This window comes from Burkholderia sp. Bp9142 (assembly GCF_003853415.1).
GTDB lineage: Bacteria > Pseudomonadota > Gammaproteobacteria > Burkholderiales > Burkholderiaceae > Burkholderia.
Genome location: NZ_QTPP01000041.1, coordinates 1 through 55,379, shown reverse-complemented (window position 1 = coordinate 55,379; position 55,379 = coordinate 1). Strand labels below are relative to the sequence as shown.

Annotated in this window: 56 protein-coding genes and 1 riboswitch (1 of these 57 running past the window's edge); of the genes, 5 read left to right on the top strand and 51 right to left on the bottom strand. The window is 67.2% G+C overall.

Going from position 1 to position 55,379, the window contains the following annotated elements:
* On the bottom strand, positions 1–621 hold the 5' portion of the coding sequence (locus tag DIE22_RS31495) for a Nif3-like dinuclear metal center hexameric protein (RefSeq protein WP_124501188.1). It extends 126 nt beyond the left edge of the window; 621 of the gene's 747 nt are visible here — the first part of the coding sequence; its start codon is at positions 619–621; its stop codon lies off the left edge, out of view.
* A 21-nt stretch (positions 622–642) separates the two neighbouring features.
* Between DIE22_RS31495 and DIE22_RS31490 the strand changes: the two genes are divergently transcribed.
* Positions 643–1,848, top strand: a complete 1,206-nt coding sequence (locus DIE22_RS31490) for a Do family serine endopeptidase (RefSeq protein ID WP_124501187.1) — start codon at positions 643–645, stop codon at positions 1,846–1,848.
* 220 nt (positions 1,849–2,068) lie between these two features.
* Here the strand turns inward: DIE22_RS31490 and tatC are convergent, their stop codons facing one another.
* The 29 genes from tatC to DIE22_RS31345 all read right to left on the bottom strand — a co-directional run bounded on the left by tatC (position 2,069) and on the right by DIE22_RS31345 (position 23,599).
* On the bottom strand, positions 2,069–2,851 hold the full coding sequence (gene tatC, locus DIE22_RS31485) for a twin-arginine translocase subunit TatC (protein WP_124501186.1): 783 nt from the start codon (positions 2,849–2,851) through the stop codon (positions 2,069–2,071).
* 41 nt (positions 2,852–2,892) lie between these two features.
* Positions 2,893–3,423: a Sec-independent protein translocase protein TatB gene (gene tatB / locus DIE22_RS31480; RefSeq protein WP_124501185.1), complete on the bottom strand. Its 531-nt coding sequence runs from the start codon at positions 3,421–3,423 to the stop codon at positions 2,893–2,895.
* Positions 3,424–3,449: 26 nt separating this feature from the next.
* The gene (tatA, locus tag DIE22_RS31475; RefSeq protein ID WP_034183658.1) at positions 3,450–3,680 is read right to left on the bottom strand and encodes a Sec-independent protein translocase subunit TatA; all 231 of its coding nucleotides are present in this window, start codon (positions 3,678–3,680) and stop codon (positions 3,450–3,452) included.
* Positions 3,681–3,773: 93 nt separating this feature from the next.
* Positions 3,774–4,139 carry a histidine triad nucleotide-binding protein gene (locus tag DIE22_RS31470; RefSeq protein WP_124606878.1) on the bottom strand — a complete coding sequence of 122 codons (366 nt, stop codon included), beginning with the start codon at positions 4,137–4,139 and terminating at the stop codon, positions 3,774–3,776.
* 29 nt (positions 4,140–4,168) lie between these two features.
* A complete protein-coding gene (locus DIE22_RS31465) occupies positions 4,169–4,561 on the bottom strand; it encodes a hypothetical protein (RefSeq protein WP_124501183.1) in 393 nt (130 codons plus the stop codon).
* Positions 4,562–4,632: 71 nt separating this feature from the next.
* Positions 4,633–4,998 (bottom strand): phosphoribosyl-ATP diphosphatase, encoded by a 366-nt coding sequence (locus DIE22_RS31460; RefSeq protein ID WP_044845953.1) that lies wholly within the window; start codon positions 4,996–4,998, stop codon positions 4,633–4,635.
* Positions 4,995–5,411 carry a phosphoribosyl-AMP cyclohydrolase gene (gene hisI, locus DIE22_RS31455; protein ID WP_124606877.1) on the bottom strand — a complete coding sequence of 139 codons (417 nt, stop codon included), beginning with the start codon at positions 5,409–5,411 and terminating at the stop codon, positions 4,995–4,997. The genes DIE22_RS31460 and hisI overlap by 4 nt, the downstream gene beginning before the upstream one ends.
* Entirely contained in the window at positions 5,411–6,184 is a 774-nt protein-coding gene (hisF, locus tag DIE22_RS31450) for an imidazole glycerol phosphate synthase subunit HisF (RefSeq protein ID WP_011350732.1), read from the bottom strand. The genes hisI and hisF overlap by 1 nt, the downstream gene beginning before the upstream one ends.
* A gap of 106 nt (positions 6,185–6,290) precedes the next feature.
* Positions 6,291–7,046, bottom strand: a complete 756-nt coding sequence (hisA, locus tag DIE22_RS31445; RefSeq protein WP_124501181.1) for a 1-(5-phosphoribosyl)-5-[(5-phosphoribosylamino)methylideneamino]imidazole-4-carboxamide isomerase — start codon at positions 7,044–7,046, stop codon at positions 6,291–6,293.
* 163 nt (positions 7,047–7,209) lie between these two features.
* Entirely contained in the window at positions 7,210–7,851 is a 642-nt protein-coding gene (gene hisH / locus DIE22_RS31440; RefSeq protein WP_057924765.1) for an imidazole glycerol phosphate synthase subunit HisH, read from the bottom strand.
* On the bottom strand, positions 7,848–8,468 hold the full coding sequence (locus tag DIE22_RS31435) for a MarC family protein (RefSeq protein WP_124501180.1): 621 nt from the start codon (positions 8,466–8,468) through the stop codon (positions 7,848–7,850). The genes hisH and DIE22_RS31435 overlap by 4 nt, the downstream gene beginning before the upstream one ends.
* A 62-nt stretch (positions 8,469–8,530) precedes the next feature.
* The gene (gene hisB, locus DIE22_RS31430) at positions 8,531–9,118 is read right to left on the bottom strand and encodes an imidazoleglycerol-phosphate dehydratase HisB (RefSeq protein ID WP_011546606.1); all 588 of its coding nucleotides are present in this window, start codon (positions 9,116–9,118) and stop codon (positions 8,531–8,533) included.
* Between the two features lie 65 nt (positions 9,119–9,183).
* The gene (gene hisC / locus DIE22_RS31425) at positions 9,184–10,257 is read right to left on the bottom strand and encodes a histidinol-phosphate transaminase (protein WP_124501179.1); all 1,074 of its coding nucleotides are present in this window, start codon (positions 10,255–10,257) and stop codon (positions 9,184–9,186) included.
* 121 nt (positions 10,258–10,378) lie between these two features.
* On the bottom strand, positions 10,379–11,695 hold the full coding sequence (hisD, locus tag DIE22_RS31420; protein WP_124606876.1) for a histidinol dehydrogenase: 1,317 nt from the start codon (positions 11,693–11,695) through the stop codon (positions 10,379–10,381).
* A 24-nt stretch (positions 11,696–11,719) separates the two neighbouring features.
* On the bottom strand, positions 11,720–12,373 hold the full coding sequence (gene hisG, locus DIE22_RS31415) for an ATP phosphoribosyltransferase (protein ID WP_006751807.1): 654 nt from the start codon (positions 12,371–12,373) through the stop codon (positions 11,720–11,722).
* Positions 12,370–13,719 carry a UDP-N-acetylglucosamine 1-carboxyvinyltransferase gene (gene murA, locus DIE22_RS31410; RefSeq protein ID WP_124501177.1) on the bottom strand — a complete coding sequence of 450 codons (1,350 nt, stop codon included), beginning with the start codon at positions 13,717–13,719 and terminating at the stop codon, positions 12,370–12,372. Before murA ends, hisG begins: the two co-directional genes overlap by 4 nt.
* 13 nt (positions 13,720–13,732) lie before the next feature.
* Positions 13,733–13,972 (bottom strand): BolA family protein, encoded by a 240-nt coding sequence (locus DIE22_RS31405; RefSeq protein ID WP_006477131.1) that lies wholly within the window; start codon positions 13,970–13,972, stop codon positions 13,733–13,735.
* Positions 13,973–14,022: 50 nt separating this feature from the next.
* Positions 14,023–14,877 carry an ABC transporter permease gene (locus DIE22_RS31400; protein WP_260426806.1) on the bottom strand — a complete coding sequence of 285 codons (855 nt, stop codon included), beginning with the start codon at positions 14,875–14,877 and terminating at the stop codon, positions 14,023–14,025.
* Entirely contained in the window at positions 14,874–15,800 is a 927-nt protein-coding gene (locus DIE22_RS31395) for an ABC transporter ATP-binding protein (protein WP_124501175.1), read from the bottom strand. Before DIE22_RS31395 ends, DIE22_RS31400 begins: the two co-directional genes overlap by 4 nt.
* A 192-nt stretch (positions 15,801–15,992) precedes the next feature.
* The gene (locus DIE22_RS31390) at positions 15,993–16,268 is read right to left on the bottom strand and encodes a lipid asymmetry maintenance protein MlaB (protein WP_124501174.1); all 276 of its coding nucleotides are present in this window, start codon (positions 16,266–16,268) and stop codon (positions 15,993–15,995) included.
* Positions 16,265–16,894: a phospholipid-binding protein MlaC gene (locus DIE22_RS31385; protein WP_124501198.1), complete on the bottom strand. Its 630-nt coding sequence runs from the start codon at positions 16,892–16,894 to the stop codon at positions 16,265–16,267. The genes DIE22_RS31390 and DIE22_RS31385 overlap by 4 nt, the downstream gene beginning before the upstream one ends.
* A 110-nt stretch (positions 16,895–17,004) precedes the next feature.
* A complete protein-coding gene (locus tag DIE22_RS31380) occupies positions 17,005–17,970 on the bottom strand; it encodes a VacJ family lipoprotein (RefSeq protein ID WP_124501197.1) in 966 nt (321 codons plus the stop codon).
* 32 nt (positions 17,971–18,002) lie between these two features.
* Positions 18,003–18,563: an outer membrane lipid asymmetry maintenance protein MlaD gene (mlaD, locus tag DIE22_RS31375; RefSeq protein WP_124606874.1), complete on the bottom strand. Its 561-nt coding sequence runs from the start codon at positions 18,561–18,563 to the stop codon at positions 18,003–18,005.
* Positions 18,564–18,587: 24 nt separating this feature from the next.
* Positions 18,588–19,355 (bottom strand): lipid asymmetry maintenance ABC transporter permease subunit MlaE, encoded by a 768-nt coding sequence (mlaE, locus tag DIE22_RS31370; protein ID WP_124501172.1) that lies wholly within the window; start codon positions 19,353–19,355, stop codon positions 18,588–18,590.
* Positions 19,352–20,173 carry an ABC transporter ATP-binding protein gene (locus DIE22_RS31365; RefSeq protein WP_124501171.1) on the bottom strand — a complete coding sequence of 274 codons (822 nt, stop codon included), beginning with the start codon at positions 20,171–20,173 and terminating at the stop codon, positions 19,352–19,354. Before DIE22_RS31365 ends, mlaE begins: the two co-directional genes overlap by 4 nt.
* 84 nt (positions 20,174–20,257) lie before the next feature.
* Entirely contained in the window at positions 20,258–21,382 is a 1,125-nt protein-coding gene (gene thiE / locus DIE22_RS31360; protein ID WP_124606873.1) for a thiamine phosphate synthase, read from the bottom strand.
* Entirely contained in the window at positions 21,379–22,194 is an 816-nt protein-coding gene (locus tag DIE22_RS31355) for a thiazole synthase (RefSeq protein WP_124501169.1), read from the bottom strand. The genes thiE and DIE22_RS31355 overlap by 4 nt, the downstream gene beginning before the upstream one ends.
* Positions 22,195–22,232: 38 nt before the next feature.
* On the bottom strand, positions 22,233–22,430 hold the full coding sequence (thiS, locus tag DIE22_RS31350) for a sulfur carrier protein ThiS (RefSeq protein ID WP_124501168.1): 198 nt from the start codon (positions 22,428–22,430) through the stop codon (positions 22,233–22,235).
* 32 nt (positions 22,431–22,462) lie between these two features.
* Positions 22,463–23,599: an FAD-dependent oxidoreductase gene (locus DIE22_RS31345; protein ID WP_124501167.1), complete on the bottom strand. Its 1,137-nt coding sequence runs from the start codon at positions 23,597–23,599 to the stop codon at positions 22,463–22,465.
* A gap of 234 nt (positions 23,600–23,833) precedes the next feature.
* A riboswitch (TPP riboswitch) is annotated at positions 23,834–23,957 on the bottom strand.
* A gap of 269 nt (positions 23,958–24,226) precedes the next feature.
* Here DIE22_RS31345 and DIE22_RS31340 point away from each other — a divergent pair.
* Positions 24,227–25,996: an ABC transporter ATP-binding protein/permease gene (locus tag DIE22_RS31340; protein ID WP_124501166.1), complete on the top strand. Its 1,770-nt coding sequence runs from the start codon at positions 24,227–24,229 to the stop codon at positions 25,994–25,996.
* 65 nt (positions 25,997–26,061) lie between these two features.
* Here DIE22_RS31340 and thpR read toward each other — a convergent pair whose 3' ends face one another.
* From thpR to DIE22_RS31305, 6 genes are all read right to left on the bottom strand, one after another.
* A complete protein-coding gene (thpR, locus tag DIE22_RS31335; protein ID WP_124501165.1) occupies positions 26,062–26,610 on the bottom strand; it encodes an RNA 2',3'-cyclic phosphodiesterase in 549 nt (182 codons plus the stop codon).
* Complete coding sequence (locus DIE22_RS31330; RefSeq protein ID WP_124606872.1) at positions 26,607–28,097, bottom strand: sodium:alanine symporter family protein; 1,491 nt, start codon at positions 28,095–28,097, stop codon at positions 26,607–26,609. Before DIE22_RS31330 ends, thpR begins: the two co-directional genes overlap by 4 nt.
* Positions 28,098–28,698: 601 nt before the next feature.
* Entirely contained in the window at positions 28,699–29,193 is a 495-nt protein-coding gene (locus tag DIE22_RS31325; RefSeq protein ID WP_124501163.1) for an RICIN domain-containing protein, read from the bottom strand.
* A gap of 284 nt (positions 29,194–29,477) precedes the next feature.
* The gene (locus DIE22_RS31320; RefSeq protein WP_124501162.1) at positions 29,478–30,944 is read right to left on the bottom strand and encodes a glutamate synthase subunit beta; all 1,467 of its coding nucleotides are present in this window, start codon (positions 30,942–30,944) and stop codon (positions 29,478–29,480) included.
* An 85-nt stretch (positions 30,945–31,029) separates the two neighbouring features.
* Positions 31,030–35,733, bottom strand: a complete 4,704-nt coding sequence (locus DIE22_RS31315; protein ID WP_124501161.1) for a glutamate synthase-related protein — start codon at positions 35,731–35,733, stop codon at positions 31,030–31,032.
* Positions 35,734–36,022: 289 nt separating this feature from the next.
* Entirely contained in the window at positions 36,023–36,736 is a 714-nt protein-coding gene (locus DIE22_RS31305) for a transposase (RefSeq protein WP_040143092.1), read from the bottom strand.
* A 193-nt stretch (positions 36,737–36,929) separates the two neighbouring features.
* Here DIE22_RS31305 and DIE22_RS31300 point away from each other — a divergent pair, with 193 nt between their 5' ends.
* A complete protein-coding gene (locus tag DIE22_RS31300; protein ID WP_124501159.1) occupies positions 36,930–37,661 on the top strand; it encodes an OmpW family protein in 732 nt (243 codons plus the stop codon).
* Positions 37,662–37,828: 167 nt separating this feature from the next.
* On the opposite strand, the gene ugpQ is transcribed toward DIE22_RS31300, so the two are convergent.
* From ugpQ to DIE22_RS31240, 12 genes are all read right to left on the bottom strand, one after another.
* Positions 37,829–38,593, bottom strand: coding sequence for a glycerophosphodiester phosphodiesterase (gene ugpQ, locus DIE22_RS31295; RefSeq protein ID WP_124606870.1), 765 nt, complete (start codon positions 38,591–38,593; stop codon positions 37,829–37,831).
* A gap of 28 nt (positions 38,594–38,621) precedes the next feature.
* Positions 38,622–39,707 (bottom strand): sn-glycerol-3-phosphate import ATP-binding protein UgpC, encoded by a 1,086-nt coding sequence (locus tag DIE22_RS31290; RefSeq protein WP_124606869.1) that lies wholly within the window; start codon positions 39,705–39,707, stop codon positions 38,622–38,624.
* A gap of 32 nt (positions 39,708–39,739) precedes the next feature.
* Positions 39,740–40,585: a sn-glycerol-3-phosphate ABC transporter permease UgpE gene (gene ugpE, locus DIE22_RS31285; RefSeq protein WP_124501156.1), complete on the bottom strand. Its 846-nt coding sequence runs from the start codon at positions 40,583–40,585 to the stop codon at positions 39,740–39,742.
* Positions 40,582–41,466, bottom strand: a complete 885-nt coding sequence (ugpA, locus tag DIE22_RS31280) for a sn-glycerol-3-phosphate ABC transporter permease UgpA (RefSeq protein ID WP_124501155.1) — start codon at positions 41,464–41,466, stop codon at positions 40,582–40,584. The genes ugpE and ugpA overlap by 4 nt, the downstream gene beginning before the upstream one ends.
* Positions 41,467–41,566: 100 nt before the next feature.
* Positions 41,567–42,901, bottom strand: a complete 1,335-nt coding sequence (gene ugpB / locus DIE22_RS31275) for a sn-glycerol-3-phosphate ABC transporter substrate-binding protein UgpB (RefSeq protein ID WP_124501154.1) — start codon at positions 42,899–42,901, stop codon at positions 41,567–41,569.
* Between the two features lie 90 nt (positions 42,902–42,991).
* Entirely contained in the window at positions 42,992–44,200 is a 1,209-nt protein-coding gene (locus tag DIE22_RS31270) for a deoxyguanosinetriphosphate triphosphohydrolase (protein ID WP_124606868.1), read from the bottom strand.
* A gap of 41 nt (positions 44,201–44,241) precedes the next feature.
* The gene (gene aroB / locus DIE22_RS31265) at positions 44,242–45,321 is read right to left on the bottom strand and encodes a 3-dehydroquinate synthase (RefSeq protein ID WP_124606867.1); all 1,080 of its coding nucleotides are present in this window, start codon (positions 45,319–45,321) and stop codon (positions 44,242–44,244) included.
* Positions 45,318–45,872, bottom strand: a complete 555-nt coding sequence (locus DIE22_RS31260; RefSeq protein WP_124501196.1) for a shikimate kinase — start codon at positions 45,870–45,872, stop codon at positions 45,318–45,320. The genes aroB and DIE22_RS31260 overlap by 4 nt, the downstream gene beginning before the upstream one ends.
* A gap of 40 nt (positions 45,873–45,912) precedes the next feature.
* Positions 45,913–47,565, bottom strand: coding sequence for a type IV pilus secretin PilQ (locus tag DIE22_RS31255; RefSeq protein WP_124606866.1), 1,653 nt, complete (start codon positions 47,563–47,565; stop codon positions 45,913–45,915).
* Positions 47,562–48,434 carry a pilus assembly protein gene (locus tag DIE22_RS31250; RefSeq protein ID WP_124606865.1) on the bottom strand — a complete coding sequence of 291 codons (873 nt, stop codon included), beginning with the start codon at positions 48,432–48,434 and terminating at the stop codon, positions 47,562–47,564. The genes DIE22_RS31255 and DIE22_RS31250 overlap by 4 nt, the downstream gene beginning before the upstream one ends.
* The gene (locus DIE22_RS31245) at positions 48,431–49,066 is read right to left on the bottom strand and encodes a fimbrial protein (RefSeq protein ID WP_124501149.1); all 636 of its coding nucleotides are present in this window, start codon (positions 49,064–49,066) and stop codon (positions 48,431–48,433) included. The genes DIE22_RS31250 and DIE22_RS31245 overlap by 4 nt, the downstream gene beginning before the upstream one ends.
* Positions 49,063–49,986 carry a competence protein ComA gene (locus tag DIE22_RS31240; RefSeq protein ID WP_124606864.1) on the bottom strand — a complete coding sequence of 308 codons (924 nt, stop codon included), beginning with the start codon at positions 49,984–49,986 and terminating at the stop codon, positions 49,063–49,065. Before DIE22_RS31240 ends, DIE22_RS31245 begins: the two co-directional genes overlap by 4 nt.
* A 226-nt stretch (positions 49,987–50,212) precedes the next feature.
* Between DIE22_RS31240 and DIE22_RS31235 the strand changes: the two genes are divergently transcribed.
* Positions 50,213–52,600 (top strand): penicillin-binding protein 1A, encoded by a 2,388-nt coding sequence (locus DIE22_RS31235; protein ID WP_124606863.1) that lies wholly within the window; start codon positions 50,213–50,215, stop codon positions 52,598–52,600.
* A 95-nt stretch (positions 52,601–52,695) separates the two neighbouring features.
* Here DIE22_RS31235 and cyaY read toward each other — a convergent pair whose 3' ends face one another.
* Positions 52,696–53,022, bottom strand: a complete 327-nt coding sequence (cyaY, locus tag DIE22_RS31230; RefSeq protein WP_124501146.1) for an iron donor protein CyaY — start codon at positions 53,020–53,022, stop codon at positions 52,696–52,698.
* A 36-nt stretch (positions 53,023–53,058) separates the two neighbouring features.
* On the opposite strand from cyaY, the gene lptM reads away from it, so the two are divergent.
* Entirely contained in the window at positions 53,059–53,340 is a 282-nt protein-coding gene (lptM, locus tag DIE22_RS31225; RefSeq protein WP_124501145.1) for an LPS translocon maturation chaperone LptM, read from the top strand.
* 85 nt (positions 53,341–53,425) lie between these two features.
* Here lptM and msrQ read toward each other — a convergent pair whose 3' ends face one another.
* Positions 53,426–54,118 carry a protein-methionine-sulfoxide reductase heme-binding subunit MsrQ gene (gene msrQ / locus DIE22_RS31220; protein WP_124501144.1) on the bottom strand — a complete coding sequence of 231 codons (693 nt, stop codon included), beginning with the start codon at positions 54,116–54,118 and terminating at the stop codon, positions 53,426–53,428.
* Positions 54,119–54,138: 20 nt separating this feature from the next.
* Positions 54,139–55,134, bottom strand: coding sequence for a protein-methionine-sulfoxide reductase catalytic subunit MsrP (gene msrP / locus DIE22_RS31215; protein WP_124606862.1), 996 nt, complete (start codon positions 55,132–55,134; stop codon positions 54,139–54,141).
* Positions 55,135–55,379: the final 245 nt, after the last annotated feature.

The following is a 55,379-nucleotide window of genomic DNA, read 5'->3' as shown; positions in this document are numbered from 1 at the left end:
GCTCTCGGCCGACGCGTGCGTGACCGGTTCCGACACCTCGCCGGTCAGGAACACGTCGGCGCCGGCCTCGATCGCCGCATCGAAATAGCTTTGCGCGGCGCCCGTGCACCACGCGATGCGGCGCAGCTGCATCTCCGGATCGCCGAGCACGAGCGGCGTGCGGCCAAGGGTGTTCTCCACCTTCGCGACGAAGTGCTCGAGCGTGACGGGCATCGGCAGCGTGGCCATCCAGCCGAGGTCGCCGTCGCCGAAACGCTGTTCGCCGATCAGTCCGAGCTTCTCGCCGAGCTGCGCGTTGTTGCCGAACTCGGGATGCGCGTCGAGCGGCAGGTGGAACGCGAACAGGTTCAGGTCGTTCGCGAGCAGCAGCTTCAGGCGCCGGTACTTGCGGCCCGTGATCTGCGGCGCCTCGTTGCGCCAGAAATAGCCGTGGTGGACGAGTACCGCATCCGCCCCCCATTCGAGCGCGGCTTCGAGGAAGGCCACCGACGCCGTCACGCCGGTGGCGATCTTCTCGATCTTGCGGCGCCCCTCGACCTGCAGGCCGTTCGGGCAATAGTCCTTGAAGCGCGCGATTTCAAGGGTATTGTTCAAGTACAATTCGAGTTCGATCCGATCCATATAAACCTCTAATCCATTCAGATGCTTAGACGCTTCTGGCTGTTCTTCGCGCAGGCGGTGACCGTACTGCTCGCGCTGATGTTCATCGTCGTGACGCTCAAGCCGCAATGGCTGCAACGGCAAGGACAGCTCGGCAAGCAGCTCGCCACGCCGATCGTCGCGCTGCGGGAAGTCGCGCCGGGCATCGGCGGTGCCCCGGCGACCACCTCGTATGCCGAGGCCGCGCAAAAGGCGATGCCCGCCGTCGTCAACGTCTTCTCCAGCAAGGACGGCTCGCTGCCGCCCGATCCGCGCGCGAAGGATCCGCTGTTCCGCTACTTCTTCGGCGACCGCAACGCCCGCAAGCAGCAGGACGAACCCGCCGCCAACCTCGGCTCCGGCGTTATCGTGAGCCCGGAAGGTTACATTCTAACGAACCAGCACGTCGTGGACGGCGCCGATCAGATCGAGGTTGCGCTTGCCGACGGCCGCACGGCCACCGCGAAGGTGATCGGTATCGACCCCGAAACCGACCTCGCCGTGCTGAAGATCAACATGACGAACCTGCCGACGATCACGCTCGGCCGCTCGGACCAGTCGCGGGTCGGCGACGTCGTGCTCGCGATCGGCAACCCGTTCGGCGTCGGCCAGACGGTCACGATGGGGATCATCAGCGCGCTCGGCCGCAATCACCTCGGCATCAACACGTTCGAGAACTTCATCCAGACCGACGCGCCGATCAACCCCGGCAACTCGGGCGGCGCGCTGGTCGACGTGAACGGCAACCTGCTCGGCATCAACACGGCGATCTACTCGCGCTCGGGCGGCTCGCTCGGCATCGGCTTCGCGATCCCCGTGTCGACCGCGCGCACCGTGCTCGAAAGCATCATCACGACGGGCTCGGTCACGCGCGGCTGGATCGGCGTCGAGCCGCAGGACGTCACGCCGGAGATCGCCGAGTCGTTCGGGCTCCAGCAGAAGTCGGGCGCGATCGTCGCGGGCGTGCTGCAGGGCGGCCCGGCCGACAAGGCCGGCATCAAGCCGGGCGACATCCTCGTGAGCGTGAACGGCGACGAAATCACCGATACGACGAAGCTGCTGAACACCGTCGCGCAGATCAAGCCGGGCACAGCGACCAAGGTGCACGTCGTGCGCAAGGGCAAGGAGTTCGACGTGAACGTCGTGATCGGCAAGCGCCCGCCGCCGCCGAAGCAGACGCTCGACGAACAGGACAGCGACAGCGAGTGACGTCCGGCAGGCGGTGCCTATGCACCGCTTGCAGGCAGACGGAAATGAAAAGGGCAGCCCGTTTTGAGCTGCCCTTTTGCTTTGCATCGAAGCGCTTTCACCGCGGTGACGCCACGTTCGCCCTCACCGGCTGCTCGTTCCCGTCACCTGTCGTGCTTCAACGATGCGGAGGGGGCATCGACGGTGGCCATCCTGCCGGCCAACGCGCGCCGCGCCTTCGTCAACTCGCGGCGCCGTTCTCCGCCTCGGGTTCTGCCGCCGGCTTCGGCACGAAGAACCGCGCGGCCAGCAGCCCGATCTCGAACAGCACGATGAGCGGCAGCGCGAGCATCAGCTGCGAGAAGACGTCCGGCGGCGTGACGACCGCCGCGATGACGAACGCGCCGACGATCACGTACGGCCGCATCTCCTTCAGCTTCTTCAGCGTCAGCACGCCCATCCGGACGAGCAGCACGACGACGATCGGCACCTCGAACGTCACCCCGAATGCGATGAACATCCCGAGTACGAAGCTCAGGTAGTTGTCGATGTCGGTCGACATCTCCGCGCCGAGCGGCGCGTTATAGTGCGCCATCACGCGGAAGATCGTCGGGAACACGAGGAAGTACGCGAATGCCATCCCGCCCAGGAACAGGACGTAGCTGCTGCCGACGAGCGGCACGACGAGCTTCTTCTCGTGCTGGTACAGGCCCGGTGCGACGAACGCCCAGATCTGGTACAGCACGACCGGCAACGCGATCACGAGCGCGACGAGCATCGTGACCTTCATCGGCACGAAGAACGAACCGGTGACGTCGGTCACGATCATCCTGCCGCCCTTCGGCAGGTTTTCCATCAGCGGCCGCGCGAGCAGCCGGAAGATGTCGGGCGCCCAGTACACGAGCCCGAGGAACACGACGATCACGGCCAGCCCCGCGCGAATGATGCGATCGCGAAGCTCGACGAGATGGGAAATGAAGGTTTCTTCCGGGGCGTCGCCCGGATTCTGCTGGGGGTCGCTCACACCGGCCCTCGGTAGGATTGACGAGCGAGCATGCGCTCGGCTCAGAAGAAGCGCGTCGGCCGGCGCAGGCTGGCCGGCTGATGGCGCGCGACACGTGCGGCGCCCGACTGCACGTGTGTGCGGCGGGTGGTCGCGCGCTTGTACCAGACAGGCGTCGCCGCCTGCTTCACACGCCAGTTGCGACGCTTCGACGCGAGCGCGGCCGTGCTGCCGCGCCACGACGGCGCCGCCGGCGTGTCGGAGCCGTACGTGCCGGCATCGACCGAGCCTTCGTTAAGGCCGCCGACCGCGGAATTCCACGTGTCGTTCAGTTCCTTCTCATGCTCGCGCAGGTTGTCGTGAATCGTCGTCTCGACATTGCGCGCGGCCGACTCGAAATCGGTCTTCATCGTCCGCAACGCGTCGAGTTCGATTTCGCGCGAGACCTCGGCCTTCACGTCGTTGATGTACCGCTGCGCGCGGCCGAACAATGCGCCCGCCGTGCGCGCGACGCGCGGCAGGCGCTCGGGGCCGAGCACCACGAGCGCGACGACGCCGATCAGCGCCATCTTCGAAAGACCAAGATCCAGCATCGCGAATGCCTGTCAGCGTGCCGGCGTTACGCCTTGTTCGAGTCGGAACGCGTCGTTTCCTTCGCGTTGACGTCGACCGAGCCCGAGCGCGGCAGTTGCTGCGCGTCCGCCGGCGTCTCGCCTTCCTTCATGCCGTCCTTGAAACCCTTCACGGCGCTGCCGAGGTCGTTGCCGATGTTGCGCAGCTTCTTCGTACCGAAAACCAGCGCGACGATCAGCAGCACGATCAGCCAGTGCCAAATGCTCAATCCACCCATGATGAAACCTCTCCTCAACCACGCCGCGTCGCGGCGCAAATCGCCGGCGGCACGCCGGCTTCGACTATCGATGCGGGGAAACGCCCCGCCGCGTCAACCCATCCGCAGCCACGGGCGCGGGCCGGCCAGGATATGCGCGTGCAGGTGGTAGACCTCCTGCCCGCCGCCGGGGCCTGTGTTGATCACCGTGCGAAAACCGGTTTCGCCGCCCGTGTAGGCGACGCCGAGCTGGTCGGCCAGACGCGCGACGAGCAGCATCAGTCGGCCGAGCATCGGCACATCGTCCTCGCTCGCCGCCGACAGCGTCGGCAGGTGCCGGCGCGGAATCACGAGCACGTGCGTCTCGGCCGCCGGGCGGATGTCGCGGAACGCGACGAATTCGTCGTCCTCGTGCACCTTCGTGCTCGGGATCTCGCCCGCCGCGATCTTGCAGAACAGGCAATTCGGATCGTGACTCATGTTGCTCCTGCGAAACGCCCGCGCGCCGGTCAGAACCAGGCCTGCGGATCGAGCGTCTTGTTGTCGTTCAGGTACAGCCAACCCTTGATGATACGGTACAGCGTCCAGATCCATGTGACAAACATGATGACGAATCCCACCACCACGAACATCAGCGCGAAGCCGATCACATACGCAATCAGCGCGCGCCAGAACGTGCGAATCTGCCACTCGAAATGATCGGCATACGGCGTGCCGGCCACATCGCCGCGCTTCACGTAGTTGATGATGATCGCGATGATGCCGGTGACGCCGCCCGTCAGCCAATGAATCGCGTAGAGGCCGTACAGCACGTGCGTCAGCGTGCGCAAACCGTTCAGCCGCTCGGCGTCCGCTGCGTCCGGCACCGACGGCGTCGGAAACTGGCTCGGCGTATCGGTCATGATGCTACCCCCGTTAGATGACAATTCTTACAGCTTACCGCACTGTTGCCGGCGCGGCAGGCCGTCTGCCGTCACCCGCCGTTTTCCTCGCGCTCGCGGCGCTTGCGCAGCGCCTTTTCCTCGATGCCCGACAGCCCTTCGCGGCGCTCGAGTTCGGCGATCACGTCGGCCGGGCTCAGGTCGAAATGCGACAGCATCACCAGGCAGTGGAACCACAGATCGGCCACCTCGCCGACCAGCGCCGTCGGCGCGCCGCCCTGGCGCACGTCCTTCGCGGCCAGCACGACTTCGGTCGCCTCTTCGCCGATCTTCTTCAGCACCGCGTCGTCGCCCTTGTGGAACAGACGCGACACGTACGATTGTTCAGGGTCGCCGCCCTTGCGGCTATCGATCACGGCCGCGAGGCGCAGCAGCGTGTCTTCGGTCGATTGCGTCATTTGTAGATGTGTTCGGGATCTTTCAGCACCGGCTCGACCGCGACCCAGTCGCCGGTGTCCACGGTGCCTTCGAATTTCTGGAAGAAGCACGAATGCCGGCCGGTGTGGCACGCGATGCCCGACACCTGCTCGACCTTCAGCAGCACCACGTCCTCGTCGCAGTCGAGCCGCACCTCGTGCACGTGCTGCACGTGGCCCGACTCTTCGCCCTTGAACCACAGGCGCTTGCGCGAACGTGAATAGTAGACCGCGCGCCGCGTCTCGATCGTCTTCGCCAGTGCCTCGCGGTTCATCCACGCGAACATCAGCACGTCGTTCGTCGACGCTTCCTGCGCGATCACCGGCACGAGGCCGTTGTCGTCCCAGCGGACCTTGTCGAGCCACGCGGGCAGGGATTTCGTTTCGGTATTCATCACAGCCTCACCGGGATGCCCTGGTCGGCCATGAAGCGCTTCGCCTCGCCGACCGTGTGCTCGCCGTAGTGGAAGATGCTCGCGGCCAGCACCGCATCGGCGCGGCCGTCCTTGATGCCGTCCGCGAGGTGCTGCAGCGAACCGACGCCGCCCGACGCGATCACCGGCACCGGCACCGCGTCCGACACGCCGCGCGTGAGCGCGAGGTCGAAGCCCGACTTCGTGCCGTCGCGGTCCATGCTCGTGAGCAGGATCTCGCCCGCGCCGAGCTCGGCCATCTTGCGCGCCCATTCGATCGCGTCGAGGCCCGTGTTCTTGCGGCCGCCGTGCGTGAAGACTTCCCAGCGCGGCGTCTCGCCGTCGGCCGACACGCGCTTCGCGTCGATCGCGACGACGATGCACTGCGAGCCGTACTTGTCGGCCGCGTCACGCACGAGCTGCGGGTTGGCGACCGCCGACGAATTCATGCTGACCTTGTCCGCGCCGGCATTCAACAGGCGCCGCACGTCCTCGACGGCGCGCACGCCGCCGCCGACGGTCAGCGGAATGAAGACCTGCGACGCGACGGCTTCGATGATCGGCAGGATCAGGTCGCGCTGGTCGGAGGTCGCGGTGATGTCGAGGAACGTCAGTTCGTCGGCGCCCTGGTCGTCGTAGCGGCGGGCGATTTCGACGGGGTCGCCGGCATCGCGCAGTTCGACGAAGTTGACGCCCTTGACGACACGCCCGGCAGTCACGTCCAGGCAGGGGATGATGCGTTTAGCTAGAGCCATGATGTTGCGCCAAATGCCGCGATGGGACGGCCGGTTACGGAAGCCTCGCGCGAGGCTTCCGGTCGGGGCCGCCTGCTGGCAGCCCCGGCGAACGGAACGACCGCGCTTACGCGTTGTCGAGTTCGCCGTTCAGTTCGTCCGCGCGCTTTTGCGCGGCCGCGAAATCGAGATCGCCGGAGTAGATCGCACGGCCGCAGATCACGCCTTCGACGCCATGTTCCTCCACTTCGCAGAGGTTCTCGATGTCGGTGAGGTTCGACAGCCCGCCGCTGGCAATCACCGGAATGCCGACCGCCTGCGCGAGCTTCACGGTCGCCTCGATGTTGATGCCCTGCAGCATCCCGTCGCGGCCGATGTCCGTATAGACGATCGATTCGACGCCGTAGTCCTCGAACTTCCGCGCGAGATCGATCACCTCGTGGCCCGTCAGCTTGCTCCAGCCGTCGGTCGCAACCTTGCCGTCCTTCGCATCGAGGCCGACGATGATGTTGCCCGCGAACGCGGTGCACGCGTCCTGCAGGAAGCCCGGATCCTTCACGGCCGCCGTGCCGATGATCACGTAGGAAAGGCCGGCGTCGAGATACTTCTCGATCGTCTCGAGGCTGCGGATGCCGCCGCCGAGCTGCACGGGGATTTCGTCGCCGACTTCGTCGAGGATCGCTTCGATCGCCTCGAGATTCTTCGGCTTGCCGGCGAACGCGCCGTTCAGGTCGACCAGATGCAGTCGCCGGGCGCCGAGATCGACCCACTTGCGGGCCATCGCCGCCGGGTCCTCGGAGAAAATCGTGGCCTGGTCCATATCGCCTTGTTTGAGGCGCACACACTGACCGTCTTTGAGATCGATGGCCGGAATCAGCAACATAGCAATCGGGTGTCGTCGTGGAAAAAGAAAAGAATCCGGCGCGTACCGGCCAAACCGGTGTCGCGCCGTCTCGCTAGTTTAGTACAACTCTTTCGGCGCATAAGCGCGCGAGCCCTGCAACGCGGGCCTCTCCGGCCCGCCCACTGTGGCACGCACGCGACGTTTACGGCTTCCAGTGTACGAAGTTGCGATACAGACGCAACCCGACCTCCGCGCTTTTCTCGGGGTGGAATTGGGTCGCGAAGAGATTGTCCCGCGCGACCGCGGACGTAAACGGCGCGCCGTATGCCGTTTCGCCGACCGTGTGCGCCGGGTTGTCCGGCTTCACGTAATAGCTGTGTACGAAGTAGAAATACGCGTCGTCGGGCACGCCGTCCCACAGCGGGTGCGGCTGCGACTGGCGCACGCGGTTCCAGCCCATCTGCGGGACCTTGAAGCGCGAGCCGTCGTCCTGCAGCTGGCCGTCGAGCTCGAAGCGCACGACCTTGCCGGGCAACAGGCCCAGGCCCTTCGTGTCGCCTTCCGCGCTCCAGTCGAACAGCATCTGCTCGCCGACGCACACGCCGAGCAGCGGCTTCGTGCGCGACGCCTCGATCACCGCTTCCTGCAGCCCCGATTCGCCGAGGCAGCGCATGCAGTCCGGCATCGCGCCCTGGCCGGGCAGCACGACGCGGTCGGCCGCGCGAATCGCGGCCGGCGTGTCGACGATCGCCACGTCGGCGGCCGGTTCGGCCTTCTTGAGCGCCTGCGCGACCGAGCGCAGGTTGCCCATCCCATAATCCACAATCGCAATCGAAGTTTTCATCTCAGTGCAGGCAGTAGCGCCCTCAGTCCATTGACGATGAATTCCACCGCCAGCGCCGACAGCATCAGACCCATCAGCCGCGTGGCGATGTTGATGCCCGTGCGGCCGATCCAGTTCGCGATCGGCTCGGCGAGCCGCATCGCGAAGAAACACAGCACAGCCAGGACCCCGCCGATCGCGACCAGCCCGGCCCGCTCATACCAGTGATGCGAGTTCGCCGCATAGATGATCACCGTGCTGATCGAGCCGGGGCCCGTGAGCAGCGGAATCGCCAGCGGCACGACCGCGATGTTGTCCTTCAGCTCGGCCTCGTGGCGCTCCTCCGGCGTCGATCGCGTGTTGCCGATCTGCGCGTTCAGCATGTTGATCGCCATCAGCAACATGATGATCCCGCCGCCCACTTCAAGGGAGCCGACCGAAATGCCGAAGAAGTTGATGATCTGCTGCCCGAGCAGCGTCGTCACCGTCATCACGCAGAACACCGACACCGACGCGATCCGGATCGTGCGGCGCCGCTCGTCGTCCGTCTGCTGCGCCGTCAGGCTCAGGAAGAACGGCACCGCGCCGACCGGGTTGATCAGCGCCAGCAGCGAAATGAACGATTTGAGCAGATCCATCGCAAGCCGGCGCGCCGCGCCGAAGCCGTGAGGTTGTCCTTGACGTCCTGTCCGTTCGAAAGTTAGAGACTGCCCTTGGTCGACGGAATCTGCCCCGCCGCGCGCTCGTCGAGCTCCACCGCCGCGCGCAGTGCGCGGCCGAAAGCCTTGAACACCGTTTCGAGCTGATGGTGCGCGTTGATCCCGCGCAGGTTATCGATGTGCAGCGTGACGCCCGCGTGGTTCACGAACCCGCGGAAGAATTCGATCGACAGGTCGACGTCGAACGTGCCGATCCGCGCGCGCGTGAACGGCACGTGGAATTCGAGACCCGGCCGACCCGAGAAGTCGATCACGACGCGCGACAGCGCCTCGTCGAGCGGCACGTACGAATGGCCGTAGCGGCGGATGCCCTTCCTGTCGCCGATCGCCTTCGCGACGGCCTGACCGAGCGTGATGCCGACGTCCTCGACCGTATGGTGGTCGTCGATATGCGTGTCGCCATGCGCCTCGACCTCGAGATCGACCAGACCATGTCGCGCGATCTGGTCGAGCATATGGTCGAGAAACGGCACGCCGGTGGCCAGCTTCTGCCGGCCCGTACCGTCGAGATCGAGCTTCACACGGATCTGCGTTTCGCTGGTATTGCGAACGACTTCCGCCACACGCATGGCAATTCCTTGAATGAGTCTGATGTAAATGGGGATTGATCGTCGCGCGCCGCCGCGCCCTGGGCTCAACCGGGCAGCGCGAGTTTCAAGGCAGCCAGCAGGCGTGCGTTTTCGTCGGGAGAACCGACGGTCAGCCGCACGCATTCGGCCAGCAATGGATGCATTTTACTCACGTTTTTGACCAGCACCCGCTCGGTGAGCAGCGCATCGAACACGGCCGCCGCGTCCGGCACGCGCACCAGCAGGAAATTGCCGGCGCTCGGGAACACCGTCGCGCCCGGCAGCGCGGCCACGGCCTGCGCGAGGCGCGTGCGTTCCGCACGCAACTCGGCCGCCTGCGCATCGAGCACGTCGAGGTGGTCGAGCAGGAAATCGGCGGTTGCCTGGGTCAGCACGTTGATGTTGTACGGCGGGCGCACCTTGTCGAACTCGGTCAGCCACGCGGGCAGCCCGGCAAGATAGCCGAGGCGGATCCCCGCGAGGCCGAGCTTCGACACCGTGCGCATCACGACGACGTTGTCGAACTCGGCGGCGCGCGGCAGCCACGAGCGCTCCGCGAACGGCTGGTACGCCTCGTCGATCACGATCAGGCTGTGTCGCGCGGCCGCGATGATCCGCTCGACGTCGGCTTCGTCGTACAGCGTGCCGGTCGGGTTGTTCGGGTACGCGAGGTAGACGATCGCGGGCCGGTGCTCGGCGATCGCCGCGATCATCGCGTCGGCGTCGAGCGTCAGGTCGGCCTTGAGCGGCACGCCGACGAATTCGAGCTGCGCGAACTTCGCGGACAGTTCGTACATCACGAAGCCCGGCACCGGCGCGAGCACCTTCGCGCCCGGCTTTGCGCACGCCACCGACATCATGCTGATGATTTCGTCCGAGCCGTTGCCGAGCAGCACGTCGCACGCGGCCGGCACGCCCATCGCGCGGCGCAGCTTGTCGAGCAGCGCGCCCGGGCGCGGCGCCGGATAGCGGTTCAGCGCGACCTGCGCGAGGCGCTCGCCGAGCGCCGCCGCGAGCGGCGCGGGCAGCGAATACGGGTTCTCCATCGCGTCGAGCTTCACGAACCCGCTCGCGTCGGGCACCGGGTAGCTCGTCATCGCGAGCACGTCGCGGCGGATGATGTCTTGTGGCGTCGTCATGGTCTCAAGCCGGCGTGCTTCGCGCCGGCGTCAAATGGTCTCGGCAAGGCGGCGGCTGCCGCCCCGCGCGGGGTCTCCTCGTCGACGGGGACCGATGCGTCGGCATCGGCTCCGGCGCGTGTCACCCCTTCATCCGGAGTTCGGCGCTGCGCGCGTGCGCCTGCAGCCCTTCGCCGTACGCGAGCTCGGAGGCGATCTCGCCGAGCGTCTGCGCACCTTCGGCGCTGACCTCGATCAGGCTCGAGCGCTTGATGAAGTCGTACACGCCGAGCGGCGACGAGAAGCGCGCGGTGCGCGACGTCGGCAGCACGTGGTTCGGGCCCGCGCAGTAGTCGCCGAGGCTTTCGCTCGTGTAGCGGCCGAGGAAGATCGCGCCGGCATGACGGATCTGCTGGCCCCATTGCTGCGGCTCCAGCGCGGAAATCTCGAGGTGCTCGGGCGCGATGTCGTTCGCGATCCGGCACGCTTCGGCCATGTCGCGCACCTTGATCAACGCGCCGCGGCCTTCGAGCGACGCGCGGATCACGTCCTGGCGCGGCATCGTCGGCAGCAGTTCGTCGATCGCCTTCTCGACGCGCGCGAGGAACGCGGCATCCGGGCACAGCAGGATCGATTGCGCGAGCTCGTCGTGTTCGGCCTGCGAGAACAGGTCCATCGCCACCCAGCTCGGATCGGTCGTGCCGTCGCACAGCACGAGGATTTCCGACGGGCCGGCGATCATGTCGATGCCGACCGTGCCGAACACGCGGCGCTTCGCCGATGCGACGTACGCATTGCCGGGCCCGCAGATCTTGTCGACGGCCGGCACGGTTTCGGTGCCGTACGCGAGCGCACCGACTGCCTGCGCGCCGCCGATCGTGAACACGCGATCGACGCCGCCGAGCAGCGCCGCGGCGAGCACGAGGTCGTTCCTCACGCCGTCCGGGGTCGGGACCACCATCACGATTTCGCCGACGCCCGCCACACGCGCGGGAATCGCGTTCATCAGCACGGACGACGGATAGGCGGCCTTGCCGCCCGGCACGTAAAGGCCGACGCGGTCGAGCGGCGTGACCTTCTGGCCGAGCACCGTGCCGTCGCTTTCCGTGTACTGCCAGCTATGGGTGCCGCACTCGATCTTCTGCTTCTCGTGGTACGCACGCACGCGTGCGGCGGCGGCTTCCAGCGCCGCGCGCGCCTTCGGCGCGAGGCCGTCGAGCGCCGTCTGCAGCGCGTCCTGCGGGAGTTCGAGCGCCGCGATGCTGCTCGCGTCCAGCCGGTCGAAGCGGTTCGTGTACTCGAGCACCGCGGCGTCGCCGCGCGACTTCACGTCGGCGAGAATCTTCGCGACCGATTGCTCGATCGCGTCGTCCTCGCTCGCCTCGAACGCGAGCACCGCACGCAGCGCGGCGTCGAAGCCGTCGCTCGTCGAATCGAGTTTGCGGATGGTGATGGCCATGGGAGTTCCGTTACGGTGATGCGCTCAGTTGCCATTCTGCGACGCGCGTTCGAACGCGTCGAGAATCGGCTTGAGCGCCGCGCGCTTCAACTTCAGCGCAGCCTGGTTCACGACGAGGCGCGACGAGATCGCCATGATCTCCTCGACCTCGACCAGATTGTTCGCCTTCAGCGTGCCGCCCGAGCTGACGAGGTCGACGATCGCGTCGGCCAGCCCGACCAGCGGCGCCAGCTCCATCGAGCCGTACAGCTTGATCAGGTCGACGTGCACGCCCTTCGCGGCGAAGTGTTCGCGTGCCGTTTCGACGTACTTGGTCGCGACCCGCAGGCGCGCGCCCTGGCGCACCGCGTTCGCGTAGTCGAAGCCGGCCGGCACGGCCACCGACATCCGGCAGCGCGCAATGTTCAGATCGATCGGCTGGTACAGGCCCGAGCCGCCGTGCTCGACCAGCACGTCCTTGCCGGCCACGCCGAAATCGGCCGCGCCGTATTCGACATAGGTCGGCACGTCGCTCGCGCGCACGATGATCACGCGCAGGTTCGGATCGGTCGTCGGCAGGATCAGCTTGCGCGACGTTTCCGGATCCTCGGCCACCTGCACGCCGGCGGCCGCCAGCAGCGGCAGGGTTTCCTCGAAAATCCGGCCCTTCGACAGGGCGAGGGTCAGCGGCGCGGTCATGCTTGGCTCCCGGAGAGGCGGCGCACGTTCGCGCCGACGGCGGTCAGTTTGGTTTCCATGCGGTCGTAGCCGCGGTCCAGGTGATAGATGCGGTCGACGAGCGTTTCGCCTTCGGCGCGCAGCCCGGCGATCACGAGGCTCGCCGACGCACGCAGGTCGGTCGCCATCACGGTCGCGCCGGACAGCTTGTCGACGCCGGTCACGCGCGCCGTGTTGCCGTCGATCGTGATGTTCGCGCCGAGCCGGTTCAGTTCCTGCACGTGCATGAAGCGGTTCTCGAAGATCGTCTCGACGACCTGCGCGGTGCCCGTCGCGACCGAATTGAGGGCCATGAACTGCGCCTGCATGTCGGTCGGGAACGCCGGGTATTCCGACGTGCGGATCGTCACCGCCGACGGCCGGCGGTCCATCTTCACGCGCAGCCAGCTGTCGCCTTCCTCGATCGACACGCCGGCCTCGCGCAGCTTGTCGATCACCGCGTCGAGGATGTGCGGACGCACGCCCGTCAGCATCACGTCGCCGCCCGCCGCCGCGACCGCGCACAGGAACGTGCCGGCCTCGATGCGGTCCGGAATCACCGAATGGCGTGCGCCGTGCAGCCGCTCGACGCCCTGGATCACGAGGCGGTCGGTGCCGATCCCGTCGATTTTCGCGCCCATCGCGACCAGCAAGTGTGCGAGATCGCTCACTTCCGGCTCGCGCGCCGCGTTCTCGATCACCGTCTCGCCGTCGGCCAGCGTCGCGGCCATCAGCAGGTTTTCCGTCCCCGTCACCGTGATCATGTCGGTCACGATGCGCGCGCCCTTCAGGCGCTTCGCGCGGGCCTCGATGAAGCCGTGCTCGATGCTGATCTCGGCGCCCATCGCCTGCAGGCCCTTGATGTGCTGGTCGACCGGACGCGCGCCGATCGCGCAGCCGCCCGGCAGCGACACCTTCGCCTCGCCGAAGCGCGCGAGCAGCGGCCCGAGCACGAGGATCGACGCGCGCATCGTCTTGACGAGCTCGTACGGCGCGACGAGGTTGTCGACGCGCGACGCGTCGAGCTGCACGCGGCAGCCGTCCGTTTCGCTCTTCACGCCCATCTGGTTCAGTACCTTCAGCGTGGTGCGCACGTCCTTCAGGTTCGGCACGTTGTCGAGCTCGACCGGCTCGGCGCTGAGCAGCCCCGCGCACAGGATCGGCAGCGCGGCGTTCTTCGCGCCCGACACGACGATCTCGCCCGACAGCCGGCGACCGCCTTCGATCACCAGCTTGTCCATCCCATGTCCTTGCGATTCCCCGTTGACGGCCGGGTGTGCCGTGGCGACGCTCTGGACGGCATCGCGCTCGTTGACGGTGACTTGCACTCAGTGGTTCCGGTTATGCGTTCTGCCATTCGGCGGGCGTCAGCGTCTTCATGCTGAGCGCGTGGATTTCCTGCTTCATGCGATCGCCGAGCGCCGCATAGACGAGCTGGTGCCGCTGGATCGGCCGCTTGCCTTCGAAGGCCGCCGACACGATCGTCGCGAAGAAATGCTGGCCGTCGCCTTCGACTTCCAGATGAGTGCAGGCGAGACCGCCGGCGATGTATTGCTTGACCTGTTCGGGAGTCGGCAACATGAGGGGCTCCTGTCGGCGCGCGCCGCCCGTGGCGGCCGCCGCCGTCGATATCAATGACGCAGTTTGTAGCCGGTCGCGAGCAGCCGCATCGCGAACACCGCGAGCAGCACGAAGAAACCGGTGACGATCGCGAGGCTCGCGAGCGGGTTGATGTCGGACGCGCCGAAGAACCCGTAACGGAAGCCGTCGATCATGTAGAAAAACGGGTTGAGACGCGAGATCTCGCGCCACATGGGCGGCAGCGAGTGCGTCGAATAGAACACGCCGGACAGGAACGTCAGCGGCATGATCAGGAAGTTCTGGAACGCGGCGAGCTGGTCGAACTTCTCGGCCCAGATCCCGGCGATCAGCCCGAGCGTGCCGAGGATCGCCGAGCCGAGCAGCGCGAACGCGATGATGAACAACGGCGCCGCGAAATGCATCGGGATAAACCAGATCGTCACGACGAACACGCCCGTGCCGACCGCGAGCCCGCGCACGACCGATGCGAGCATGTACGCGCCGAAGATGTCGCGGTACGACAGCGGCGGCAGCAGCATGAACACGAGGTTGCCGGTGATCTTCGACTGGATCAGCGACGACGAGCTGTTCGCGAACGCATTCTGCAGCACGCTCATCATCACGAGGCCGGGCACGAGAAAGCTCACGTACTCGACGCCCGGATACACCTCGACGCGGCCCGACAGCGCGTGGCCGAAGATCGTCAGATACAGCAGCGCCGTCACGATCGGCGCGCATACCGTCTGGAACGACACCTTCCAGAAGCGCAGGAGTTCCTTGTAGAACAGCGTTTGAAAACCGCTTCCCGTCACTCGCCCGACAGCGCCGGGTTCAGGAGTTTGGCGGGAACGGGGGGGCTGCGCCCCCCCGAGCGAACGCAGTTCGCGTGGGGGTTGTTTATTCATGCCAGCCCCTCGACGACTTCTGCCCCGTTCATCACCTGGACGAACACATCTTCGAGGTCGGCCTTGCGGACCTCGATCTCGTCGAACGTGCAACCCGCCGCGCGGCACTGCGCGAGGATACGCTCGACATCGTCGTAGTTCGACAGGCGCAGCAGGTGCTCGCCCGGCGCGCGCGCGGCCGGATCGGTCTCCAGCCCGCGCAGCTCGGCGGGCAGCGCGCCCGTTGCGAGCCGCAGGTACAGCTGCAGCCCCGCGAAACGGCGCAGCAGCGCGTCGGTGCGATCGAGCGCGACGACTTCACCGCGACGCAGCATCGCGATGCGGTCGCACAGCGACTCGGCTTCCTCGAGGTAATGGGTGGTCAGGACGATCGTGTGGCCCTCGCGGTTCAGCCGCGAGATGAATTTCCACAGCGTCTGGCGCAGTTCGACGTCGACGCCGGCGGTCGGCTCGTCGAGCACGATCACGGGCGGCCGGTGCACGAGCGCCTGCGCGACCAGCACGCGGCGCTTCATCCCGCCCGACAGCGCACGCATGTTCGCGTCGGCCTTCTCGGTGAGGTCGAGATTGGCCATCACTTCGTCGATCCAGTCGTCGTTACGACGCAGCCCGAAGTAGCCGGACTGGATCCGCAGCGTCTCGCGAACGGTGAAGAACGGGTCGAACACGAGTTCCTGGGGCACGACGCCGAGCGCGCGGCGCGCACCCCGGAAGTCCTTGACGACGTCGTGGCCGAGCACCGAGATGCTGCCTTCATCGGCCCGGGCGAGCCCGGCGAGAATACTGATGAGCGTGGTCTTGCCTGCGCCGTTCGGGCCGAGCAGACCGAAAAACTCGCCTTCCTCGACCGACAGGCTGACGCCCTTGAGCGCCTGAAGCGATTTGTAGCGCTTCCTGACGTGACGGATTTCTATGGCTGACATGACTGTGCGCGGCGCAAGGGCCGCGACGCCTATTCTGTGCTTGCTGCGAATGAAAATGGGGGCCGGACGCCGATTGGCTGCCCCGCAAAACGCTTGATTATAGGGCAAACCGGCTGGTGGGGCCGGCGCCGGAGGCGCGCGGCCTGAAGCGTGCGCGCGCCGGCTGGCGCGGCGGGCTTCGGTCGGACAGGGTCAATGTCGCCCGGTGCCTTCGATGAGCGCGTCGACGCCGTAGGCGCTCGCGAGGCTGGCGAGCTTCGGGGGAAGATTGAGGATGTCGAGCGCCGCACCGCGCGCTTTCGCGGCACGTTGCCATGCGAGCAGCACGGCGAGCGCGGACGAATCGAACTGCGTCAGCGCCGCGCAATCGACGGCGGTGGCACCCGCGTCGATGCGCGTGAGACCGTCCGCAAGCGCGGACTTCGCGCTCGCGACGGTCAGCGAGGAGCTGGCTGCGAAGCCGCTCACGACGCCTGCTTGCCGGCGGCAAGTTCCTGGTTGCGTTGCGTCAGGAACTTGATCAGGCCGTCCACGCCGCTTTGCTGGATCTTCTCGTTGAACTGCTGCTGGTACGTCTGGATCAGCCACGCGCCGAGCACGTTCAGGTCATACACCTTCCAGCCGTTGGCCGTCTTGTACAGGCGGTAGTCGATCTGGACCGGCTGGCCGTTGTTCATCGCGACCGTCTTCACGACGACGTCGGTGTCGGCCGGATCGGCGCGGAACGGCGGGTACTGGATCTGCTGGTCCGGCTTCAGCTGCGCGAGCGCGCCCGAATACGTGCGGATCAGCAGCAGCTTGAACTGCTCCTGAACCTGCTGCTGCTGCTCGGCCGACGCCGCGCGCCAGTTGCGGCCCATCGCGAGCTGCGTCGTGCGGCGGAAATCGGTGTACGGCAGGATGTCCTTGTTGACGATCGTGATGATGCGGTTGGTGTCGCCCTGCTTGATCGTCTGCTGCTTGACCTCGTCGAGCACCTGCTGCGTCGCCGTCTTGATCAGCACCTGCGGGTTCGACTGGTCGACTTGCGCGTGAGCTGCGCTGCCGAACGAGAACAGCGCCGCGAAAACAGGGATCAGGAACAGTTTTTTCATCATGGAGACCTGCATGAAGAGTCGATGCGAAGGTTGGAGCCGGTAGCTTACGCGCAAGTTCGCGCGCGCTACCGACTGAATCGTTTCCGGCTGTAACGAATGTAAGCGGGTCAGTGCAGCTTGATGCTCGGGAAGCGGAACCCGCCCGGTGCGGGCGGCGTCATCTGCATGGCCGGCACGTTCGTTGCACTCGCCGGGTTCGGCGATTCGGCACTGCCCGACGCCGGTACGGCAACGGCCGCGCCCGATGCGCCGGCCGGCGCCGTCGCCCCGCCGACTGCCGCCGCGCCCGCCGTACCGGCCGCGCCGGCTGCCGCCGGTGCCGCGCCGTCGTCCGGCAGGTCGTACTTCGGCAGCGCGTCGTTGCTCGACGTCGTCGAGGCCTCGCCGCGCGCGTTGTCGATCAGCATCTGGCGGCGCTGCAGGTACGCGTTGCGCACGAACGAATACTTGTCGAGCGCCGCGGCATCCAGCACGTCACCCGCGCCGAGCAGGTTCGCGCGCGTGTTGACGAGGTTCACGCCGAACAGGCCCCAGCTCAGGCCGTCCGGCTTCACGTAGGTGAGCGGGTTGCCGACGTAGTCGACGCCGAGGCCTGCCGTGTCGCGCAGCGTGCTCGGGCCGAGCAGCGGCAGCACGAGGTATGGGCCCGACGGCATGCCGTAGCGGCCCATCGTGATCCCGAAGTCGGCGGTATGCTTCGGCAGTTTCGCGATCGTCGCGACGTCGAACAGGCCGCCGACACCGAACACCGTGTTGATCACGACGCGCATGATGTCGCCGACGCCGTCCGCGATCCGCAGCTGCACGATGTTGTTCGCCGCGATGTAAACGTCGCCGATGTTCGAGAAGAAGTTCGTCACGCTGTCGCGCACCGGCTGCGGCACCACGTACTGGTAGCCCTTCGCAACCGGCTTCAGCGCATACGTGTCGACCGTGTCGTTGAACTTGTACATCGACCGGTTGAAGCCTTCGAGCGGATCGCCCTTGGTCGGCGTCTGCACGGTCGCGCAACCGCTCAACGCGGCGACTGCTGCCACGGCGAGCGCGGCGTGCCTGATGCGGATCGTCTGCATGGTCATTACCCTCTTGTCTTGCTCTCGTGTGGTTATTGGGCGGGCGACGCGGACACCGCGGACGCCGGCACCGCGACCGGTGCGGGCGCGGCCGGCGCGGCCGATGCGCCGGCTGCCGGCTTCGCGCCGCCCGCGTCGGCCGCCTTGCTGTACAGGAACTGGCCGATCAGGTTCTCGAGCACGATTGCCGACTGCGTCATCGTGATCGTGTCGCCCGCCTTCAGCATTTCGGTGTCGCCGCCCGGATCGAGGCCGATGTACTGCTCGCCGAGCAGGCCGGACGTCAGGATCTTCGCCGAAGAATCCTTCGGGAACGGGTATTGGCCGTCGACGTCGATCGTCACGAGCGCCTGATACGTATTGGTATCGAAGCCGATCGTCTTCACGCGGCCAACCACGACGCCCGCGCTCTTCACGGCCGCGCGCGGCTTCAGCCCGCCGATGTTGTCGAATTTCATCCTCACCGAGTAGGTCGGCTGAAACGACAGCGAGCTCATGTTGCCGACCTTGAGCGCCAGGAACAGCACCGCAAGGAAGCCCACCACCACGAACAGGCCGACCCAGAAGTCGAGAGCAGTCTTTTTCATCGTCATCCCAAAATTTGGCTTGGCTGAGGCTTAGCTGAACATCAGCGCGGTCAGCAGGAAATCGAGGCCGAGTACGGCGAGCGACGCGAATACGACCGTCTTGGTCGTCGCGCGCGACACGCCCTCGGGCGTGGGCTTCGCTTCATACCCTTGAAACAGCGCAATGAAGGTCACGGCGAACCCGAACACGATGCTCTTGATCACGCCGTTGCCGACGTCGGCCCACACCTGGACCCCGCCCTGCATCTGCGACCAGAACGCGCCCGGATCGACGCCGATCAGCACGACCCCGACGAAATAACCACCGAGCACGCCGACCGCGTTGAAGATCGCGGCGAGCAGCGGCATCGCGATGATGCCGGCCCACAGGCGCGGCGCGATCACCGTCTTGATCGGGTCGACGGCCATCATCTCGAGCGCGGTGAGCTGCTCGCCGGCCTTCATCAGGCCGATCTCGGCCGTGAGCGACGTGCCCGCGCGGCCCGCGAACAGCAGCGCGGTCACGACCGGGCCGAGCTCGCGCACGAGCGACAGCGCGACCAGCAGGCCGAGCGCCTGCTCGGACCCATAGCGGTTCAGCGTGTAGTAGCCCTGCAGGCCGAGCACGAAGCCGACGAACAGGCCCGACACGGCGATGATCACGAACGAATAGTTGCCGAGGAAGTGGATCTGCTTCGTGACCAGCCGCGGCCGGCGCAGCAGCGGGAAGAATTCCAGCACGAGGCGCACGAACAGCCGCGTGCCGTAGCCCGCGCGCACGAGGCCGCCCATGACGTAACGTCCGATCGCGCTGATCATGCGCGTCCTCCGCCGAGCCCGAAATCCGCTGCCAGCGGCGGGCTCGTGTAATGAAATTTGAACGGGCCGTCCGGCGCGCCGTCGATGAACTGCCGCACGCTCGGATCGGTCGACGCGCGCAGCTCGTCAGGCGTACCCTGCGCGAGCACGCCGCCGTTGGCCAGAAAATACACGTAGTCGGCGATCGCGAACGATTCCGGCACGTCGTGCGTGACGAGGATCGACGTGGCGCCGAGCGCCTGGTTCAGCGTGCGGATCAGGTTCGCGGTGATGCCGAGCGAGATCGGATCGAGGCCCGCGAACGGCTCGTCGTACATGATGAGTTGCGGATCGAGCGCGATCGCGCGCGCGAGCGCGATACGGCGCGCCATCCCGCCCGACACCTCGGACGGCATCAGGTCGCGCGCGCCGCGCAGCCCGACCGCGTTGAGCTTCATCAGCACGAGGTCGCGGATCAGCTCTTCGGGCAGGTCGGTGTGTTCGCGCAGCGCGAACGCGACGTTCTCGAACACCGACATGTCGGTGAACAGCGCGCCGAACTGGAACAGCATGCCCATCTTGCGGCGCAGCGCGTACAGGCCGTCGCGCGTCTGCGCGCCGACGTCGGCGCCGTCGAACAGCACCTGGCCGCGGCGTGCGCGCACGAGGCCGCCGATCAGGCGCAGCACGGTCGTCTTGCCGCAACCCGACCCGCCCATGACAGCGACGACCTGGCCGCGCCCGAAACGCAGGTTCAGGTTCGACAGGACGAGGCGGTCGCCGTAGCCAAAGTCGACGTCGCGAAGTTGCAGCAGTGTCTCGGTAGGAGTGGGGCTCACGGAGCTGACAGTCCTTTTACGCAGAACGCCGAATTATAGGGCCTGCATTGGAATGATGTCGTGACGCCGTTCCGGGCCCTGCGGTCAATGATTGTCAAATTGTCGGGCAAAACATTGCTGCAATGCAACAATTGCCGCCCGATAATCGCTGGCGCCCGTGACCGCACTGACGACCGCGACGCTGCCGACGCCCGTCGCCAGCACGTCCGGCAATGCGTCGAGCCCCACGCCGCCGATCGCGACGAGCGGCGCCCGCGCCCCGGCGAAGCGTGCATAGCGGGCGATCCGCGCGAGGCCCTGCGGCGGCGCCGCGACCGCCTTGGTCGCGGTCGCATACACGGGACCGAGCGCCAGGTAGCTCGGGCGCTCGTGCAAGGCGCGCAACATTTCGTAATAGCCGTGGCTCGACAGCCCGAGCCGCAGGCCGGCGCGCGCGATCGCGGCCAGATCGGCCGTCTCGAGGTCTTCCTGCCCCAGATGGACGCCGTACGCACCCTCTTCTACCGCGATCTGCCAGTGATCGTTGATGAACACACGCGCATCGGGATAGCGGCGCCCGGCCGCGACCGCACGCGCGACTTCGCGGCGCAACGCGTCGGGGTTCGTGCCTTTCACGCGCAGCTGCACGGTCCGCGCGCCGCAATCAAGCACCCGCTCGACCCATTCGGCATCCGGGACGACCGGATAGAGGCCGAGTTGCGCGGGGCACGGCGGAAATGCGGGCTCGGGCGCGGCGGCCAGATCGGCGACGCGCGGGAACCGCGCGGCGTCGACCGGCCACGCATCCGCGCCGCGCGTTTCGTCGCCGTCACGCCACGCCAGCGCGAGCACCAGCGCGTCGATCGGCGCGAAACCGCAATCGAGGAACGCGGCGAGCGCCGCGATCCAGTCGTCGGCGAGCGGATGCGCGGCTTCCAGCGCGTAGCGCACGCCCGCGGCATGCAGCGCCGCGCCGTGCTCGTCGAACTCGATCGCGACCGCGTCCGGCGACGCGGGGCGCGATGCGGCCGACGCGCGCGCCTGCGCGGCACGGTCGCCGGCCGACACGATCAGCACGTCGCCGCCGGCCGGCACGTCGGGCGCCGCGACGCACAGTCGCCACGGCGTCGTGCCGCTCGGCCAGTCGCCGAGGCGGGCACGAATCCGCTCGGCCGCTTCGGCCAGCTCGTCGGCCGGCGGCCAGAAGGCATCGGCGAAGCGCGCGCTCATGCACCGCCCCCGTCCTGGTGCCAGAACGGCATCCCGACCACCGGCGTGCTCGCGTGCGCGGTATCGCGCGCATCCATCGGCCCGGCGAGATAGGCCGCACGGCCGGCCTCGACGCCCTGCGCGAACGCGCGCGCCATGATCTCCGGGTGCGTGGCCTGCGACACGGCCGTGTTCAGCAGCACGCCGTCGAAGCCCCATTCCATGACCTGGCACGCATGCGACGGCACGCCGAGCCCGGCGTCGACGATCAGCGGCACGTCCGGCAGCCGCTCGCGCAGCACGCGCAGCCCGTACGGGTTCACGACGCCCTTGCCGGTGCCGATCGGCGCGCCCCACGGCATCAGCGCCTCGCAGCCGGCGTCGAGCAGGCGCCGGCCGATCACGAGATCCTCGGTGCAGTACGGCAGCACCTTGAAGCCGTCCTTGACCAGTTGCGCGGCCGCCTCGATCAGCCCGACCGGGTCGGGCTGCAGCGTGTAGTCGTCGCCGATCAGCTCGAGCTTGATCCAGTCGGTGTCGAAAACCTCGCGCGCCATGTGCGCGGTCGTCACCGCCTCGGCGACGGTCTGGCAGCCGGCCGTGTTCGGCAGCAGCGGCACCGCGTGGTGCTTGAGCAGGTCGAAGAAGCCGGCCTCGGCGGTGCCGCCGGTCATCTGGCGGCGCAGCGCGACCGTCACCATCCCGGGTCGCGACGCGGCGATCGAATCGGACAGCGACTGCAGCGACGGATAGCGCGACGTGCCGAGCAGCACGCGGCTTGCGAAGGTTTCGCCGTACAGCGTCAGCGCGTCGGCGGAAGTGAGGGACGTCATGTCGTTTTCCTGGAAGAGCGGGGGCGAACCGGCGGCGCTCAGCCGCCCGCGACGGGGTGCACCACGTCGAGCTTGTCGCCCGTCGCAAGCGCGCGCGCCGCATGCTGCGTGCGCGCGACGAAATTGCCGTTCAGCGCGACCGCGTATGGCGGACGCGCGCCGTATGCGGCCAGCGCGTCGGCCACCGTCGCGCCGTCGGGCAGCGTCAGGGTCAGTTGGTTGATCTGGATATCCATGAGGCTTGATCGAATTCGGTCGGCGGCGCGCGTCAGGCCGGCTGGCGCGCGTCGTCGCGGTGATGGAGGAGCGCCGGCCAGCGCGCGGCATCGCGCCACGCGGCGAATGCGTCGGCGTCACCGAACGCGCCGCCGAGCGCGGCTTCGGCAAACGCGACCGCCGCGTGCGCGACTTCCGGCGCGATCATGAAGCCGTGCCGGTACAGGCCGTTGACGGCGAGCGTCGTCGCACCGTCCCAGATCACTGCCGGGCGGTGGTCGGGCAGCGTCGGGCGGCACTGCGCATTGAGTTCGAGGATGCGTGCCTCGCCGAACGCCGGATGCACGGAGAACGCCGCGCTCAGCAGTTCGAGCGCGGAACGCACGCTGACGGGCGACATGTCCTCGCCCTCCACCTCGGTCGCGCCGATTACGTACAGGTCGTCCTGTTTCGGCGCGATGTACAGCGGATAGCGCGGATGCAGCAGCCGCACGGGCCGCGTGAGCCCGATGCCGGGCGCGCGCACGCGTGCGACTTCACCGCGGATCCCGCGCAGCGCGGGCAGCGCGGGTTTCGCGCCGAGCCCGCGGCAATCGATCGTGAAATGCGCGTCGGGCCGGTTCGCGTCGTCGATCGTCGCGTGCCAGTGCAATTCGACGCCGCGCTGCGCGAGGCCCGCCGCGAGCGCGCGCAGCGCCTGACGGTTGTCGAGCTGCCCTTCGCGCGGCAGCATCAGGCCGCGCGCGAAGCGCCCCGCGAGCGCGGGCTCGGCCGCGTCGACCTGCGCGCCGGCCAGCGCGACGAAGCCGCCGTCGAACAGCTCGGCCGGCGCGTTCGCGCGCACGCGCCGCTCGAACAGCGGCGCCTCCGCGCGATCCGCGTGATGCCAGACGACGAGCGTGCCGTGATGCTGGAAAAACACCGGTTCGGGCAGTTCCGCGAGCCATTGCGGCCAGCGCGCGAGCGATGCGACGCCGAGCTCGGTGATCAGCAACTCGGCGCTCGCCGCCTCGGCGAGCGGCGCGAGCATCGCCGCAGCGATCCACGCGGCCGACTGCTCGCCGTCGGGGCCGCCGCGCTCGTACAGCGCGACGCGATGCCCGTCGCCCGCGAGCCGCCACGCGATCAGGCGGCCGACGAGGCCGCCGCCGAGTACCGCGAAATCCGGCCGGGAAACGTGGACGTTCATCGCGTGCCCTCCCCGCGAACCGCGCGGGCCCGTGCGACAGACATCGACGCGCACGCGCCGTCCCGTGCCAACGCACGCGACAGCGGTTCGGGAACAGCGCAAAAGACTGAAGATTGAGCGGTCATCATTCCTTCCGTAACGCGCAATGCGCGTACCCAAAAGGACGAAACCGGCAGCAAAGGCCGGCCGGGCGGGACTCGGGCGCTGACCATGTGGGATGGCAGCCAGCGCGGCCCGGCGGGATCAGAAACTTCCCTCGCCGGTATTACCCGGATCGGGTGCGAAGGGTCTTTCTCAGCCTCGCCGCGTCGCCCGGAATGACCCGTCGGCCGCGCTCGAAGCACCCCTGTTTCGTCGTCGGCCATTAGACCATAAAAGCGGAAAGCGCCGCAAACTGTCCCCCATGCGGCAAATTCGCCGTCGCGTCGCGCCGCTCTGGCACAATGCCCGCAGGCCGGCCGCGCGAGCGGCCGGTTGCCGCGTCACCGCCGGCCTTAAGTGCCGTTTAAGATGCGCGGGCCACCATCCGTGCGCCCGCCGTCAGTCGGCACCTCGTCCCGGCATGCCGTATCGCGGCGCGCGCCCGGCTTCGCCCGGCCCGCGCGCCGGCTACTCATCAGGAAGCACATGACCCAATCGATCGATCCCGTCCGCTCCGTCTCCGACGCGCCGCAGGACGAGCGCCCGGTATCCGCATGGAGCCTCATCAAGCCCTACTGGGTGTCGTCCGAATGGAAAACCGCATGGGGGCTGTTGCTCACGATCATCGTGATCAACCTCTGTGTGGTCTGGATCAACGTCAAGCTCAACAAGTGGAACGCGCAGTTCTACAACGCGCTGCAGTCGAAGGACGTCCACGACTTCCCGAACCTGCTGATGCAGTTCTCCGCGCTCGCGTTCGGCTTCATCATCCTCGCGGTGTACGGCCGCTACCTGCGGCAGATGCTCGGGTTCCGCTGGCGCCAGTGGCTCACCGATCGCTTTCTCGCCCAGTGGCTCGGCGATCGCGCGTTCTACCGGATCGAACGCGACCGCCTCGCCGACAACCCCGACCAGCGGATCACCGACGACCTCCAGTCGTTCGCGACGACGACGCTCGCGCTGTCGCTCGACCTGCTGTCGACGGTCGTCACGCTCGTGTCGTTCATCACGATCCTGTGGTCGCTCGCCGGCGCGCTGACGTTCTCGCTCGGCGCGACGCCGATCACGATTCCCGGCTACATGGTGTGGGCCGCCGCGCTGTACGCGGTGGTCGGCTCGCTGATCATCCAGAAGGTCGGCCACCCGCTCGTGTCGATCAACTACCAGCAGCAGCGCGTCGAGGCCGATTTCCGCTTCGGGCTGATTCGCGTGCGGGAGAACGCCGAGCAGATCGCGTTCTACGACGGCGAGCAAACCGAGACCGGCAACGCGCAGAGCCTGTTCATGCGCATTCGCGACAACTGGTGGCGCGTGATGAAGTACACGAAGCGCCTCACGTTCGTGCTGAGCTTCTACGGCCAGATCGCGATCATCTTCCCGCTCGTCGTCGCGGCGCCGCGCTATTTCGCGGGCGCGTTCTCGTTCGGCGTGCTGATGCAGATCTCGTCCGCGTTCGGCACCGTCAGCGATTCGTTCTCGTGGTTCATCAACAGTTACTCGACCCTCGTCGAATGGCGCGCCACCGTCAACCGTCTGCGCGAATTCAAGCGCGTGATGGGTACGTCGCACCTGAAGGAAAGCCTGTCTCCCGCGACCGAGCACGGCGGCATCAACCTGCACTACGTCGATGCCGCGAAGCTGTCGACGTCGTCGCTGAAGCTCGCGCTGCCGAACGGCAATGCACTCGCCAACATCGGCAACGTGACGATCGAACCCGGCTCGCGCTGGCTCGTGATCGGCAAGTCGGGCTCCGGCAAGAGCACGTTCATGCGCGCGCTCGCGGGCCTGTGGCCGTTCGGCGACGGCGCGATCGACGCGCCGGTCGGCGCGCGGATGATGTTCGTGCCGCAGACGAGCTACTTGCCGATCGGCACGCTGAAGGCCGCGCTCACCTACCCGGCCACGCCCGACGCGTTCACCGACGATGCCTGCCGCGACGCGCTGCGCGCGTGCCGCCTCGAAGACTACGTCGGGCGCCTCGACGAGACCGCGCACTGGACGCGCGTGCTGTCGCCGGGCGAACAGCAGCGCCTCGCCGGCGCGCGCGTGCTGCTGCACAAGCCGGACTTCCTGTTCCTCGACGAAGCGACGAGCGCGCTCGACGCCGACAACGAAGCGCGGCTCTATCACCTGTTCGCCGAACGGCTGCCGAAGGCCGCGATCGTCAGCATTGCGCATCGCGAGTCGCTGGCCGCGTTCCACGTCGGCACGATCAACGTCGAGCGCGTGCACGACAGCGACAAGGTCGCCGCGTAACCGCAAAACAAAATGCCGGCGCATGCGGCGCCGGCCTTCTCGTCCTCGTCCTGCCCGCCGTCCTGCTACGCCGGCGCGACCGGCACCGACACGATCGGCACATGCGACACGCCGTCGTGCGACAGCCGGCTTTCAAATAGCGTCAGCGCGCCGAAACGCACCGCGACCGGCCGCCCGGTCGCGCCGCCGTGTGCGGGCTGCCCATCCGCATTGCGCGGCAGCCGCGCGAGCGTGACGTGCGGCCGGAACGGCCGGCGGTCGGCCGGCACGCCCAGTTCGCGCAGCAGCGCGGACAAGTCGGCATTCAGCGCCGCACACGCGGGCTCGACCGCGAGTTCCGCGACGATCAGCCGCGCACGCGGCAGGCTCGGCCACCACGCAATCCGCTCGACCGGCTGCAACGGCAGCGCATGCGCGGCCGCGAGCGCCGGCAGGCGCGCGGCCAGCGCGTCGCAACGCGCACGTTCGATCGCGCCGATGAACGCGAGCGTCACGTGCAGTTGCGCAGGCGATGTGCGGCGCGCGCCACGCGTGACCGGCAACGCGTGCAGCGCGTCGCGCGATGCCGTGTCAGGCATCAGCGCGACGAACGCACGGAGCCGGTCGCCGTTCATGACTCGCGCACCGCCACGCGCACTTCGGCGGTCGCCTCGGCCGAAGCCGGACGCTGCGGCAGCGGGCCGTGCTCGCCCCACACGTCGGCCGGCAGCACGCGGGCGAGCTCGGGAATCGTGTTGCGGGTGAACACCGGTTCGGCGATACCCTGCGCGCGCTGCTGGCGATAGTCGCGCCACGCGGCGTGCGCATACTTGCCGAGCGCGAGGATCGCGACCAGGTTGATGATCGCCATCAGCCCCATGCTCGTATCGGCCATCGCCCACACGAGCGGCAGTTGCCCGACGCTGCCGAACATCACCATGCCGAGCACCGCGATACGGAACAGCGGCAGCACGCCGCGCCGCTTCGTGATGAATTCGACGTTGCCTTCCGCATACGCGTAGTTGCCGATCACCGACGAGTACGCGAAGAAGAAGATCGCGACGGCCATGTAGATACCGCCCCAGTCGCCGACGTGGCTCGCGATCGCGCGCTGCGTGAGCGCCGCGCCTGCCATGCCGGTACCGAGTTCGTACTGGCCCGACAGCAGGATCACGAACGCGGTCGCGCTGCAGATCACGATGGTGTCGACGAACACGCCGAGCATCTGGATCAACCCCTGCACGACCGGATGCCGCACGCTGGCGGTCGCGGCCGCGTTCGGCGCGCTGCCCATGCCGGCCTCGTTCGAGAACAGCCCGCGCTTCACGCCCATCGCGACTGCCTGGCTGACCGCATAGCCGGTCAGGCCACCCGCCGCGTGCTCGAGCCCGAACGCGCTCTTCACGATCAGCGCGATCACGCCCGGCACCAGCGCAACGTGCGTCGCGACCGCGTAGATCGCCAGCGCGAGGTAGCCGATCGCCATCACCGGCACGATCACCTGCGCGACCGATGCGATGCGGCGAATCCCGCCGAAGATGAGCGGCGCGGTGAGCAGCACGAGGCCGAGGCCGACCGTCTCGCGGCTCCACCCGAACGACGTATGAAATGCATCGGCGATCGCATTGGCCTGCACCGCGTTGAACACGAAGCCGAACGCGAGAATCAGCGACAGCGAGAACAGCACGCCGAAGCCGCGCGAACGCAAGCCCGTCTGGATGTAGTACGCGGGGCCGCCGCGATAGCTGCCGTCCGGGTGCGACACCTTGAAGATCTGTGCGAGGGTCGCCTCGACGAACGCGGACGACATCCCGACGAGCGCCGTCATCCACATCCAGAAGATCGCGCCCGGCCCGCCGACCGTCAGCGCGACCGCGACGCCGGCGATGTTGCCGGTGCCCACGCGGCTCGCGAGCCCGGTCGCGAACGCCTGGAACGACGAGATGCTGCCCGGCTCGCCCTTGCTGCCGACCAGCTTCATGCTGAGGAGCAGCGCCTTCAGCTGGATCATCCGGAACCGCAGCGTGAACCACGCGCCCACGCCGAGCAGCAGCGCAATCAACACGTAGTTCCACAGCACGCCGTTGACGGCGTCGATCAGCCCTTGCACGAATGCTTCCATCCAGAGTCCTTGTAAATGGGGTCAGTCATATGCGTCGGCCGCGCGAATGCGGCCGACGGGGCGACATGATATGACAGTTTCCAAGGATTATTACAAAATGAAAGGAAGCGGAATTGCGGAAAATCGACGCCCGATGTGATCAGGTTAGGCGACGCTTCGTGAAAATGCGGCATGCGGCGGCAAGGGAACGGCGGCTGATGCACGCGGGGACCGACGTCCCGCCCGGCCCATACGCGGTATTGCGCACGGGGCCTGGCTCAGCGGCCAAGCAGCGATCCGCAGCGGAAATACCGCGACGGGAATTCGCGACCTCCGACACCCGGAAACATTAACAATAGCGGGTCGCCAAACAGGAATTCCGGGGGAAAATGAGGTCCGGCATTAAGCGTGCTTTTCTTGTTACCCGTTAATCATGACAGGTGTCTCGAAAAACCGGGCACGGTAAAGACGAAATGCATCTGGCAAACCGGAAGCGCCCCCATGATTCCGGTTTATTGCCGTTGCAGCATTCGCACGTCGGCAAGGGTGGCGACACGCGGGAGTCAGGCGGCGCTGGCCGCCCCGGGCATCCTCTACCCATGGCGGCCACAACAAACAATCCTTATGCTCGTAGCGATTGCGGCGCTCTCTCGGCTACTGCCTGGAAGGCAGGAACCACAGTCCATTGTTGCGCGAACGTTCCGTTGTAGGGGTACGCCCAGACGAGGTTGTCGGCTTGCAGGCTATCGTAGTGATCGTCGAACACGAGGCTCGTATTCGCGAGGGATGTGATATATCCGGGGCGAATCGATATGCTCCACCGCTGCGAAGGCGCTCCGGTGAACGGTCGCAGGACCAGCGGGGTTTCGGGGGCGACCTTGCCGTCATTGAAGTCGACCGCCAGTTTGCCGCCGCCATTGTATTCGCTGAAATCCAGAATGATGGCACCGTGGGTCGGATCATAGTCCCACAGGGTCTGCACATTCGGGTCGGTGAGATAGCGCAGTTGCAGCGGAGCGTTGGGGCCGATCACGCTGCCGTTGGTATTGTTCTGGGCAACGCCGAGGACACGGGTGGGATCCTGCGTAAACTGAATCGATATCGACATATACGCCATGATTTTCTCCAAAAATTATGAAAACCAGACCTTTCTCAGTTGCCCGAATTAACCAGGCGAAAATTACTATAGGCGGCGACAGACCTCGATTCAACCTCCACCTTAATATCCCTATCTATATTTTTATTTTTATAAATTGTCGATTTAATTGATGCCGAATTGAATTATTGGCTATGCCGGGGGAAATTCCTCCAGGCGGCCACCTTGTCATCAGGCGTCGATAAAAAAACCGGACGCCCTCTCGGACGCCCGGTTTTCATCGAAACCCGCTCGAGCGATTCAGCTCAGCGCGGCAGTTCCGAATGCCCCATCAGATACGCGTCGACCGAACGTGCGCACTGGCGGCCTTCGCGGATCGCCCAGACGACGAGCGACTGGCCGCGACGCATGTCGCCTGCCGCGAACACCTTGTCGACCGACGTGTAGTACGAGCGGTCGCCTTCGGTTGCCGCACGCGCGTTGCCGCGGGCATCCTTCGCGACGCCGAACGCCTCGAGCACGGTGGCGGCCGGCTGCGTGAAGCCCATCGCGAGCAGCACGAGGTCGGCCTTCATCTCGAACTCGGAGCCCGGCACTTCCTGCATCTTGCCGTCCTTCCACTCGACGCGCACCGCGATCAGCTTCTCGACCTTGCCGTTCTTGCCTTCGAGACGTTTCGTCGCGACCGCCCAGTCACGCTCGCAGCCCTCTTCGTGCGACGACGACGTGCGCAGCTTGATCGGCCAGTACGGCCACACGAGCGGCTTGTTTTCCTCTTCCGGCGGCTGCGGCAGCAGCTCGAACTGCGTGACCTGCTTCGCGCCGTGACGGTTCGACGTGCCGACGCAGTCCGAACCCGTATCGCCGCCGCCGATCACGATCACGTGCTTGCCCTTCGCGAGCAACTGGTCGACGAGCTTGTCGCCCGCATTCACGCGGTTCTGCTGCGGCAGGAAGTCCATCGCGAAATGGACGCCGGCGAGCTCGCGGCCCGGCACCGGCAGGTCGCGCGGCGTTTCCGAACCGCCCGCGATCACGACCGCGTCGAATTCTTCCTTCAGCTTCTCCGGCGAAATGGTTTCCTTCGCGAGGCTGCCGATCGACTCGGGCAGCGGATCCTTGCCGATGAACACGCTGGTGCGGAACGTCACGCCTTCCGCTTCCATCTGGCGCATGCGGCGATCGATCAGCCACTTCTCGAGCTTGAAGTCGGGGATCCCGTAACGCAGCAGGCCGCCGATGCGATCGTTCTTCTCGAACACCGTCACGTCGTGGCCGGCGCGTGCGAGCTGCTGCGCGACGGCGAGGCCCGCGGGGCCCGAACCGACGACCGCGACCTTCTTGCCCGTCTTGTGCTCGGCCGGAAGCGGCTTCACCCAGCCTTCCGCCCAGGCCTTGTCGATGATCGCGTGCTCGAGCGACTTGATGCCGACCGGATCGTCGTTGATCCCGAGCGTGCAGGCTGCCTCGCACGGCGCCGGGCAGATGCGGCCCGTGAACTCGGGGAAGTTGTTGGTCGAATGCAGGACTTCGATCGCCTGCTGCCAGTCCTGGCGGTAAACGAGATCGTTGAAGTCCGGGATGATGTTGTTGACCGGGCAGCCGTTGTTGCAGAACGGGATGCCGCAGTCCATGCAGCGCGCGCCCTGGACCTTCGCGTCCGCGTCGGTCAGCGCCGCGACGAATTCCTTGTAGTGCTTCACGCGCGTGAGCGGTGCTTCGTACGCCTCGTGGCGGCGTTCGAACTCCAGAAAACCGGTTGCCTTGCCCATAAGGTGCTCTTCTGTTCGGTGTATCGAGTGGGGGAGCCGCGCGCGGCAATCAAGCGCGCGCGGCATTCGCTATGTCGTTCGTCGCTCAGGCGGCCAGCACTTCCTTCGCCGCCTTCTTCGCACCGATCTCGCCCAGCGCGCGCTTGTATTCGTGCGGGAACACCTTCACGAACTGGCGGCGCGCCGCGTCCCAGTTTTCCAGCAGCGACTTCGCGCGCGGCGAACCCGTGAACTGGAAATGACGCTCGACGAGCCCCTTGAGCAGCGCTTCGTCCGTCGTGCCCGCGTGCCAGAGTGCGCGGTCGACCGTGCGCTCCTGCTCGGCCTGCTGCAGCACCGGCTCGAGCGCGACCATCGACTTGTTGCACTTCGCCGCGAACGTGCCTTCCGGATCGTAGATGTACGCGAGACCGCCCGACATGCCGGCCGCGAAGTTGCGCCCGGTTTCGCCGAGCACGACCACCGTGCCGCCCGTCATGTATTCGCAACCATGGTCGCCCGTGCCTTCGACGACCGCCGTCGCGCCCGAGTTGCGCACGCAGAAGCGCTCGCCCGCGACGCCGCGGAAGAACGATTCGCCTTCGATCGCGCCGTACATCACCGTGTTGCCGCAGATGATGTTTTCCTCGGACTTGCCGCGGAAGTCGTTGGTCGGACGGATAATGATCCGGCCGCCCGACAGACCCTTGCCGACGTAGTCGTTGCCGTCGCCGACGAGGTCGAGCGTCACGCCCTTCGCGAGGAACGCGCCGAAGCTCTGGCCGGCCGTGCCCTTCAGCTGGATGTGCACCGCGTCGTCGGCCAGGCCGTCGTGGCCGTGCTTCTTCGCGATCACGCCCGACAGCATCGCGCCGACGGTACGGTTCACGTTGCGCACCGGCTGGATGAACGACACATGCTCGCCGTTCTCGATCGCGGCCTTCGCCTTCTCGATCAGCACGTGGTCGAGCGCACGCTCGAGGCCGTGATCCTGCACGTCGACGTGACGCGGCGCGACGTCCTCGCACTCTTCCGGCTGGTAGAACACGCGCGAGAAGTCGAGGCCCTTCGCCTTCCAGTGCTCGATGCCCTTGCGCGTATCGAGCAGGTCGGCGCGGCCGATCAGGTCGTCGAACTTCGCGACGCCGAGCTGCGCCATGATCTCGCGCACTTCCTCGGCGACGAAGAAGAAGTAGTTCACGACGTGCTCGGGCTGGCCCTTGAACTTCGCACGCAGCACCGGATCCTGCGTCGCGACACCGACCGGGCACGTATTCAGGTGGCACTTGCGCATCATGATGCAGCCTTCGACGACGAGCGGTGCCGTCGCGAAGCCGAATTCGTCCGCGCCGAGCAGCGCGCCGATCACGACGTCGCGGCCCGTCTTCATCTGGCCGTCGGCCTGCACGCGGATCCGGCCGCGCAGGCGGTTCAGCACCAGCGTCTGTTGCGTTTCGGCAAGGCCGAGCTCCCACGGCGTGCCCGCATGCTTGACCGACGACAGCGGCGATGCGCCCGTGCCGCCGTCATGGCCCGCGATCACGACGTGATCGGCCTTCGCCTTCGCGACACCGGCCGCGACCGTGCCGACGCCGACTTCCGACACCAGCTTCACCGAGATGCTCGAGCTCGGGTTCACGTTCTTCAGGTCGTGGATCAGCTGCGCCAGATCCTCGATCGAGTAGATGTCGTGGTGCGGCGGCGGCGAGATCAGGCCGACGCCCGGCACCGAGTAACGCAGCTTGCCGATGTATTCCGACACCTTGTGGCCCGGCAGCTGTCCGCCTTCGCCCGGCTTCGCGCCCTGCGCCATCTTGATCTGGATCTGGTCGGCCGACGCGAGGTACTCGGCGGTGACGCCGAAGCGGCCCGACGCGACCTGCTTGATCTTCGAGCGCAGCGAATCGCCGTCCTTCAGCGGAATGTCGCTGACGATCTCGTCGCCGATCACCGACTTCAGCGTCTCGCCCGACTTGATCGGAATGCCGCGCAGCTCGTTGCGATAGCGCTTCTCGTCCTCGCCGCCCTCACCGGTGTTCGACTTGCCGCCGATCCGGTTCATCGCGATCGCGAGCGTCGCGTGGGCTTCGGTGCTGATCGAACCAAGCGACATCGCGCCCGTCGCGAAGCGCTTGACGATGTCCTTCGCCGGCTCGACGTCGTCGATCGGGATGGCCTTGGTCGGCTCGACCTTGAACTCGAACAGGCCGCGGAACGTCATGTGACGCTTGGTCTGGTCGTTGATCAGGTGCGCGTATTCCTTGTACGTCTGGTACGAGTTGCTGCGCGTCGCGTGCTGGAGCTTCGCGATCGAATCCGGTGTCCACATGTGGTCTTCGCCGCGCACGCGGTACGCGTACTCGCCGCCCGCGTCGAGCATGTCGCGCAGGACCGGGCTGTCGCCGAATGCATCGCGGTGCAGGCGGATCGCTTCTTCCGCGACTTCGAACAGGCCGATGCCGCCGACCTTCGAAGCCGTGCCCTTGAAGTACTTCTCGACGAGGTCGCTCGACAGGCCGAGCGCTTCGAAGATCTGCGCGCCCGTGTACGACATGTACGTCGAGATGCCCATCTTCGACATCACCTTCTGCAGGCCCTTGCCGACCGCCTTCGTGAAGTTGTAGACGGCCTTCTCCGGCGACAGGTCGCCCGGCAGGCCCTCGGCCATCTTCGCGAGCGTTTCCATCGCGAGGTACGGGTGCACGGCTTCCGCGCCGTAGCCCGCGAGCAGCGCGAAGTGGTGCGTTTCACGCGCCGAGCCCGTCTCGACGACGAGGCCCGTGCTCGTGCGCAGCCCTTGCTGGACGAGGTGCGTGTGGATCGCCGACGTGGCGAGCAGCGCCGGAATCGCGACGTGCTCGGCGTCCGTCTTGCGGTCCGACACGATCAGCATGTTGTAGCCCGACTTCACCGCGTCGACGGCTTCCGCGCACAGCGACGCGAGGCGTGCCTCGATGCCTTCCTTGCCCCAGGCGACCGGGTAGCAGATGTTCAGTTCGTATGCGCTGAACTTGCCGCCCGTGTACTGGTCGATCGCGCGGATCTTCGCGATGTCCTTGAAGTCGAGCACCGGCTGCGACACTTCGAGACGCATCGGCGGGTTGATGTTGTTCGTGTCGAGCAGGTTCGGCTTCGGGCCGATGAACGACACGAGCGACATGACCATGTTCTCGCGGATCGGGTCGATCGGCGGGTTCGTGACCTGGGCGAACAGTTGCTTGAAGTAGTGATAGAGCGTCTTGTTCTTGTTCGACATCACCGCGAGCGGCGAGTCGTTGCCCATCGAACCGACGGCCTCCTCACCCTGCTGCGCCATCGGCGCCATCAGGAACTTCAGGTCTTCCTGCGTGTAGCCGAACGCCTGCTGGCGGTCGAGCAGCGCGGCGCCCTGCGTGCGGCCGGCAGCGACGTCCTCGGCCTTCGGCTCGATTTCGTCGAGCTTGATGCGCACGGCGTCGATCCAGCTCTTGTACGGCTTCGCGTTCGCGAGGTTGTCCTTGAGCTCCTTGTCGTCGATGATGCGGCCGTGTTCCATGTCGATCAGGAACATCTTGCCCGGCTGCAGGCGCCACTTCTTGACGATCTTCGATTCGGGGATCGGCAGCGTGCCGGCTTCCGACGCCATGATGACGAGGTCGTCGTCGGTGACGATGTAGCGCGCCGGGCGCAGGCCGTTACGGTCGAGCGTCGCGCCGATCTGGCGGCCGTCGGTGAACGCGATCGCGGCGGGGCCGTCCCACGGCTCCATCATGGCAGCGTGGTACTCGTAGAACGCGCGGCGGTTCTCGTCCATCAGCGTGTGCTGCTCCCAGGCTTCCGGGATCATCATCATCACCGCGTGCACGAGCGGGTAGCCGGCCATCACCAGCAGTTCGAGACAGTTGTCGAACGATGCCGTGTCGGACTGGCCCGGGTAGATCAGCGGCCACAGCTTCGGCAGGTCGTCGGCGAGCACGTGCGACGCGATCGCGCCGGTACGCGCGTTCAGCCAGTTCACGTTGCCCTTCACGGTGTTGATCTCGCCGTTGTGCGCGATCATCCGGTACGGGTGAGCCAGTTCCCATGCCGGGAACGTGTTGGTCGAGAAGCGCTGGTGCACGAGCGCGAGCGCCGACACCACGCGCTCGTCCTGCAGGTCGCGGTAGTACACGCCGACCTGGCCCGCCAGCAGCAGCCCCTTGTAGACCACCGTGCGCGCCGACATCGACGGCACGAAGTATTCCTTGCCGTGCTTGAGCTTCAGCGCCTGGATGCGGTGGCTCGCGGTCTTGCGGATCACGTACAGCTTCCGCTCGAGCGCGTCCGTCACCATGATGTCCTTGCCGCGGCCGATGAAGATCTGGCGGATCAGCGGCTCGCTCGCCTTCACGGTCGGCGAGATCGGCATCGCATGGTCGACCGGCACGTCGCGCCAGCCGAGCACGACCTGCCCTTCCGCCCGCACCGTCCGCTCGAGTTCCTGCTCGCACGCGAGACGCGACGCGTTTTCCTTCGGCAGGAAGATCATCCCGACCCCATATTCGCCGGCCGGCGGCAGCGTCACGCCCTGCTTCGACATTTCCTCGCGATAGAACGCGTCCGGAACCTGGATCAGGATGCCGGCACCGTCGCCCATCAGCGGATCGGCACCGACCGCGCCGCGGTGGTCGAGGTTCTCGAGGATCTTCAGGCCCTGCTGAATGATCTCGTGGCTCTTCTTGCCCTTGATGTGAGCGACGAAGCCGACGCCGCAGGCGTCGTGTTCGTTTTGCGGGTCGTACAGACCTTGTGCGGCGGGCACCGCGGCGAGCGGCTGCTGGTGGTCGTTCATGGGGACACCGTCGTAAAGGGGCCTCGAGGGCCGTTGAACCATTTTTTTGTTGCCGTCGATCCCGCTCCCGACGGGAGACGGCACGGCCGACAGTGGTTGGGCAAGCTTCGCCCGGGCCACCGGAATTCGGAATATACGCGACGAATCAAAGGAATAGCAACAAAAACCGCTTGATCGAACCCCAATTAAAGGCATGCTCGGATCTGGTGCTATTTTATTGGGGCCGTATCGATTTGGTGCAAAAAGAGACGGCGCCCGCAGCGCCGCCTCGTGATCCGCCTTCCCCGCGTTACTGCTGGATCGGCGGCGTGTTTTCACGCACCTTTCTGGGGCGTCCGCGCGGCAGCGGCGACACACGGCGGTTCGCGGTGCGCGCCGCCCACTCGCGGTAGTTCTCGCCGCCGAGCACCCAGCCCTTCAGCGTCGCCTGCTGGAGCTGGTCGGCCTGCCGCTCGTCGAGCGGCTGCTCGCACAGCTCCTTGTACGCGCGCTGGCGGTCGAACGGCGTGTTGCCGAGCGCCCAGTAGAGCGGATGGTCGGTGATCAGGCTGTCGACGGTGAGCCCGACGTGGTGCCGGTAGCTCGACCAGCGATAGGCGTCGGGCGTCGCGACCAGCTGCGAGCGCACCGGGCTCATCTCGACCACGCGGCTCGCGAGCAGGAAATAGCGCTCGCCTTCGATCACGGTCGCGCGATAGCGACCTTCCCACAGGGTGCCGCGGCGCGAATAGCGCCGGTTGAAATGCGCGACGTAGCGGCGGCCGACCGCCTGCATCGCCTTCGGCAGGCTCGCCTCGTCGCTCGGCGTCACGAGGAGCTGCACCTGACGCGGGAGCAGCACGTAGGCATGCACCGAAAGATGGTGATCGCGTGCCGCGGCCTTCAGACAATCGATGAAGAGTTCGTAGTCCTGGTCGTCGACGAACGCGGGTTGCTGATCCAGGCCGCGCAGTATCACGTGCTGCGGCTGGTCGGGAACGTAGAGTCGTGCTAACCGTGCCATGCTGAATGTCCGTTTGAACGCGTTAGGAAATACCCGGAGGTCCGAAATTGCGCACCTGCGTAGAATGCCTGTCCCTGCGGGGCGCGGAAGCGTACGGTCGTGCGAATGCTAGGGAGAAAGCTCTAACTTGCGAGCTTGTTTGGTTTTAAACGCAGTCGTCATAATGAGCACGCCTTTGATCGGAGGAGACACAATGAATCGAAAACTGGCCATTACGGGGGCCGCAGCGCTCGCTTTCGCATTTGCGGGCGGTACGGCACACGCACAATCTGCAGGCGACTTCTATGTCAGCACGGGCTGGTTCCACCTGTCCCCGCAGGACAGCAGCGACCCGCTCTACGTGTACGGCGTAGGCGGCACGCCCATCAACAAGTCCATTGCCAACACCGGCGCCGGCATCAACGACGCCGATACCCTCGGCCTCGCAACCGGCTACTTCATCACCGACCACATCTCCACCGAGCTCGTCATGGGGATACCGCCAAAGTTCGACATTACCGGCAAGGGTCAGTTCGAAAAGTTCGGCATACTCGGCCGTGCGTACCAGTGGAGCCCCGCCGTGTTGCTTCGCTACCACTTCAACGACGCCAACGCGAAGTTCCGCCCGTATGTCGGCATCGGTGCGTCGTACGTCTGGTTCACGGGCGCGAAGATCACGAACAGCGCGTTCGAGAACGGCGTGCTCGGCGGCCCGACCAGCGCGACCACGAGCAACCAGTGGGCGCCCGTCTTCAACGCCGGCTTCACGTACAACTTCACGAAGCACTGGTTCGCCGGCCTGTCGATCTCCTACGTGCCGGTAAGCGTCACCGCGACCTTCACGACGGCCCGCCGCACGCCGGTCGGCACGCTGACCGAGACGTCGAAGGCCCACATCGCGCTCAATCCGATCGTCACGTACCTGAACGTCGGCTACCGCTTCTAAGCGTAGTCGAATATTTGGGGAATGGTTAATCCCGCTGCAATTTGTAGCGGAATTTTCCTTGAGTAACGGGCCCGAGATGCGAAACGCCCCGGTCGGAATCCCGCCGGGGCGTCGTTTTTTCGCGTCAGGCACGTTCCCGTGCAGGGTTTTGCCGGATGGGCGCGGCGTTACACGATGTCGTCGAGTGCCGTCGGGCCGATCAGGTCGATGCGGTCCGTGCAGACCGCATCGACACCCCAGCGCACGAGTTCGCGCGCCCGGGCGAGGTCGTTGACCGTGTAAACCAGGATGCGCAGCCCGGCCGCCCTGATCGCGCGCACGAGCGGTTCGTTCAGCCTGCTGTGGTCTGCATGCAACGATACGCAGCCGAGCGCGCCGACGACCTGCGCATGCCAGTCGTCCGGCACCGCCTCGTACAGCATCCCGCGCGGCAGCGCCGGTGCGCGCGCGCGCGCCTGTTGCAGCGCGTCGAACGAGAACGACGACAGGAGCGGCGCCACGGGCGCACCGTGCCAGTATGCTGCCGCATCGGCGGCCACCCGCGACCCGGTCTCGCGCTCGCGGCCGGGGCACGGCTTGATCTCGACGTTCGCGGCCAGCCCGTGCGCGATGCAACGCGCCGCCGCCGCCTCGAACGTCGGCATCCGCTCGCCCGCGAAGCGCACGTCGAACCAGGCGCCCGCGTCGAGCTCGGCCAGCGCGGCATAACGCATGCCCGCCGCAGGCCCGCTGCCGTTCGACGTGCGGTCGACCGTGTCGTCATGCAGCAGGAACGTCACGTCGTCGGCCGACAGCTTCGCGTCGAACTCGACCATCCGGTGACCGCGCCGCGCGCCCTCGTCGAGCGCGGCGAGCGTGTTCTCCGGCGCGAGCGTGCCGCCGCCGCGATGGGCGACGACGCGCGGATAGGGCCAGTCGGTACGGGAACTCATCGTGCGCCTCGCGGCAGGTTCGTCAGGGTCAGCCGGCACGCTTGCCGGTCTCGGGATCGAAGAAATGCAGCCGGTGCGCGGGCAGCGAGGTGCCCAGCGCCGTGCCGCGCGCGGGACGATCCGCGTGCGGCAAGCGCACCGCGACGTCGTGGTTGCCCCAGCGGCCGTGCGCGAGGTTGTCCGCGCCGAGCAGCTCGCACGAGTCGACCGGCAGCGTCGCCTGCGCGACACCCGGCTGCGGCGTCATGTGCTCCGGCCGCACGCCGAGCACCCAGTCGCGCCCGGTGGCGATCGCGGTTCCGATGCCGGGCGCGCCGGCAACCGGCAGCGCCGGACCGCCGCCCGCGACCGTAAATGTCGCGCCGTCCTCCGACAGCCGGCCGTGCATCAGGTTCATCGCCGGCGAGCCGATGAAGCCCGCGACGAACACCGTCGCCGGCTTCTCGTACACGTCGACCGGCGCGCCGATCTGCTCCGCATAGCCGCGGTTCATCACGATCACGCGCTGCGCGAGCGTCATCGCCTCGATCTGGTCATGCGTCACGTACACGCTCGTCGTCGCGAGCCGCGCATGCAGCCGCTGGATCTCGAGCCGCATTTGCACGCGCAGCTTCGCATCGAGGTTCGACAGCGGCTCGTCGAACAGGAACACCGACGGCTCGCGCACGATCGCACGCCCCATCGCGACGCGCTGCCGCTGGCCGCCCGACAGTTCGCGCGGCCGCCGCGCGAGCAGCGGCTCGAGTTCGAGGATCTTCGCGGCCGCGGCCACCCGCGCGTCGATCGTCGCGCGCTCGATGCCGCGGATCTTCAGCCCGTAGCCCATGTTCTGCGCGACCGTCATGTGCGGATACAGCGCGTAGTTCTGGAACACCATCGCGATGTCGCGATCCTTCGGCTCCAGCGCGTTGACCATGCGCTCGCCGATCGCGATCTCGCCGTCCGTCACCGTCTCGAGCCCCGCGATCATCCGCAGCAGCGTCGACTTGCCGCAGCCCGACGGGCCGACCAGCACGATGAATTCGCCGTCGGCGATCTCCACGTCGATGCCGTGCAGCACGTGCTGCTTGCCGTCGTAGGATTTCCTGACGCCCTTCAAGCTCAGCGCAGCCATACTTGGTCCTTCTCCCGGTTGCCGTCCGTCGTTTATTTCTCGGAATCGACGAGGCCGCGCACGAACCAGCGCTGCATCGCCAGCACGACGACGAGCGGCGGAATCATCGCCAGCAGCGTCGCCGCCATCACGTATTGCCATTCGGTCGCGGCGTCGCCGCTCGCGATCATCGTCTTGATGCCCACCACCGCCGTCGACAGCGACGCCTCCGTCGTGATCAGGATCGGCCACAGATACTGGTTCCAGCCGTAGATGAACGTGATCACGAACAGCGCCGCGATGCTCGTCTTCGACAGCGGCAGCACGACGTCCCGGAAAAAGCGCAGCGGCCCCGCGCCGTCGATGCGCGCGGCGTCCATCAGCTCGTCGGGCAGCGTCATGAAGAACTGGCGGAACAGGAACGTCGCGGTCGCCGATGCGATCAGCGGCAGCGAGAGCCCGGCGTAGGTGTTCGTCAGGTGCAGCGTCGACACGACCTGCACGGTCGGGAAGATCCGCACCTCGACCGGCAGCATCAGCGTGACGAAGATCAGCCAGAACGCCGTGTTGCGGAACGGGAAGCGGAAATAGACGATCGCGTACGCGGACAGGATCGACACCGCGATCTTGCCGACCGCGATCCCGAGCGCCATCACGAAGCTGTTGACGAGCAGCCGGCCGAACGGCGCCGTCGTGCCACCGCTGCCGTGCCCCCAGATGTACGCGATGTTCTCCAGCAGGTGCGTGCTCGGCACCAGCGACAGCGGGATCGTGAATACCTCCCGCGCGTTCATCGTCGCCGCGCAGAACGCGACGTAGACGGGGAACACGATCAGCACGATGCCCGCGATCAGCACCGCGTGGCAGAACAGGTCGAAGCCCTTGCGATTTTCGATCATGCGTATTGCACCCTGCGTTCGACGAAGCGGAACTGGATCACCGTGAGCCCGACGACGATGATCATCAGCACGACCGACTGCGCGCCCGAACTGCCGATGTCGAGCCCCTGGAAGCCTTCCGTGAAGATCTTGTAGATCAGCGTCTTCGTGCTTTGTGCGGGGCCGCCCGCGGTGGCCGCGTCGATCACCGGGAACGTGTCGAAGAACGCATAGACCAGGTTCACGACGAGCAGGAAGAAGCTCGTCGGCGACAGCAGCGGCAGCACGATGTTGAAGAAGCGCCGCACCGGCCCGGCACCGTCGATCGCCGCCGCCTCGATCAGCGAGCGCGGAATCGCCTGCAGCCCCGCGTAGAAGAACAGGAAGTTGTAGCTCACCTGCTTCCATACCGACGCGAGCACGACGAGGAACATCGCCTGGCCGCCGTTCAGCGCGTGATTCCACACGATGCCGCCCTTCGCGAGCGCATAGGTGACGAGGCCGATGCTCGGGTTGAACAGGAACGCCCACAGCACGGCCGCGATCGTCGGCGCGACCGCGTACGGCCAGATCAGCAGCGTGCGGTACACGCGCGCGCCGCGGATCACGCGGTCGGCGCACGCGGCGAGCAGCAGCGACACGACGAGCCCGCTCACCGTGACGAGCGAGCTGAACACCAGCGTCGTGCGGAGCGAGTCGAGGTACAGCGGATCGGCGAACAGGTGCGTGAAGTTCGCGAGGCCGACGAACTCGCTCGACGTGCCGAACGCATCCTGCATTTGCGTCGACTGCCACAGCGCGACGCCGGCCGGCCACAGGAAGAACACGGCGGTGATCGCGAGCTGCGGCGCGATCAGCAGGTACGGCAGCAGGCTCGCGCCGAAGCGGGAACGGGATTGCATCGCGGGCATCCGGTCAGGCGAAACGGAAAGGGAACCGCGCCGCCGGCCCGCACGCGCGCATGCGCGACGCGGCGGCCGGCGGCACGAACGCGATGCGGGCTCAGCCGCCCGACTTCTCGAAGCGGCGCAGCAGCTCGTCGCCGCGCGACGCCGCCGAATCGAGCGCGTCCTTCGGCGACTTCTTCTGCGCCCAGACCTGCTCCAGCTCTTCGTCGACGACCGTGCGGATCTGCGGCATGTTGCCGAGACGCAGCCCCTTCGTGTAGGGCAGCGGCGGCTTGTTCATCATCTGCTTGATCGCGGTTTCCGCGCTCGGGTTCTTCGCGTAGAAGCCCTGCTGGCGCGTGAGATCGTACGCGGCCGTCGTGACCGGCAGGTAGCCCGTTTCCTGGTGCCACTTCGCGGCGATCGGCGGCGAGGCCAGGAACGCGAGGAAATTCGCGACGCCCTTGTAGGTCGCCGGATCCTTGCCGGCCAGCACCCACAGGCTCGCGCCGCCGATGATCGCGTTCTGCGGCGCGCCCTTCACGTTCGCGTCGTACGGCATCATGCCGGTGCCGTAGCTGAACTTCGCGAACTTCTGCACGTTCGCGAGCGCGCCCGACGACGTCGTCAGGATCCCGCAGTCGCCGCTGTAGAACTTCGCGGACGCTTCGTCCTTGCGGCCCGCGTACGAGAACGTGCCGTCCTTCTGCATCTGCTGCAGGAACGCGATGTGCGCGACCTGCTGCGGCTTGTTGAATTCGAGCACCGCGTCGGCGCCGTCGAAGCCGTTGTTGCGGCTCGCGAACGGCAGCGCATGCCACGCACTGTAGTTCTCTAGCTGGATCCAGCCCTGCCAGCCGGTCGTGAAGCCACAGGTCATCCCGGACTTGCGCAGCTTCTCGGCGTCCGCCTGCACGTCGGCCCACGTCTTCGGCGGCTGGTTCGGATCGAGCCCGGCCTTCTTGAACGCGTCCTTGTTGTAGTACAGCACCGGCGTCGAGCTGTTGAACGGCATCGACACGAGATGGCCCGTCTTCGCGTCGCTGTAGTAGCTCGCGATGGTCGGCACGAAGGCCTTTTCGTCGAGCGGCACGCCGGCCTGCTTGAACACGTCGTAGACCGGCACGACGGCCTTCTTCGCCTGCATCATCGTCGCGGTGCCGACTTCATAGACCTGGAGGATCGCCGGCGCGTTGCCGCTGCGATAGGCGGCGATGCCCGCCGCGAGCGCCTGGTCGTAGGTGCCCTTGAAGACCGGCACGATCCTGTAGTCGCTTTGCGATGCGTTGAACTGCGCAGCGAGCTCGTTCACGCGCTCGCCGAGCGCCGACTCCATCGCATGCCAGAACTGGATCTCCGTCACGGCGAACGCCGCATGCTGCACACCGAACATCAGCGCGCCGCCCAGCGCGATCGAGCGAACCATGGTCCCCGCAGGCTTCTTCTTCATCGACCTCTCTCCTATGAAAACGTTACCAACAGCGTGTGCAACATTCCCGTCGCCATTGAACCGGCGAAGTCTAGTGATCGTTTGTGACAGTCAGTTGTCGTTGACGACGAACAGGCGCTGGTATTCCTTCAGCGCGAAGCGGTCGGTCATGCCGGCGATGTAGTGCGCGACAAGGCGCGGCTGCTGCGCGTCGTCGTCCGACTGGTAAGGCGGCGGCAGCAGCCGCGGATCGTCGATGAACGCGTCGAACAGCCCGGTGACGACCCGCTGCGCCTTGTTCGCCATGCGCATCACCTTGTAGTGGCGGTACAGGTTCTTGAACAGGAAACGCTTGAGGGCGGCCGCCTGCGCGGCGATCGCTTCGCTGTGCGCGACGAGCGGCGGCGCCGCGCGCACGTCGTCGAGCGACGCGGGCACGACACGTGCGAGATTGCGCGTGGTCTCGTCGATCAGGTCGACGATCAGCGTGTTGATGATGCGGCGCACCGTCTCGTGCACGAGGCGGCGGCCTTCGAGATGCGGAAATTCGGCGAGCGCCGCGTCGTAGTGGCACTGCCACAGATCCACTTCGGCGAGCTGCTCGATCGTGATCAGGCCGGAGCGCAGGCCGTCGTCGACGTCATGGTTGTTGTATGCGATCTCGTCCGCGATGTTCGCGAGCTGCGCTTCCAGCGACGGCTGGCGCCCTTGCAGGAAGCGCTCGCCGAGCGCGCCGAGCTTGCGGGCGTTCTCGCGCGAGCAGTGCTTGAGGATGCCTTCGCGCGTCTCGAAGCACAGGTTCAGGCCGTTGAACGCGCCGTAGTGCTCCTCGAGCTCGTCGACGACGGCCAGGCTCTGCAGGTTGTGCTCGAAGCCGCCGTGCTCGCGCATGCACGCGTTCAGCGCGTCCTGCCCGGCATGGCCGAACGGCGTATGACCGAGATCGTGCGCAAGCGAGATCGCTTCGACGAGATCCTCGTTCAGGCGCAGGTTGCGCGCGACCGAGCGCGCGATCTGCGCGACTTCGAGGCTGTGCGTGAGGCGGGTGCGGAACAGGTCGCCTTCGTGATTGACGAAGACCTGCGTCTTGTATTCGAGCCGGCGGAACGCGGTCGAATGAACGATGCGGTCGCGGTCGCGCTGGAATTCGGTACGCGCCGCCGGCGGCGTTTCCTGATGACGGCGGCCGCGCGACTGCGACGCGTGAGCGGCATACGGAGCGAGATGGGCTTCCAGCGCCGCCAGCGTCGGCGGCTCGACCGGCGCCGCGACGGATGCGCGGCCGGCCTCGGGCAGTGTGCTGCTGGATGTCTCGCTCACGTCTCCTCCACGTCAGGGGCGCCGGGGCATCCGGGGCGCCGTTACCGGGTTGTCTGCGCCAGTGTAGCGAACACGGCTTCGTCGGGCGCCTGGGTGATCAGCGTATCGCCGAATCGCTTCAGCAGGATGAACTTGATCACACCGGCTTCGGCCTTCTTGTCGACGCGCATCAGGTCCATGTAGCGCGCATCGCCGAGTGCCGGCCCGCGGACCGGCAGGTGCGCGGCGGCGATCACCGCATCCAGCCGCCGCCGCGAAGCTTCGTCGAAGAGGCCGAGCCGCACCGACAGGTCGCCCGCCATCACCATCCCGCAGCCGACCGCTTCGCCGTGCAGCCACTCGCCGTAGCCGAGCCCGGCCTCGATCGCATGGCCGAACGTATGGCCGAAGTTCAGGATCGCACGCAGGCCGCCTTCGCGTTCGTCGGCCGCGACCACGCTCGCCTTGATCTCGCACGAGCGCTTCACCGCGTGCGCGAGCGCGGCCGGCTCGCGGCGGTTCAGCGCATCGACGTTCGCCTCGATCCAGTCGAAGAATTCCGCATCGGCGATCGCGCCCGTCTTGATGACCTCGGCCATGCCGGCCGCCAGCTCGCGATCGGGCAGCGTGGTCAGCGCGCCGATATCGGCGATCACGGCCTGCGGCTGGTAGAACGCGCCGATCATGTTCTTGCCGAGCGGGTGGTTGATGCCGGTCTTGCCGCCGACCGACGAATCGACCTGCGACAGCAGCGTCGTCGGTACCTGGATGAACGGCACGCCGCGCATGTAGCACGCGGCGGCAAAGCCGGTCATGTCGCCGATCACGCCGCCGCCGAGTGCGACGAGCGTCGTCTTGCGGTCGGCACGCTCGGTCAGCAGGCCGTCGAAGATCAGGTTCAGCGTTTCCCAGTTCTTGTAGGCCTCGCCGTCCGGCAGCACGACCGTCGATACGCGCTTGCCGAGCGGCGCGAGCGCGGCGCGCAGCGCGTCGCCGTAGAGCGGATCGACCGTCGTGTTCGTGACGATCGTGACCGAGGAACCGGTGATATGAGGAGCGAACAGCTCGGTGCGGCCGATCAAGGCGGCACCAATGTGAATCGGGTAGGCGCGGTCGCCCAGGTCGACGTTGACGGTAATCATGCTTGTAGCGGCTTGGCGATGACGCCTGCCAGTTCGAGTTGCATCAGCACCATGTTGACGAGGCCGTTGACCGACGGACGGCCGGTCTCGATGATGAAGTCCGCGCATTCGCGGTACAGCGGGTCGCGCACTTCGTAGAGCGCTTCGAGACGTGCCTTCGGATCGTCGGTCTGCAACAGCGGGCGGTTCTTGTCCTTGCGGGTGCGCAGCCACAGATCGTGCGGGTTGGCGCGCAGATAGATGACGATGCCGTTGCCTTTCAGGCAATCGCGATTTTCGGGGCGCAGCACCGCGCCGCCGCCCGTCGCGAGCACGATGTTCTCGCGCTGCGTGAGATCGGCGATCACCTGCGATTCGCGGTCGCGAAACCCGGCCTCGCCCTCCATCTCGAAGATCACCGGAATGCGCGCCCCCGTGCGGGCCTCGATTTCGTGGTCGGAGTCGAAGAACGTCCTGTCGAGCCGGCGCGCGACCGCACGGCCCACGGTGGTCTTACCCGCTCCCATAAGGCCGACGAAAAATACGTTTGCGTGTGGGTCCCGCGCTTGCAACGGCTTCCTCTGCTTGAATCTTGCTGGTGTGTGGCGCAGCTTACTGGCAAAGCGGCTGCCTTGTCGAGCCTGCGCCACCGGCTTCCGGCCCCGTTTCTCCCGCATCCGCGTCGCCCGCGCCGGCCGTCTCGCAACGCGCGCCGACGACCGTCGGCGTGATGAAGACGACCAGTTCGTTGCGCTGATCGCGCCGCGCGCGGTGCCGGAAAAGCGCGCCCAGAACCGGTATTTTGCCCAAGAGCGGCACCCGCGTCACATCGTCCCGGTTCAACTGCTCGTAAATCCCGCCGATCGCGACCGTCCCGCCGTCCTCGACCTCCACGCGCGTCTGGACGTGCTTCGTATGAATCGCCGGGCCGGCCGCGGTCGGCTCGCCGATGCTGTCCTTCGTCACGTCCAGGTCGAGCACGACGCGCCCGTCAGGCGTGATCTGCGGCTCGACCTCGAGCTTCAGTGTCGCACGGCGGAACTGCACGCCGCTCACACCGTTGCCGACCTTGGCCTGGTACGGCAGCTCCGAGCCCTGTTCGACGATTGCCTTCACGCGGTCGGCCGTCACCACGCGCGGGCTGGAGACGATCTGGCCCCGCCCCTGTGCCTCGAGCGCGCTCAACTCGACGTCGAGCACGCGGCTGAGCGGCGCGGCGAACAGCGTGAAGCCGGCCGTCGCCGCCTCGAACCCGCCGAGCGGTCGCGCGGCCAGGTCGAGCGCGTTGCGCGTGTCCGCCGCGAATGCCGCGCCGTCGGCCGCGGGCGCCCGTCCCTGCGCGCGCAGCGCGACGCGTGCACCGAGGTTGCGCGAGAAGCCCTGTTCGCCTTCGACGATGCGCGCCTCGATCCGGACCTGCCGCGACGGCCGGTCGATCGCGCCGATCAGGCCCGCGATCTGCGCGATGCGCGGCGCAAGATCGGTGACGAACAGCAGGTTCGTGCGCGGATCGGCCGCCGCCGCGCCGCGTTTCGACAGCAGGCGCTGGCCGGTCGCACCGGCCAGCAGCCGCTGCACGTCCAGCGCGCGCGGATAGTGCAGCGCGAAGGTCCGGCTCGCGAGCGGCTCCAGTTCGGCCGCGCGTGCGTGCGTTTCGAAGCGCGCTCGCTCCCGCGCGGCGAGTTCTGCCGCGGGCGTGACCCAGATCACGTTGCCGCGCCGGGACATCGCCAGCCCGTGCGTGTCGAGCAACGTATCGAACGCATCGCGCCAGCGGACATTGTTCAGACGTAACGTCACGGTGCCGCGCACCTGCTCGCCGACGATGATGTTGAGCCCGGTGAAGCGCGCGAGCGCGTCGAACGCGGCCGCGAGCCCGGCGCCTTGCAGATTCAGCGAGATCCGCCGCGCGTCGTCCGGATCGCCGGGGTGCCGCGCCGCGGCGTCGCTCATGCGCGTCGGCGGCGGCAATGGGATCGGCGGCCCTTCCAGCAGCGGCACGGGTGCGGTTGTGCCCGCCTGATGCGCTGCACGTGCGGCCTGATCGAACGGCAGTGGGTCGTCCTGCGCCGAGGCTGCACCGTTCATGCCGACCGCGCCACCGGGCGCGCCCTGCGGCAGCGGTGTGTCCGAAGCGGGCACCTGCATCGATGCGATCGGCCAGCCGGCCGGCGGCAAGGGAGGCAGGGGCGGTAGCGCCGCGCGCGCCGTGGCCACGCATGATCCGGCCCAGAATGCGATCGCCCACCATCCGTATATCGTCATGGACGATCTCCTTCGTCCATGACGAACCGGCGCGCGCCATCGGCCGTCGCAAGCGTCACGGCACCGGCATCGACGCGCATCACGCGCGAGGCCCCGAGTGCTTCGCCCGGCGCGACGGCCGCGAACACGCCGTCACCTGCATCGAACAACGCAAGTCCGGCGTGCGCATCGCGGATCGTGCCGGCCAGACGCGGCGCCGCATCTTCGGCCACCATGGGCGAACCCGCGCCGCCGAATGGATCGCCGCCCGGTGCACCGGCAAGCGCGGGCACCGCGCCACCCGGAAAACGGGCTGCCGACAGCGACGGAAACACGTCGATCGTCATGTCGACCCGCGACGCGGGCGGTTTTCGCTCGATATGCAGCACCGACGGCACCACCAGCGCGGGGAAGCCCGCCAACCCTCCCATCAGCCGCAGCAGCGCCGGAAAGCCGCCGTCGGCAACGATCCGCACCGTGCGCCGGCCGTCCGGCGCCGCATCGTCCGCGCGCCGCGGCTCGATCGACACGATCCGCAAACCGCTCGCTCCGGCCAGGTCGGCCAGCTCAAGCAACAGCGCGGGCCACGCCGGCGCACGCGGCGAGCTGACATGGCGCCCGGCAGCCGGGACCGTGTCGCGCCGCTGCTGCGCGGCGGCCGCGAGCATCCGCTGTGTGTCGGCGGCACGCACCTGTGCCATTGCCAGCAACGCGCGACTGCGTGCAAGTCCGCTCCAGTCGACGGCATCCGTCAGATGAATGGCGCCCACCATCACGGACGCGAATGCCGCCACGCAGCCGACGGCGTGTGCCGCGGCCGGCGACACCCGCGTCGCGTGGCCGAGCGACCCGGCAACGCCTCGCATGGACAGAGGCACGATCGCCGTCATGCGCCACCTCCTGCTGCGCCCTGCCGCGGCGACGCGTCGTGCCAGCGCACCTGTACGGAAAACCGGAACGGCACGGCTGCCCCCGTGACCGGCGTGGCCGAAGCCGGTGTCAGCGCACCGATATCGAAGCGCCAGTCGCGCCGCTCGGCTGCGATCCGCGCGAGCCACCGCGCGGCCGCCCGATAGCTCGTCGCGCGCGCGTCGAGCACGGCGCCGGACGAAGTCGTGCGCAATGCGTCGAGCCGGACGGTGTCGTCGCGCACCTGCGCCAGCGTTGCGAGCAGCCCGGTGGCGCGCCGGTAAGGCGCGGCAAGCACGACCGACCGCGCATCGCGCTGCGCGAGGTCGGCGGCCGCACCGGCGGCACGCCGTGCGGCATCGACCTGTGGCTGCAATTGCCGCAGTTGCGCCTCCACACGCGTACGCTCGGCATCCACGCGCCATCTCCACACTGTCTGCGCCCCCGTCCAGACGCAGGCCCCGAATATGCCGAGCACGATCGCTGCCCCGCACTGCATGGCACGACGCCGCCGCAACGCCTGCGCCAGCCGCTCACGGTATGGCAGCAGATTGAAGCCACCGAGCGCGGCGTGGCCGACGACAGGCCGCCCGAACCCCGTATCGGCCATCATTCCCACACCCCGCGCAGCGCCAGTCCGACCGCGAGGGCAAATGCCGGACCTCCCGGCACACCGGAGGGCTCGCCCGGCAACCCGTTCCATCCCGTGCAGTCGAACGGCACCGCGGCCACGCCGAGCGCATCGCCGATATCGGCGACCGACGTGCCGCAGCGGGCGATGCAGCGCGCGTCGCCGGCCACGAGCACGCAGCGCACCGGCTCGAATACGCACTGGCGCAATGCGTCGGGCAGCGCCGCCTGCACGTCGCCGGACACCGCGAGCACCGGCGCGGCGACCGCGCCGTCGACCCGCCAGCCGCGCACGCCCGTGTCGCAGAACCAGAATGCGGCGTACGGACCGTGCGCGTCGGGTTCGAACTGCGCGGCATAGCGCAACGCGCGCAACGCGGCGGCCGACTCGCCGTCTACGGCCGTCAGGTCGATGCCGGCCTGCGCGGCCACGTCGATCCGCCGTTCGAGCAATGCCTGCGGTGCCACGGCGACCGCAATCTCGCCCGGACACGCGCCGTCGTCCTGCCGCCAGTCGAATGCGAGGCTGTCCGGCGCCAGCCCCGAGATGCGTTCGGCCGCCTGGCGGGCGGCGTGGGCGACGTCGTCGCGCCCGGCCAGATCGAGCGTCGCGGTCCGCATCTCGTCGTCGCGCAGCGCCATCACGCCGCGCGCGTCGCAGCGCACGCCCGCGGCCGACAACCGCGACACGGCTGCCGCCAACGCGCGCGCGACCGCGGCCCAGCGCGCGTCCTCCGGCCCGCCCGCCAGTCCCACCGGCTCCCGCTCGAGCCCTTCGACCCGCACATCCGCGACGCGGCCGCGCCGGCTCAGCACGGCCACCCTCACCTCGTCCGCACCGACGTCGACGCCCGTCGAACGGTGCCTGCCCGGCGCGAACCGCGCCGCCCATCGTCCTGTCATCCCAGCCTCCCGCGATCGTTGCGGCCCACGCCGCGTTTCCGAGGCCTGATTCTGCAAAGCGGCGCGTGCGCGCGACAGTCGGCCGGACGGCCAGCCACGGCACGGAACAGCCGCGCGGACGCTATGCTGGCGGCACCGCGATCCGCCGGCTTTCCGGCGGACGCCCCCGCGTCAGGACCGGTCTTACCGGGCAGCTATAATCGCGGGACTGTTTTCCGGTATGCCTATGCAATCCACGTCTCCTACGTCCCCGCCTCCCGCGCCCGAGCCGAAGAAACGGCCCTGGTGGCAGAAAGCCCTGATCGGCGTCGCCGCGATGTGCGTGGCCCTCGTCGTGGCCGGCGGCCTCGTGCTCGGCTACGCGCTCGTCGTCGCGTGGCCGAACATGCCGTCGCTCGACGCGCTGACCGACTATCGTCCGAAGGTTCCGCTGCGCATCTATACGTCCGATCACGTGCTGATCGGCGAATTCGGCGAGGAACGCCGCGACATCGTCCATTTCAAGGACGTGCCGGACTCGCTCAAGAAAGCGATCCTCGCGATCGAGGACGCGCGCTTCTACGATCACGGCGGCGTCGACCTCACCGGCATCGCCCGCGCCGGCTTCGTCGCGCTGACGAACGGCCATGCGTCGCAGGGCGCGAGCACGATCACGATGCAGGTCGCGCGCAACTTCTTCCTGTCGAGCGAAAAGACCTACACGCGCAAGATCTACGAGATTCTGCTCGCGTACCGGATCGAGCGCGCACTGACGAAGGATCAGATTCTCGAGGTCTACATGAATCAGATCTATCTCGGCCAGCGTGCGTACGGCTTCGCGAGCGCCGCGCGCGTGTATTTCGGCAAGGATCTGAAGGACATCACGCTCGCCGAAGCGGCGATGCTCGCGGGGCTGCCGAAGGCACCGTCCGCGTATAACCCGGTGGTCAATCCGAAGCGCGCGAAGGTCCGCCAGGAATACATCCTGCAGCGGATGCTCGAGCTGAACTTCATCACCCGCGAGCAGTACGACGAAGCCGTCGCGCAGCCGCTCGTCGTCAAGGGCGCGGGCCGCGAGTTCAGCGTGCACGCCGAGTACGTCGCGGAAATGGTCCGGCAGATGATGTACGCGCAGTATCGCGAGGAAACCTACACGCGCGGCTTCAACGTCGTCACGACGATCGACTCGGCCGACCAGCAGGTCGCGTACACCGCGCTGCGCAAGGGCATCATGGATTACGAGCGCCGCCACGGCTATCGCGGGCCGGAAGGCTTCATCGAGCTGCCGGCCGGCGCGGACGACCGCGAGCAGGCGATCGACGACGCGCTGCTCGAGCACCCCGACAACGGCGAACTGGTCGCGGCGGTGGTCACCGCGGCAACCCCGCGCCAGATCACGGTCGCCTTCATCGACGGCAGCAGCGCGACGATCGAAGGCGACAACCTGCGCTTCGCGTCGGGCGCGCTGTCGGCCAGCGCGCAGCCGAACCGCCGCATCCGCCCGGGCGCGATCGTCCGGGTCGTGAAGAACGACGCCGACAAATGGTCGATCACGCAGTTGCCGCAGGTCGAAGGCGCGTTCATCTCGATCATCCCGCAGGACGGCGCGATCCGCTCGCTCGTCGGCGGCTTCGACTACAACAAGAACAAGTTCAACCACGTCACGCAGGCGTGGCGGCAACCGGGTTCGTCGTTCAAGCCGTTCATCTACTCGGCGTCGCTCGACAAGGGCCTCGGGCCGGCCACGGTGATCAACGACGGCCCGCTGTATTTCAGCGCCGCGGAAACCGGCGGCCAGCCGTGGGAACCGAAGAACTACGGCGGCGGCTTCGAAGGCCCGATGTCGATGCGCACCGCGCTGCAGCGTTCGCGCAACCTCGTGTCGATCCGGATCCTGAACCACATCGGCACGAAGTACACGCAGCAGTACATCACGCGCTTCGGCTTCGACGCCGACCGCCATCCGGCCTACCTGCCGATGGCGCTCGGCGCGGGCCAGGTCACGCCACTGCAGATGGCCGGCGCGTACTCGGTGTTCGCGAACGGCGGCTTCCGCGTGAATCCGTACCTGATCGCCGAAGTGACCGATCCGAACGGCGCGATCGTCGCCCGCGCGCAGCCGCTCATCGCCGAGCAGAACGCGCCGCGCGCGATCGACGCACGCAACGCGTACGTGACGAACAGCCTGCTGCAGAGCGTCGCGCAGCGCGGCACGGGCGCACGGACCAATGTACTGAAGCGCACCGACCTCGCGGGCAAGACCGGCACGACGAACGACTCGCACGATGCGTGGTTCGCAGGCTACCAGCACACGCTCGCGGCGATCGCGTGGATCGGCTACGACAACCCGCGCAGCCTCGGCGATCGCGAAACCGGCGGCGGCCTGTCGCTGCCGGTCTGGATCGAATACATGGGCGCGGCGCTGAAGGGCGTGCCGGAGTTCAAGCCGGCAATGCCGGACGACGTCCAGTCGCTCGGCGGCGAACTGTACTTCACCGAGTTCACGCCGGGGCACGGCTTCGTGTCGACGGTCGGCGTGCCGCAGGCGCCGGCGGTCGAGAACACCGAAGAAGCGGCGCCGCACGTCGACGAGCAGGAAAAGCAGGACATCATGAACCTGTTCCGCGGCCACTGACGAACGGCCCATGCATGAAAAAAGCGCCCCGCGGGGCGCTTTTTCCTTGTGCGTTGATCCGACGTATCGGCACCCGGCCCGGCGAGCGCCCGTCGTTACGCGCCGAACGTGATCGGCAGGCCGGCCTGCTGCGTCGCGTAGCCGGTGAGCGCCGAGAAGAACTCGGTGCCGGTGCGTGTATCGCGCCATTCGCCGTCCACGAAGCGGTAATGGAATCCACCCGCCTTCGCGGCGATCCACAGTTCCTTCATCGGCGGCTGGAGGTTGATGATGATCTTCGAGCCGTTCTCGAACGTCAGCGTCAGCACGCTGCCGTTGCGCTCCAGATCGATGTCGTGATCACCGTCGTTCGCGGCATCCACGGTACGCTCGACGGCCGCCAGCACGGCCTCGGCACGGGCCAGGTATTCAGTATCGGACATGCTAAACTCTATCGGTTAAATTGTTCAGGGACGATCATGCGAGTCGTTTTCCGGATGAGCGCGATTGTAGCGGCTTTGGCGATTCTTGCCGGCTGCGGCCAACGCGGTCCGCTCTATCTGCCTACCGTGCCCCCGTTGCCGGCGAAGCCCATCCAGCAGCAGGACACGCCGCCGTCGGACGTCGCGCCGACCGATGAAAATGCGTCGTCCGACAGCATTCCCGACTCTTCCGGCACGCCGCTCACGCTGTCGCCCGAGCTGTCGAGCGGCGCATCGAAGGCCGCCACACCGGCATCAGGCCCGGCCTCCGCGCAGTAATCGCGCGCCGCCGCTCGCGCAGTGTCTGTCGCGACAAGGGCGATGACTTCCCGTCATCGCCCTTTGTTTTTTCGGGCCCGCAACGTCACGCACGGATGCGCCGCCAGCCCCATCCAAGCAGCCGCCAGCCGAGCAGCACCGCGACGACCGTCGCGTAGAGCGTCGGCTGCGCGAGATCGTGCTTGCCGGCCCGCATCCACCAGAAATGCAGCACGCCGAACAGCGCGATCACATAGATCGCGCGATGCAGCGCCGCCCAGTGACGGCCGAGCCGGCGCACCATCGCACGCGGCGATGTCGCGGCCAGCGGAATCAGCAGCACGAACGCGGCGAAGCCGACCGTGATGAACGGGCGCTTGCCGACGTCCTTCAGGATCGCGAGCACGTCGAACCACTTGTCGAACCACAGATACGTCGTGAAATGCAGCGTCGCGTAAAAGAACGCGAACAGGCCGATCATCCGGCGAAAGCGCAGCAACGCGGGAACGCCCGTCACGCGCCGAAGCGGCGTGATGGCGAGCGTGATGCAGAGCATCACCAGCGTCCAGAGGCCCGTCGAACGCGTGATGAATTCGATCGGGTTCGCGCCGAGCCGGTCGGTCAGCCCGAACAGCACGAGACGCGCGAGCGGATAGAGGCCGGCCGCGAAAACCAGCACCTTGGCGGGCGCAAGCCAGCGCGGCGACGCGGTACGCACCGCACTGGTCCGGGAAGTGCCCGCGGCGGCGGCCGTGCGTGCGCCGGACGCGCGCATCGGCGTCAGCGTCGAAGGAGGCATGTCGTTTCTCACCGTCGCACTCAGAAGTTCTTTTTCAGGTCCATGCCCTGATACATCGATGCGACGAGATCGCCGTAGCCGTTGAACATCAGCGTCTTGCGCTTCGGCGTGAAGAAGCCGTCCTCGCCGATCCGGCGCTCGGTCGCCTGGCTCCAGCGCGGGTGATCGACGTTCGGGTTCACGTTCGAATAGAAACCGTATTCGTTCGATGCATACGTGTTCCAGCTCGTCTTCGGCTGCTTGTCGACGAAGCGGATCTTCACGAGCGACTTCGCGCTCTTGAAGCCGTACTTCCACGGCACGACGATCCGCACCGGCGCGCCGTTCTGGTTCGGCAGCACCTGGCCGTAGACGCCCATCGTCAGCAGCGTCAGCGGATTCATCGCCTCGTCCATCCGCAGCCCTTCCGAGTATGGCCAGTCGAGCACCGGCGTCGACAGCCCCGGCATCTGCGACGGATCGGCCAGCGTGACGAACTGCACGTATTTCGCGTTACCGGTCGGCTGTACGCGCCTGATCAGCTCGGAAAGCGGCACGCCGATCCATGGAATCACCATCGACCAGCCCTCGACGCAGCGCAGCCGGTACACGCGCTCCTCGAGCGGCGCGAGCTTCAGCAGCTCGTCGAGATCGAACACCTTCGGGTGCAGCACCTCGCCCTCGACGCTCACGCGCCACGGGTGCGGCCGCAACGTGCCCGCGTTCTGCGCCGGGTCGCCCTTGTCAGTGCCGAATTCGTAGAAGTTGTTGTAGGACGTGATGTCCTTGAACGGCGTCACCTTGTCGGCCGCGACGAACTTCGGGTTGGTTTTCGCCGCGAGCTTCGCGGCCCGCGCGTCGGGCGACGCATACGCGGCGAACGCCGCGCCGCTGCCGCCGAACAAGCCGCCCGCCGCCGCGAGGCCGGCCGCCTGCAATGCGCGCCGCCGGTTCTCGAACACCGCGCGCGGCGTAATCTGGCTCTGCGCGATATCACCGCCAGTCAGTACGGTGCGCAAAGGGTGTTTGATCCACATCGTGCTGCTCCTCCTGCATGCGCGGCGCGCACGCTTCATGAGCGTTCGACCCGGCCCACCATGCGCCGTTCGACGCCCGGACCGCCCGCCCGTTACAAAAGAAAACCGCCGGGCACGCAGTGCGCCGGCGGTCTTTTGTCGGACCAGCGTCGGAAATCTTACAGCTTGCCGTAGCTGTGCAGCCCGGACAGGAACATGTTGACGCCGAGGAACGCGAACGTCGTCACGAGCAGGCCCGTGAGCGC

What these genes read in the sequence shown, in the direction of transcription:
- DIE22_RS31465 (WP_124501183.1), bottom strand. Translation starts at nt 4,561, where the DNA reads ATGACCGATACGCCGAGCCAGTTTCCGACGCCGTCGGTGCCGGACGCA.
- hisB (WP_011546606.1), bottom strand. Translation starts at nt 9,118, where the DNA reads ATGCGTGTGGCGGAAGTCGTTCGCAATACCAGCGAAACGCAGATCCGT.
- hisD (WP_124606876.1), bottom strand. Translation starts at nt 11,695, where the DNA reads ATGGCCATCACCATCCGCAAACTCGATTCGACGAGCGACGGCTTCGAC.
- DIE22_RS31380 (WP_124501197.1), bottom strand. Translation starts at nt 17,970, where the DNA reads ATGCAGACGATCCGCATCAGGCACGCCGCGCTCGCCGTGGCAGCAGTC.
- DIE22_RS31400 (WP_260426806.1), bottom strand. Translation starts at nt 14,877, where the DNA reads ATGAATAAACAACCCCCACGCGAACTGCGTTCGCTCGGGGGGGCGCAG.
- ugpQ (WP_124606870.1), bottom strand. Translation starts at nt 38,593, where the DNA reads ATGAGTTCCCGTACCGACTGGCCCTATCCGCGCGTCGTCGCCCATCGC.
- DIE22_RS31315 (WP_124501161.1), bottom strand. Translation starts at nt 35,733, where the DNA reads ATGAACGACCACCAGCAGCCGCTCGCCGCGGTGCCCGCCGCACAAGGT.
- hisG (WP_006751807.1), bottom strand. Translation starts at nt 12,373, where the DNA reads ATGACCGCGCCGCTGACCCTCGCCCTGTCGAAGGGCCGGATTTTCGAG.
- DIE22_RS31490 (WP_124501187.1), top strand. Translation starts at nt 643, where the DNA reads ATGCTTAGACGCTTCTGGCTGTTCTTCGCGCAGGCGGTGACCGTACTG.
- ugpA (WP_124501155.1), bottom strand. Translation starts at nt 41,466, where the DNA reads ATGCAATCCCGTTCCCGCTTCGGCGCGAGCCTGCTGCCGTACCTGCTG.
- aroB (WP_124606867.1), bottom strand. Translation starts at nt 45,321, where the DNA reads ATGATTACCGTCAACGTCGACCTGGGCGACCGCGCCTACCCGATTCAC.
- DIE22_RS31435 (WP_124501180.1), bottom strand. Translation starts at nt 8,468, where the DNA reads ATGGATCTGCTCAAATCGTTCATTTCGCTGCTGGCGCTGATCAACCCG.
- DIE22_RS31240 (WP_124606864.1), bottom strand. Translation starts at nt 49,986, where the DNA reads ATGACAGGACGATGGGCGGCGCGGTTCGCGCCGGGCAGGCACCGTTCG.
- DIE22_RS31235 (WP_124606863.1), top strand. Translation starts at nt 50,213, where the DNA reads ATGCAATCCACGTCTCCTACGTCCCCGCCTCCCGCGCCCGAGCCGAAG.
- DIE22_RS31245 (WP_124501149.1), bottom strand. Translation starts at nt 49,066, where the DNA reads ATGATGGCCGATACGGGGTTCGGGCGGCCTGTCGTCGGCCACGCCGCG.
- DIE22_RS31340 (WP_124501166.1), top strand. Translation starts at nt 24,227, where the DNA reads ATGACCCAATCGATCGATCCCGTCCGCTCCGTCTCCGACGCGCCGCAG.
- thpR (WP_124501165.1), bottom strand. Translation starts at nt 26,610, where the DNA reads ATGAACGGCGACCGGCTCCGTGCGTTCGTCGCGCTGATGCCTGACACG.
- hisA (WP_124501181.1), bottom strand. Translation starts at nt 7,046, where the DNA reads ATGTTGCTGATTCCGGCCATCGATCTCAAAGACGGTCAGTGTGTGCGC.
- tatA (WP_034183658.1), bottom strand. Translation starts at nt 3,680, where the DNA reads ATGGGTGGATTGAGCATTTGGCACTGGCTGATCGTGCTGCTGATCGTC.
- DIE22_RS31330 (WP_124606872.1), bottom strand. Translation starts at nt 28,097, where the DNA reads ATGGAAGCATTCGTGCAAGGGCTGATCGACGCCGTCAACGGCGTGCTG.
- hisC (WP_124501179.1), bottom strand. Translation starts at nt 10,257, where the DNA reads ATGACGACGCCACAAGACATCATCCGCCGCGACGTGCTCGCGATGACG.
- DIE22_RS31300 (WP_124501159.1), top strand. Translation starts at nt 36,930, where the DNA reads ATGAATCGAAAACTGGCCATTACGGGGGCCGCAGCGCTCGCTTTCGCA.
- thiS (WP_124501168.1), bottom strand. Translation starts at nt 22,430, where the DNA reads ATGGATATCCAGATCAACCAACTGACCCTGACGCTGCCCGACGGCGCG.
- hisH (WP_057924765.1), bottom strand. Translation starts at nt 7,851, where the DNA reads ATGAAAACTTCGATTGCGATTGTGGATTATGGGATGGGCAACCTGCGC.
- ugpE (WP_124501156.1), bottom strand. Translation starts at nt 40,585, where the DNA reads ATGATCGAAAATCGCAAGGGCTTCGACCTGTTCTGCCACGCGGTGCTG.
- DIE22_RS31305 (WP_040143092.1), bottom strand. Translation starts at nt 36,736, where the DNA reads ATGGCACGGTTAGCACGACTCTACGTTCCCGACCAGCCGCAGCACGTG.
- cyaY (WP_124501146.1), bottom strand. Translation starts at nt 53,022, where the DNA reads ATGTCCGATACTGAATACCTGGCCCGTGCCGAGGCCGTGCTGGCGGCC.
- DIE22_RS31250 (WP_124606865.1), bottom strand. Translation starts at nt 48,434, where the DNA reads ATGACGGCGATCGTGCCTCTGTCCATGCGAGGCGTTGCCGGGTCGCTC.
- DIE22_RS31320 (WP_124501162.1), bottom strand. Translation starts at nt 30,944, where the DNA reads ATGGGCAAGGCAACCGGTTTTCTGGAGTTCGAACGCCGCCACGAGGCG.
- thiE (WP_124606873.1), bottom strand. Translation starts at nt 21,382, where the DNA reads ATGAGCGCGCGCTTCGCCGATGCCTTCTGGCCGCCGGCCGACGAGCTG.
- DIE22_RS31255 (WP_124606866.1), bottom strand. Translation starts at nt 47,565, where the DNA reads ATGACGATATACGGATGGTGGGCGATCGCATTCTGGGCCGGATCATGC.
- mlaD (WP_124606874.1), bottom strand. Translation starts at nt 18,563, where the DNA reads ATGACGATGAAAAAGACTGCTCTCGACTTCTGGGTCGGCCTGTTCGTG.
- DIE22_RS31345 (WP_124501167.1), bottom strand. Translation starts at nt 23,599, where the DNA reads ATGAACGTCCACGTTTCCCGGCCGGATTTCGCGGTACTCGGCGGCGGC.
- DIE22_RS31460 (WP_044845953.1), bottom strand. Translation starts at nt 4,998, where the DNA reads ATGACGCAATCGACCGAAGACACGCTGCTGCGCCTCGCGGCCGTGATC.
- DIE22_RS31385 (WP_124501198.1), bottom strand. Translation starts at nt 16,894, where the DNA reads ATGAAAAAACTGTTCCTGATCCCTGTTTTCGCGGCGCTGTTCTCGTTC.
- lptM (WP_124501145.1), top strand. Translation starts at nt 53,059, where the DNA reads ATGCGAGTCGTTTTCCGGATGAGCGCGATTGTAGCGGCTTTGGCGATT.
- tatB (WP_124501185.1), bottom strand. Translation starts at nt 3,423, where the DNA reads ATGCTGGATCTTGGTCTTTCGAAGATGGCGCTGATCGGCGTCGTCGCG.
- DIE22_RS31470 (WP_124606878.1), bottom strand. Translation starts at nt 4,139, where the DNA reads ATGAGTCACGATCCGAATTGCCTGTTCTGCAAGATCGCGGCGGGCGAG.
- DIE22_RS31355 (WP_124501169.1), bottom strand. Translation starts at nt 22,194, where the DNA reads ATGACGTCCCTCACTTCCGCCGACGCGCTGACGCTGTACGGCGAAACC.
- DIE22_RS31290 (WP_124606869.1), bottom strand. Translation starts at nt 39,707, where the DNA reads ATGGCTGCGCTGAGCTTGAAGGGCGTCAGGAAATCCTACGACGGCAAG.
- DIE22_RS31405 (WP_006477131.1), bottom strand. Translation starts at nt 13,972, where the DNA reads ATGTTGCCGACTCCCGAACAGGTCAAGCAATACATCGCCGGCGGTCTC.
- DIE22_RS31325 (WP_124501163.1), bottom strand. Translation starts at nt 29,193, where the DNA reads ATGGCGTATATGTCGATATCGATTCAGTTTACGCAGGATCCCACCCGT.
- hisI (WP_124606877.1), bottom strand. Translation starts at nt 5,411, where the DNA reads ATGAATACCGAAACGAAATCCCTGCCCGCGTGGCTCGACAAGGTCCGC.
- mlaE (WP_124501172.1), bottom strand. Translation starts at nt 19,355, where the DNA reads ATGATCAGCGCGATCGGACGTTACGTCATGGGCGGCCTCGTGCGCGCG.
- msrQ (WP_124501144.1), bottom strand. Translation starts at nt 54,118, where the DNA reads ATGCCTCCTTCGACGCTGACGCCGATGCGCGCGTCCGGCGCACGCACG.
- DIE22_RS31395 (WP_124501175.1), bottom strand. Translation starts at nt 15,800, where the DNA reads ATGTCAGCCATAGAAATCCGTCACGTCAGGAAGCGCTACAAATCGCTT.
- msrP (WP_124606862.1), bottom strand. Translation starts at nt 55,134, where the DNA reads ATGTGGATCAAACACCCTTTGCGCACCGTACTGACTGGCGGTGATATC.
- hisF (WP_011350732.1), bottom strand. Translation starts at nt 6,184, where the DNA reads ATGGCTCTAGCTAAACGCATCATCCCCTGCCTGGACGTGACTGCCGGG.
- ugpB (WP_124501154.1), bottom strand. Translation starts at nt 42,901, where the DNA reads ATGAAGAAGAAGCCTGCGGGGACCATGGTTCGCTCGATCGCGCTGGGC.